Genomic DNA, 47774 nt, shown 5'->3' on the forward strand with positions numbered 1-47774 from the left:
TTGCAGTGGACCGTACAGTCTGCTACAGTGGACTGTACAGTCCATTGCCGCAGACTGTAATAATCTTCCGTTTAAAAGAACTTGGCTGACCCGTGGAAACGGCTTATTCTTCCCTTTGCTTGTGATATGATATTAAAATCCCCAAGAATAATAAGTGACCCGATTTTTTTCAAAACATTATGCCCACACACTTTTTGACTTGATCCGGAATCAGTGGGAATTCATTAATCGCAGCTATAGTTAAGCATATTCATATAAGAAAAAGGGATATAAAAAAAGAAGGGTATCTATCCCAGACACCCAATCTTCATTAACCTTAAATCTAATACCATGAAAAACACAGTGCAAAGGTATAGGTTTTATGTTATCAAACATAATAAACGGACAACTTTCCTCTTTTATTTAACCATTTTTATATCTTAAGCTAACTTCAGTCATAAGCAGTAGCTATATATACTTATAACTGTATTCGGGTATAAAACCTACACCCGAATACAGACAATACATTATTCGACATACAGTACCAACCCTTTCAGGTATTCACCTTCAGGGTGGTAAATATTAACAGGATGGTCACCCGGTTGTGTAAGTTGATGCAAAATACGCACACTACGTCCGCTTTGAGCAGCAGCAGTAAACACAGCATTACGGAAATTCATTTTATCCACTACCTGCGAACAAGAGAAAGTAAACAAAATTCCTCCCGGTTTAATTTTCTCAAATGCTTTAGCATTCAGCTTGGTATATCCGCGCAAAGCATTTCGAAGCGCATCTTTATGCTTAGCAAAAGCCGGTGGATCAAGGATAATCAAGTCATACTGATCCCCCATACGATCCAAGTACTTGAAAGCATCTTCAGCATAAGCCTGATGACGAGAATCACCGGGAAAATTAAGCTCTACATTCATATTTGTCAAATCGATGGCTTTGGCAGAACTGTCTACCGAATGTACCAGGTTTGCACCTCCGCGCATGGCATAAAAAGAAAACCCTCCGGTGTAACAAAACATATTCAGCACATTACGACCTTTGGAGTAACGTTCCAACAAATGACGATTCTCACGTTGATCGACAAAGAAACCTGTCTTCTGTCCTTTTAACCAATCCACATGAAACTTCAAGCCATATTCCATAGCAATATTCTCGGGACTTCCTCCTTTAATAAAACCATTTTCAGGTTCCAAATCCGCTTTAAACGGTAAAGTGGTTTCCGACTTATAATAAATATTCTGAACAACATCTCCCATCACTTCCGACAAAGCTTCGGCTATTTCCATGCGGTAAACGTGCATACCTGCAGAGTGTGCCTGCATTACTGCCGTATGGTCATATACATCTATAATAAGTCCCGGCAAATTATCTCCTTCTCCATGTACCAGACGATAAGTATTATTGATTGGATTACCTGCCAATCCCAAGCTCCGGCGCAAATCATATGCTACTTCCAAACGATGTTTCCAAAAATCATGATCAATTTCCTTCTGTCTAAAGGTAAGCACACGCACGGCAATACTTCCGATTTGGAAATGTCCGCAAGCAATAAATTCTTTCTTTGATGTATATACATCTACGATTTCGCCTTCTTCGGGTTCTCCCTCTATGTGATGGATAGCCCCCGAAAACACCCAAGGGTGAAAACGTTTCAACGATTCTTCTTTACCCGGTTTCAGGTATACTTTTTTATAAGCCATCGATAGTTACTGTTGATTCTATTGGTTCATTTTGTATTATCTCATAATTGCCCGTGCTTTCCAATTCGGACAGGCAGTTGTAAATTTCCACACAAGCCCATGCATCAGTAGCGGCATATAGTTTCTGCCCTTCACTCAGCACATCAGCTTCCCAATTGGAGAGACGCTGATTTTTTGAAATCTTCTCACCGAAAAGATTAGCATATATCTTTTGCAAGCTCCTGTCCTCAATACCGAACTTACCTACATATTCTTGCAATTCTATCCAATTTCCACGATCAGGATGCATATCCTGGCGTTTACGCAATGAGTTGAAATCATCTTTCAGTGACAGACCTATCTTGAGGGTATCACTCATCAGAAACTCCTGCAACGAATCAGGCATGCCAATACGGTTAAGCCTGAACAGAAAACAAGTGTCCTGAGTAGAAATTTGCAATAATGCCACCTTGTGGGTGGTTCCCCGTTTGAATGAGGGACGAGTTTCCGTATCCACCCCCACTATACGCTGGTCTTTAAGATAGGCCACTGCTTTTTCGGCATCACTTTCGGTATAAACTACGAATATACGTCCCGGGAAAAGCACTTTGGGCATTGCAGCTATTTCTGCTTTACTTATACTTTTTTTTATTAGCTTCATAATAATCGGTTCTCATCTTCCATTTCCGAATAGCCTTCATCCATTACGTCTTCTTCGGTAGAATTATATTTCACATCGTGTAAGGCACGCATAGTATTCACCAAACGTTGTCCCCAAAATTCTTCAAAATGCTCTTTACAGATCACTAGTGAATCATTCATCGTCTCATTCAGTCCCAATTGAAATACACTGATAAAATCTTTCAAGTCCTGATAAATATCAGCCAAATCTTCGGAAATACATTTTTTTATAGGTGTATCACTATATGCCATATCAGGCAAAAAGACTTCCAGATAGTCATCTTTAGAGCCCAACACTTCAGCTACAGCCATACGTATCAGTTCATAATCTTCTTCTGTTACGAATGCTTCGGGGTCAAACTCCCCTATTCGTTCGCAAGGAGGTATCATGGATGCTTTTAAATAAAGCAACGGAAGAATCTTGAGGGCGGTGTCTACAAATATGCCCCGCTTGGCATCACGTGTTCTTTCCAAAAAGCCGCAATATTCGGCAGCTACCGTCACAAACTCCACTGTATTTTTGTCAAATATCACCTGACTATACTTTTCCATAACATTAAAATTGAATCGCAAAGGTAAGAAAAAAGAGATTAATTAAGCCAATAATTAATGATTTTCATGTACATTTGCGAAATAATAAATTGCATTAATAAATATGGCTAAGAAAAAAACAGATAAAGAGACCGAACCTAAAAAGATTTCGAAAAATCGGTTTACTACATTTTTCAAGAGTGAGACGACACATTTTGTTATAGGACTCATCAGTGTGATATTTTCCGTTTACTTATTGCTGGCCTTTATTTCCTTCTTCTTCACAGGAGCGGCAGACCAAAGCATATTGGACAACCAACAACCGGGCGAACTGATGCAAACCACCAATCATGTAAAGAACTATGCCGGAGCACGCGGTGCACAACTGGCAGAGTTTCTCATCAACGAATGTTTTGGAATTGCCGCCTGTTTTATCATTCTTTTCCTCGCTGTTGCAGGAATGAAAATGATAAAAGCTTACCAGTTCCGTGTGTGGAAATGGTTTATGTCCTGTTCTATCCTGCTCGTTTGGTTCTCCATTACACTGGGATTTATTTTCGACGGAACGTTCAGCGACAGTTTTATCTACCCCGGAGGGCTGCACGGGTATAATGTAAGCGCATGGTTGGTTTCTCAAATCGGTATGCCCGGTTTAGGACTGCTTTTGCTGATAACAGCCCTTCTCTTCTTTGTCTATCTGAGCAGTGAGACTATCAATATGATTCGTAAGGCACTTCATCCCAATTTCAAAAGGAAGAAGAAAGATACCGCCACAGCAACCGACAATGAGAACAATGATACCAGTATCAAACCTAAAAGGGAAGAAAAGAAAGAATACTCCAATCCACAACCTGCCGTGGTAGACTTTGAATTGGAACAACCCATGAAAGTGGAAGTCGGCAGCAAAGAGGAAGAAGTATCCAACACTCCATTCCCTTTTGAGGAAAAACAGACGAGTGAGCCTCAACGCCCTATGCCTACAGAGGCAAATGAAGAAGAGGAAGACAATGACGAACCTGACTTTACCGTATCCGATGATACATCAGAAGAGGATGCAGAATATAAAGGTCCTGCCTTGCAGCCTTATAATCCGCGCCTCGATCTGGAAAACTATAAGTTTCCCACTCTCGATCTGCTGAATCAATATGAAGATAATGGACCTAATATCGACATGGAAGAACAGAATGCCAACAAGGATCGCATTATCAAAGTATTGCGCAGTTTTGGCATTGAAATAAGTTCTATCAAAGCCAGTGTGGGACCTACTATTACATTGTATGAAATCACTCCGGCAGAAGGCGTGCGTATCTCTAAAATCCGTAATCTGGAAGATGACATAGCACTGAGTTTGTCTGCATTGGGTATCCGTATCATTGCCCCCATACCGGGTAAAGGTACTATCGGTATAGAAGTTCCGAATGCCAATCCGCGCATTGTGCCGATGCAATCTATCCTCAACAGCAAGAAATTTCAGGAAACCACCATGGAACTACCGATAGCATTGGGAAAAACAATCACCAATGAAGTATTTATGGTAGACCTGGCTAAAGCACCACATATGCTGGTGGCCGGTGCTACGGGACAAGGTAAGTCCGTAGGGTTGAATGCCATTGTTACTTCCTTATTATATAAGAAACATCCGGCAGAGCTGAAATTTGTCATCGTAGACCCGAAGAAAGTGGAATTCTCTGTTTATACCCCGATAGAAAGACACTTCCTTGCTAAACTACCTGACGGAGAAGATGCTATCATCACCGATGTATCAAAGGTGGTGCAAACACTGAACTCGCTCTGTATAGAAATGGATACACGTTACGATTTGCTGCGCAAGGCCGGATGCCGTAATATTAAAGAATATAATGCCAAGTTCATCAGTCGTCAGCTAAATCCTGAAAAAGGGCATCGTTTCATGCCTTACATCGTAATTATCATCGATGAGTTCGGTGACTTGATTATGACTGCCGGCAAAGAAGTGGAATTGCCTATTTGTCGAATCGCGCAATTGGCACGTGCAGTAGGTATTCATGCCATCATCGCTACCCAGCGCCCGACAACAAATATCATCACCGGTACTATCAAAGCCAACTTCCCGGCCCGTGTCGCCTTCCGTGTGGCTGCCATGATGGACTCCCGCACCATCCTCGACCGTTCGGGTGCACAACAGTTGATTGGTAAAGGTGATATGCTTTACTTACAAGGCAATGACCCCGTACGTGTACAATGTGCTTTCGTTGATACTCCCGAGGTGGAACGCATCGCAAACTATATCAGCAAACAACAAGGATATCCCACAGCCTTCATGCTTCCCGAATATGTGGGTGAAGAAAGTGAAAGCAGCATAGGAGAAGTGGACATGAACCGCCTTGACCCGATGTTTGAAGATGCAGCCCGTCTCGTAGTCATTCACCAACAGGGTTCTACCTCACTGATTCAGCGTAAATTCTCTATCGGTTACAACCGTGCCGGACGTATCATGGATCAATTAGAGAAAGCAGGTATCGTAGGTCCCACTCAAGGAAGTAAAGCACGTGATGTACTTTGCATGGACGAGACTGACTTGGAAATGAAATTGAACAATCTGCAACAATAAATTGTTTAGTAGAATCATGCTTAAATTAAAAAAGATATATTTATTGGTGTTGGCATTCTGCCTTTCGACCGGTGTGTTTGCCCAAAAGGACAAACAAGCCCGCGAAGTGCTGGACAAGACAGCCGCGGCTATGAAAAATGCCGGAGGAATACGTGCTGTATTCGGTGGTACATCCAACGGTACATTACTGCTAAAAGGAGAACAATTCTATTTGAACAGCGGAGGTGTACAAAGTTGGTTTGATGGGAAAACACAATGGAGTTATTTGGAAAGCAGTGGCGAGGTGAACATAAGCAGCCCTACCCCGGAGGAATTGCAAGGAATTAATCCTTACTCCTTGTTGTCACTTTATAAAAACGGTTACAACTATAAGTATACAGGAGTTAAAAAACATAATGGCAAGCAAGGGTATGAAGTCATCCTGACTCCTGAACAAGAACAGAACGTGACCTCCATCACCTTATTTGTGTCAAAAACATACGAACCGTTATATATCAAGATACTGCAAAGTAACAAAACGGTCAACGAGATAATCGTATCTTCTTATCAAACCCACCAGCCATTGGATGATGCATCATTCAGGTTTGATAAAAGAAAATATCCGGATGCCGAAGTGATTGATTTAAGAAACTAACAAATATAAAGTAACGAAAGAAATAATTATGAGTACAGAGAAAGTAAAATGCCTGATTATCGGTTCAGGCCCTGCAGGTTATACTGCCGCCATCTATACAGGACGTGCCAACATTGCTCCTGTCCTTTATGAAGGACTTCAGCCGGGCGGACAGCTCACTACTACTACCGACGTAGAAAATTTCCCCGGCTATCCCGAAGGTATCAGTGGTCCACAATTAATGGAAGACTTACGCAAACAGGCAGAACGCTTCGGCGCAGATATCCGCACAGGTATTGCCACTTCTGCCGACCTGAGCAAACGTCCTTACCGCATCACCATTGATAACGAAAAGGTAATCGAGACAGAAACGGTTATCATCTCTACAGGAGCCACTGCCAAATATTTAGGACTGGACGATGAAAAGAAATATGCAGGTATGGGAGTCAGTGCATGTGCCACTTGCGACGGATTCTTTTACCGCAAAAAAACAGTTGCCGTGGTAGGTGGTGGCGATACAGCCTGTGAAGAAGCAGTTTATTTGGCCGGTCTAGCCAAACAAGTTTATCTGATTGTACGTAAACCCTTCTTGCGCGCTTCTAAAATCATGCAGGCACGCGTAATGAACCATCCGAACATTAAAGTGCTGTTTGAGCACAATGCAACAGGTCTATATGGTGAAAACGGTGTAGAAGGCGTTCATTTGGTGAAACGTGCAGGCGAATGCAACGAAGAGCATTACGACCTTCCTATCGACGGTTTCTTCCTGGCTATCGGTCATAAGCCCAACTCTGACATATTCAAACCATACATTGATACAGACGAAGTAGGTTATATCATTACCGAAAACGGTACTCCCCGCACCAAAGTTCCCGGAGTATTTGCGGCAGGAGACGTGGCCGACCCGCATTATCGTCAGGCTATCACCGCAGCAGGAAGTGGCTGCAAAGCCGCTATCGAGGTAGAAAGATACCTCTCTGCCAACGAGCTTTTATAAAAAACAATAACCCACAACAAACAACACTATGACACACTTTCTTAAGAAGCTAGTGGCTGCCTGGTTCATTCTAGGCAGCGTTGCGGTGGGATTTGCCCAGCAAATGCCACCTATCCCTACGGACGCCAATGTCCGCATCGGTAAATTAGAGAACGGGCTGACGTATTACATCCGCCATAACAATCTGCCCGAAAAAAGAGCTGATTTCTACATCGCTCAAAAAGTCGGTTCCATTTTGGAAGATGACAATCAGCGCGGTCTGGCGCACTTCTTGGAACATATGTGCTTCAACGGGACAGAGAACTTCCCAGGAAAAACATTAATCAGCTATTTGGAAAGTATCGGTGTACGTTTCGGTGAAAATCTGAATGCTTATACTGCCGTAGACGAAACCGTTTACAACATTGACAACGTGCCTGTCATCCGCGATGGAATTATAGATTCCTGTCTGCTTATCCTGCACGATTGGGCAGACGGACTGACACTCGACCCAAAAGAAATTGACAACGAGCGCGGTGTTATCCATGAAGAATGGCGCACACGCACGGGAGCCATGATGCGCATGTACGAAAAAATACTTCCCACAGCCTATCCGGACAGTAAATATGGTCACCGTTTACCCATCGGAACGATGGAAGTAGTAGACAATTTTCCTCATCAGGCATTACGTGACTATTATGAGAAATGGTATCGTCCCGACCAACAAGGTATCATGATCGTCGGTGATATCGATGTAGACAAAGTGGAAGCCAAGATTAAAGAAATTTTCTCTCCCATCAAAATGCCGGAAAACCCGGCCGAGCGCAAGTACTTCCCTGTACCTGACAACAAAGAAGCAATCGTAACTATCGCCAAGGATAAAGAACAAACTAACACAATTATTTATCTCTGGCATAAACATGACATCGTTCCCAACGAGGCCAAGAAGAATATGGACTATCTGGTCATGAACTATATGAAGTCTATGATAAACAATATGCTCAACGCCCGTTTAAACGAATTGAAAGAAACTCCGCAACCTCCTTTCATCTACGCTGTAACTGAAGACGGAAACTTCTTCCTGTCCAAGACGAAGGATGCCTTTACCGGCATTGCCGTAAGCAAGGAAGACGGAATAGACACAGCACTCTCTGCATTGACACGTGAAATAGAACGTGTACGCCAATTCGGTTTCACTGCTTCCGAATATGCACGTGCCAAAGCTGACTATCTGCGCCAATTGGAATCAGCCTATAATGAACGCGATAAAGTAAAAAATAACGCATATGTGAACGAATATGTGCGCCACTTCATTGACAACGAGCCTATTCCGGGAATTGATGCAGAATATGCCATCATGAATCAAATTGCCCCTAACATTCCGGTAGAAGCAATTAACTCATTCATCCCATCACTGGTAAATGACAGCAACATTGTGGTCAATATCTTCTGCCCTGAAAAAGAAGGCATGAAATATCCTACCGAACAAGAAATTATGGATGTGCTCAACAAAGTGAAAGCAGAGAAACTCACTGCGTATGAAGATAAGGTATCTGATGAGCCACTGATAGCTGAACAACCGAAGGCCGGCACCATTGTGAAAACGGAAGAAGGTCCGTTCGGTTCTACCGTACTCACTTTATCAAACGGTGTACGTGTCATCTTGAAAACAACAGATTTCAAAGCAGACGAAATTCGTATGCGCGCATTCAGTCCCGGTGGTAACTCCTTGTTCCCCGACAATGAAATTCTTCAGATAAAAGTACTGAACGATGTAGCCGGATTGGGCGGACTGGGTAACTTCAGCAATGTAGACTTGGAAAAAGTGTTAGCCGGGAAAAAAGCCAGTATCAGTACTGCCGTAAACGGCCTGAGCGAAGGAATGAACGGAAGCTGCTCACCTAAGGATTTAGAGACCCTACTACAGTTGGTTTATCTGAGTTTCACCGCTCCACGTATGGATCAAAATGCATTTGAATCATACAAAAGCCGCACTAAAGCCGCACTTGCCAATCAGGAAGCCAATCCACAAATCGCATTGTCTGACTCACTGCAGAAAGCAATGTATATGAACCATCCGAGAGCATTGCGCGTCAAAGCGGATATGATTGACAAAATTGACTACAAGCGAATCATGGAAATGTATAAAGACCGCTTCAAAGATGCCGGTGATTTTACTTTCCTCTTTGTCGGAAACATAACCTTGGATGAAGCCAAACCACTTATTGAAACTTATCTGGGCGGATTACCAACTATCCATCGTACCGAGAATTTCCGCGATACAAAAATGGATATCCGCAAAGGCAAATACACCAACGTATTCAGTAAAAAACTGGAAACTCCATTAGCCAGCGTATTGATAATCGCCAGTGGCAAATGCGAATACACATTAAAGAACGATGTGCTGATGTCTTTCCTCACCCAATCATTGGATAAAGTGTATCTGGAGAGCGTTCGCGAAAAAGAAGGCGGTTCATATGGTGTGAGTGTCTACGGACAACTCAGCCGTTATCCGAATGATGATGAAGCTTTCCTGCAAATCTATTTCGATACTGATCCAGCCAAACGTGAAAAGATGACACAAATCATCATGAACGAACTGCAAAAGATAGCACAGGATGGTCCGGCTGCCGAACACATAAACAAAACAAAAGAGTTTATGCTGAAGAAACATACCGAGCAAATGAAAGAAAACGGTTATTGGTTGAATATACTGAACCAATATTATTGGTATAAAGCCGATATGGACAGCAACTTCCAACAAGTGGTGGAAAGTATCACCCCAGAAGATGTCAAGCAGTTTGCCAAAGCCCTGCTGGAACAAAACAATTGCATTGAAGTCAGCATGACTTCCGGTGAAACAAAATAATCGTTCTTGCCTATGCTTTTTACGATTATAAGAAGAAATGAAAAACTTGCCGCAAAGCGGAGTCCGATGTTCGACAAGAACCGCTTTGCCAAGTTTTTAATCTATTTCATGGTAGCATATTGGGCAGCGCTCCTCTTATTTATGGGGGTAACGCTGCCCTCAGCTTTTGAATCGGCAGCTCCAAGCATGGAGCCTTATCACATCCTCAATCAAGGATTAATATATGTGTTAATAACTGACTTTCTAGTGCGTTTTGTGATTCAAACCGCCACTTCTCACGAAATCAAGCCTTATCTGCTTATGCCGGTCAAGAAAAAAAAACTGATAGACACCCTATTGCTTCAGTCGGCAACAAGCCTTTACAACCTCTTTTGGTTTTTCCTTTTCGTACCTTTCGCTTTTCTTTCCATCTTCCGCTTTTATGGAATGACCGGAATAATATGCTACCTGACAGGTATATGGTTACTCATGGTATTGAACAATTATTGGTATCTGTTATGCAAGATGCTGCTCAACGAAAAGACCGTGTACTTATTGCTTCCGTTGGCTGTATATAGTCTGTTGGCCATAGCTGAATTCATTCCCGAAGGCAATCCCATCAGCACTTTCACCATGAATCTGGGAGAAGGATTTATCGAAGGAAGTCTGCCGGCCTATCTGAGTGTCATTATCCTTATCCTGCTAATGATATTCATCAACCGTACTTTGCAAATTCGTTTGCTCTATAGCGAAATATCCAAGGTGGAAGATACGAAGATAAAACACGTATCAGAATATAAATTTCTGGACCGTTATGGTGAGATAGGCGAATACATTCGTTTGGAACTGAAGTTGTATCTCCGCAACAAAACGGTAAAGACACAGTTCCGCATGGGATTTATCATCATGATTGCTTTCTCATGCGTGCTTGCCTTCACCGATGTCTACGACAGAATGACCAATTTTATCTGCATCTACAATTTTGCCATCCTGCCCGTCATGACATTGGGACAAGTGATGTGTTTCGAAGGGAATTATCTGGATGGTCTGATGAGCCGCAAAGAATCCATATACAATTTGTTACGGGCTAAATACTATTTGAACTGCCTGATTCTGTTGATTCCTTCCCTCATCATGATTATCCCAATCATCCGGGGGAAAATATCCCCCTTGATGGCGGTATCTTATCTGCTCTTCACCGTAGGAGCAGTATTCTTTACCCTGCTCCAACTGGCAGTCTACAATAAGAAAACGCTCCCACTGAACGCCAATGTAATGCGCAGCAACAGAGGCAGTTCGCTATTCCAAAGCTTCCTTATCTCATGTGCCCTCTTCATGCCACTGATAGTCAACTCTACATTGACCACTTTCTTGGAGCAGAACACGGCATTTATCATCATGATGCTCATAGGACTGACATTGACTGTAACCCATACCATTTGGATAAAGAATATCTATAACCGTTTCATGAAACGCCGCTATGACAATATGGAAGGTTTTCGTGATTCCCGATAAAATAAATAATATATGAATATCACAATAGAGCAACTAAAAAAGAACTTCGGAGCGAAAGTAGCCGCAGATATAGAAAACTATACCATCCAAAGCGGTGACATGCTGGGCTTGGTAGGCAACAACGGTGCCGGAAAAACAACCCTGTTCCGACTGATACTGGACTTGCTGAAAGCAGACAGCGGAAGCATATGCATCGGCAATTTCAATGTGAGCAAGAGTGAAGAATGGAAAAACGTGACCGGAGCATTTATCGATGACAGTTTTCTGATTGATTATCTCACTCCCGAAGAATATTTCCATTTCGTAGGGAAAATGTATGGTCTGAAAAAAGATGAAGTAGATGAACGGATTAGTAAGTTCAACCGCTTTATGAATGGAGAAGTGATCGGACAGAAGAAACTTATCCGCAACTACTCGGCAGGCAACAAGCAGAAAATAGGTATTATCTCCGCGATGTTGCATCAACCGCAAGTATTGATATTGGATGAACCGTTTAATTTTCTCGATCCCACTTCACAATCGGTAATCAAACATATCCTGAAAGCCTACCATGAAGAAACCGGAGCGACTATTCTGATTTCAAGTCATAACCTGAATCATACAGTCGATATCTGTCCACGCATCGCATTACTTGAAAACGGAAAGATTATTCGTGACATTGATAATCACGATTACTCTGCCGAAAAAGAATTGGAAGACTATTTTAATATAAAAGAAGAATAGAACAATGAAGAAACTCCTCCCCCATTTGCTGATACTGAACATACTAGCCGTACTACTGGCTTCATGTGGCACATCTGCCCCAAGCTATAACTACAAAGAACTGGCACGTGCCTCTATACGTCTAAACATAGATATAGACATGAAAGATAACCATCGGTTGTATGTAGAATCAGCAAAGTGGTTGGGAGTTCCCTATCGAGGAGGAGGCAACAATAAAAGAGGCATAGACTGTTCGGGATTGACTTCGCATTTATACAAAAAAGTCTATCGCAAGAAGTTGGAACGCAACTCTGACGACCAGCGTACCAAAAACTGCCGTAAGGTAAGCAAAAGCAAACTACGCGAAGGAGACTTGGTGTTTTTCCACAACGGACGCAAGAAAAGAACTGCCAGCCACGTGGGAATCTACCTGAAGGATAATAAATTTATCCATGCAAGTACCAGTCGCGGAGTGATTGTCAGTAGCCTGAATGAAGAGTATTATCGCAAGCACTGGCTTTCAGGCGGTCGGGTATCCGATATAAAATAAACAATTATTTCCTCCGAAAAATTTTAAAATTCATCTATTAATTCCATATCTTTGCCTGAAAAGCGCAAAATGGAATACAAGACTTATTTATTTGACTTCGACTATACTTTGGCCGACTCATCACGTGGAATCGTAATTTGCTTCCGCAATGTGTTAACACGCCACGGACACACCGATGTAACCGATGAAAGTATCAAACGCACCATCGGAAAAACACTTGAAGACTCATTCAGCATCCTGACCGGCATCACCGACAAAAATACACTCATCTCCTATAAAAAAGAATATGTGAAAGAAGCGGACATACATATGACCGCCAATACCAAGTTCTTCCCCGAAACCGTTGCAGTGCTGAAAGCCCTGAAAAAGAGAGGAGCCCAAATTGGTATCATCTCCACCAAATATCGCTACCGCATCCATGAAATGGTGGACCAGCATTTCCCAAACAAATTCTTCGACATCATCATCGGCGGAGAGGATGTGAAAAAGGCAAAGCCAAGCCCTCAAGGACTTCTGAAAGCACTACGCTGCCTGCATCGCAAGAAAAAAGACACATTATATATAGGTGACAGCATCATCGACGCACAAACCGCCCTATTAGCCGGAGTAGACTTCGTAGGCGTACTGAACGGCATGACCACGCGCGAAGAACTTGCCGAATACCGACACCGGCAGATTCTGCCCGACCTCACCCTGCTGCCGCTGATAAACAAGGAGACCACGCCTCCCCTTCTTCAGCGGTTGGTGCCCCATAAAACCCTCATCTATTACCGGCTTCTTCATCAAAAACAAATCAGAGGGAAGAAAGAACTGCCCAAAGACCAACAACCCCACACATGCAAGAACTGCAGAAAGACGTTTCAAGGCAACTTCTGTCCCGATTGCGGACAGACACAAAATACGCCACGCTTCACTATTCGCAACGCCTTCCAGAACATATTAAGCGGATTTTTCAATATCGATAATGGATTCAGCCGCAACCTGCTGGAATTTCTCTACCGTCCCGGATATATGATAAGAGATTATATAGATGGAAAACGAGTGCATTACTTCAAACCATTCCAAAGCCTGTTTGTACTGGCTGCCCTTTATATCATGTTTGTCCAGCTGATAGACCCGGAGGCACTGAAAAACAGAGATAAAGAATACAAAGAAACTCCCACATACGAACAACTGATAGACAATATCAAAGAGCAGAAAGAATATGCCATCAAAGACAGTGCCCGGATATATCTGGGACAAAGTCTGCTCTATGCCGACAGCGCCCGAATAACGGATACCGACATCACCATGGAAGATAAAATAAACGTAAAATTGAAAGACAAGCCGGATAATACAAGAACCGCAACCGACGACAACGATGACATTGTTGACGATTTAACAGAGGCCGGTATAGCTGTCGGTGTAGCATTAGACGAATATAAAGAGAACTTCCTAAGCGAAAACAAATATATTTCAGCCGTTTACAATTTAATGAGAAGTTGGATTCATGGAAATAAAGCTTTCAGTATACTGCTTTTACTACCGGTTTTCACATTGGCAAGCCGATGGAGTTTCCGCAAATCTCTTGTCGGTCATCGGTTTAACCTGACCGAACAATTCTTTGCACAGGTATATATTGCCTGTCAGATACTCTGGATATCCCTTCTCATCCTGCCTTTCACCCGGGAAGCCCACCTGAATGACATCTTCGATTTGAGCTATGAAGCCATCTTCCTCCTGTTCGTATGGGACTATCGGCAGCTGTTCAACCTGTCATGGTGGAAAAGCTTCAAACGAACTACCGTCATGTTCTGCTATTGTGCATTGATTATGCTATTGGCGGCAACCTTATTCATCACATTACTTGCAACAATTGCCTACCTCAGATAGGCGATACTAAAAAGATGAGTATATGATTTGAATAAAAAAAGAGCAGAAAGTTTTTGAAGTTCAAAATAATATCAGTAATTTTGTGCCCGATTTAGTCCGTGGAGGTCGAAAAGAGACTTCAGAGATGATGTCCACCTTACGGAGAAAACCCGTTTAATATAAAAATAACATGTACGTAATTGTAGAAATTAACGGTCAGCAGTTCAAAGCTGAAGAAGGCAAAAAGCTGTTTGTACACCACATTCAGGATGCAGAAAGCGGAAAAACTGTTGAGTTTGAAAAAGTTTTGTTGGTAGACAACAATGGAACAGTAACTGTAGGTGCTCCTACTGTTGATGGTGCTAAAGTAGTTTGTGAAGTAGTTTCTCCGCTGGTAAAAGGCGACAAAGTACTCGTATTCCACAAAAAGAGAAGAAAAGGTTACAGAAAACTGAACGGTCATCGTCAGCAGTTTACAGAGTTAACTATTAAACAAGTTATTGCTTAATCATTTAAAATTTTAAGAAGAAATGGCACATAAAAAAGGTGTAGGTAGTTCTAAGAACGGCCGTGAATCAGCAAGTAAGAGATTAGGCGTTAAGATATTTGGTGGACAAGCTTGTAAAGCAGGAAACATCATCGTTCGTCAGAGAGGTACAGAATTCCATCCGGGCAACAACATCGGTATGGGTCGTGACCACACTCTTTTCGCTTTGGTAGATGGTACAGTATGTTTTAAAGTAGGTCGTGAAGATAAGAGATCAGTATCTATCATTCCGGCTGTGGAAGCATAATTCGGTCCCCTACAAAAAAAGAATTAAAAAGAAGATTGTGTCAGTATTTTGACACAATCTTTTTTTTATGTACAAAGCCCGGACTTTGTTATTGGCTCACCTGCCAAACCATAAAGAAGAGCTTTTACTCTTAAAAGTTCACCCTGTTCTTCAGATAACTTCCGGAAGTGTCCTTTATGTATCAGCCTTTCCAACGGCTTACCAAGTCCCGACAAAGGGTAAAAAAGATCAAAGTGTTTTTAAAAAAGCTCGTTATCTTTTGGAAAAAGCTCCTTTTCTTTTTTTAAAAGACCATTATCTTTTTGAGAAAGCTCTTGCTCTTTTTACAAAACGTCTTTGTCTTTTTGGAAGTACATAATTTCACGTTAGTACGTATGAGCCTGTACGGACGTATGCGCAGCCTTACACATACGTATGTGAAGCTCCATGCGGACGTACGTGTAAAAGCATGCTTTCCGACATGAAATGAAGCAAGCCTTCTCTATTTTACGGGTAATTCCCAAAAAGGCATTGAAATCTTTAAAAAAGAATCATATCACCCTGAAAACAAGCACTTTGCCGTGTACATGAATAATAAACCGATTGCCGATAGCTTCATTCAATGTCCCCTGCCACCAATTCGTAAAAGCAGAAAGAGGATAAACCAAGCCGTCTGCCGAAAGTTCCGTAGCCCCCATATTAAAAACAGAAACCTGTTGAGTCGGAAAAGATTCAAACACGCTATCTTCTTTAATAGGTATAAACAGCCCATAATCAGTCAACATCCTCACTTCTGCCTGCTCCATATAGTCAGCAAGCAGACTGATGTTTCCCAAAGTATGATCTTCCCGCTTACCGGTAGCCCCCATAATCGTAATATCCCGCCTTCCCTGAGACAGACAGAAACGAAATGCCTTACTCAAATCATTCGTATCCTGCTCCGTTTCACGATGAATGAGATGAACATAGCGTTCCTTTATCTCCGGCAATAACGAATCACCATCACCCACAATAGCAGCCGGCATCTTCCCAAAGCGAAGATATGTGTTGACCGCCCCGTCACAACAAACCACATAAGGACACTCCCTCAACCATTCCTTAGCCAAAGAAGAAGAAGGGAAGTCTCCATCTGCCAATATAATAGTTTGAGGTATATTTATTTGTTCCGGTAATTTATATTCTTTCATTCTGTTACATTCATTAATTGTTTCCACCTTAGATACCCCCCAAAAGCTATCACGGCATAAAGTCCATAAAGAAAGGAAGTAAAATAAAGATCTTTATAAAGATATAACCCGCAAGATATAATATCTACAACAAGCCACACCAACCATTGCTCCACATATTTATGTGCCAACATCCACATAGCTATAATACTTAAAGCTGTAGTAAAACTATCCCACCATGGTATTGTACTGTCTGTATACGTTGCCAATATCCCACCTATCAACGCAAACACAAGGCATAGAACAACAAACAAAGGCATAAACAACTTGCGAGGAGTAAAAGTAATCAATTTCTCCTGCCTGCCGGGAACATGCCTCAACCATACCCACCAGCCATAGATACCCGCCAGCAAATAATAAACACTGATACCCGAATCTGCATACAGCCCCACCTGATAGTACACAACTATATAAATGGCAGGCATAATGACACTCACAGGCCACAACCAAATGCTTGCCTTGTACTCAAACCACAAATAAAGCAGCCCGACAAGAGTACCCACTATTTCAAGATAATTCATCTTCCGTTCATTTTCATATTAAATCCAAATGCAAAAGTAACGAATAACTCATACACCTTACCATTTTTTTATCTATCTTTGTCCACTAATTAAAGAAATATCAAAAAGAGTAAAAGATATGCTTACTATTAAACAAATTACCGACAACACGGAAGGAGTTATCCGCGGATTGGAAAAAAAGCACTTCAAAGATGCAAAAGCAACCATTGAACAAGTGCTTGCATTTAATGATAAAAGACGTAATACACAGAATCAATTAGATAAAAATCTGGCAGAGGTCAACTCTATCTCGAAATCCATCGGTCTGCTCATGAAAGAAGGCAAAAAGGAGGAAGCAGAAACAGCTAAAGCACGCGTTGCTGAAATCAAAGAAATCAGCAAAACCCTGCAAGCCGAAATGGACCAAGCTCAAGAAGACATGACCAATCTGCTCTATACCATCCCCAATGTTCCCTATGATGAAGTACCCGAAGGCTTTGGGGCCGAAGATAACGTAGTGGAAAAGATGGGAGGTATGGAAACCGAGCTCCCTAAAGATGCACTTCCCCATTGGGAACTTGCCAAGAAATATGACTTAATCGATTTTGACTTGGGCGTAAAAATTACCGGCGCCGGTTTTCCTGTATATAAGGGTAAAGGAGCACGCTTGCAACGCGCACTCATAAACTTCTTCCTTGACGAAGCACGTGCTTCCGGTTATGACGAAATTATGCCTCCGACGGTTGTCAACACCGCCTCCGGTTATGGAACCGGACAATTGCCTGACAAAGAAGGACAGATGTATCACTGCGAAGTAGATGATTTATATTTGATTCCCACTGCCGAAGTGCCTGTGACAAACATCTATCGCGATGTTATTTTGGATGAAAAGCAATTGCCTATCAAAAATTGTGCATACACTCAATGTTTCCGTCGTGAAGCCGGCTCATACGGTAAAGATGTTCGCGGTCTGAACCGCTTGCACGAATTCTCCAAAGTAGAATTAGTCCGCATTGACAAGCCCGAACATTCCAAACAATCACATCAGGAAATGCTGAATCACGTAGAAGGTCTATTACAAAAGCTGGAACTCCCCTATCGTATTCTCCGTCTTTGTGGCGGTGATATGAGTTTTACAGCTGCTCTTTGCTTCGATTTTGAAGTATATTCGGAAGCACAGAAACGCTGGTTGGAAGTCAGCTCCGTTTCAAACTTCGACACATATCAGGCTAACCGTCTGAAATGCCGCTATCGCAACGCAGACAAGAAAACCGAACTTTGCCATACATTGAACGGTTCAGCATTGGCATTGCCGCGCATCGTTGCTGCACTGCTTGAAAACAATCAGACTCCCGAAGGAATCCGTATCCCCAAAGCATTGGTTCCCTATTGTGGATTTGACATGATTGACTGATATACTATGGTGTAATCGGTTACAAATTTCATATACAATAACAAGACTTAGTCATATAGCATAAGCCACCCATATAAAAGGGTGGCTTTTCTTTTGTCGTTAGAAAATATAATCATAACTTTGCAAACAATTATCAAATTGATATCCAAGCAAGAAGAACAACTAACTTATAGTATAGCAAAATGAATAAGATTATTTCAAAAGAACATTTCTCAGAAAAGGTCTTTAAGCTGGTGATAGAGGCTCCTCTTATTGCAAAGTCTCGCAAAGCAGGACACTTTGTAATCGTCCGTGTAGGCGAAAAAGGCGAACGTATGCCGCTGACCATAGCCGGTGCAGACCCCATAAAAGGAACCATCACATTGGTAGTGCAAGAGGTAGGACTCTCCTCTACCCGTCTTTGCGAACTGAATGAGGGTGATTACATCACTGATGTTGTAGGTCCATTGGGAAAAGCTACCCACATCGAAAACTTCGGAACCGTAGTCTGTGCCGGAGGAGGAGTCGGCGTTGCCCCAATGCTTCCTATTGTCCAAGCATTAAAAGCCGCCGGAAACCGTGTCATCACCGTATTGGCAGGACGCAGCAAAGAACTGATTATTCTCGAAAAAGAAATGCGTGAAAGTTCTGACGAAGTAATCATTATGACAGACGACGGCTCATATGGTCGTAAAGGACTGGTGACAGAAGGTGTAGAAGAAGTGATAAAACGCGAAAAAGTAAACAAATGCTTCGCCATCGGTCCCGCCATCATGATGAAATTTGTCTGCCTGCTGACTAAGAAATATGAAATACCTACCGATGTATCTCTGAACACCATCATGGTGGACGGAACAGGTATGTGTGGCGCATGCCGCATCACCGTGGGAGGCAAAACACGCTTCGTATGCGTGGATGGTCCTGAATTTGACGGACATCAAGTGGATTTCGATGAAATGCTAAAACGTATGGGAGCTTTCAAAGAGATTGAAAGGGAAGAAATTCATAAACTGGATACAGACAAACAACCCGAAACTTGCGAAGCGACCAAGGAACTTGATGGACGTGATGCCCCTTGGCGTACAGAGTTGCGCAAAGCGATGAAACCCAAAGAACGCATGGCCATTCCCCGTGTCAAGATGAATGAGCTGGATGCAGAATACCGTTCGCATAGCCGTAAAGAAGAAGTAAACTTGGGACTGAACGAAGAACAAGCCATAACGGAAGCCAAGCGTTGTCTGGATTGCCCCAACCCGACTTGCATGAATGGCTGCCCGGTAGGAATCAATATTCCTAAATTCATTAAAAACATCGAACGCGGAGAATTCCTCGAAGCTGCAAAGACTCTGAAAGAGACCAGTGCTCTGCCGGCTGTATGTGGTCGCGTTTGTCCACAAGAAAAACAATGCGAATCGCAATGTACACATTTGAAAGCCGGACACGAAGCTGTTGCCATTGGTTACTTGGAACGTTTTGCAGCTGATTACGAACGTGAAAGCGGGCAAATATCCGTCCCACACATAGCAGAAAAAAACGGTATCAAGATAGCCGTCATCGGTTCAGGTCCTGCAGGACTTTCCTTTGCCGGAGATATGGCCAAGCTGGGCTATGAAGTAACTGTATTCGAAGCATTACATGAAATCGGCGGCGTATTGAAATACGGCATCCCTGAATTCCGCCTGCCCAACAAGATTGTAGATGTGGAAATCAATAACTTGGCAAAGATGGGTGTCACCTTTATGAAAGATTGCATTGTAGGCAAAACCATCAGTGTGGAAGATTTGGAAGCCGAAGGTTTCAAAGGTATATTTGTCGCATCAGGCGCCGGCCTGCCCAACTTCATGAACATTCCGGGGGAAAACTCCATCAACATCATGTCTTCCAATGAATACCTGACCCGTGTAAATCTGATGGATGCAGCCAGCGATGATTCTGATACTCCGGTGGTATTTGGAAAGAATGTAGCCGTTATCGGTGGAGGCAACACTGCCATGGACTCTGTCCGCACCGCCCGCCGTTTGGGAGCAGAGCGCGCCATGATTATTTACCGCCGTTCAGAGGAAGAAATGCCGGCACGTTTGGAAGAAGTAAAACACGCCAAGGAAGAAGGAGTGGAATTCATGACTCTCCACAACCCCATTGAGTACATCGCTGACGAAAAAGGGCGCGTCAAACAAGTAGTATTGCAAAAGATGGAATTGGGTGAACCAGATGCTTCGGGTCGCCGCAGTCCTGTAGCCATTCCGGGAGCAACAGAAACCATCGATATAGACATGGCTATTGTCAGTGTGGGCGTATCTCCCAACCCGATCGTTCCCAGCTCTATCAAAGGATTGGAATTGGGACGTAAAGGAACTATCGCTGTAAACGATAATATGCAATCATCCATCCCGACTATCTATGCCGGTGGAGATATCGTTCGCGGAGGAGCAACGGTGATTCTGGCAATGGGCGACGGACGCAGAGCCGCTGCCGCCATGCATGCACAATTAACTCAGCAGAAATAACAGATACATTAGACACAGAAGACACGGATTTGCATGAACTTATTCTCCATTCCGTGAAATCTGTGTCTAATCATAACATATACCATCATTAACTAAATAATTCTTAAACATTCCGGGTAATAAACAAATAATAACGCTGATTTAACCGGTATTATAGCTACTCCTAGTTACTTTTGCCAACATATAATCACGTATAAAGAGAAAACAAATGACCCAAAGGGTAAGTCTCAGCATATTACTCTGTACCTTAGCGGCACTGACAGCACAAGCACAATGGAGCAAACAGGATTCTCTCCGTTTACAGCAATTGTTAAATGGAGAGGAAGAATTAATCATCAACAAAGAAGCTGTAAAATCAATTCATTTTGACTTTAAACCGACTAAGGATGCCATCCAAGGAAGTCCGATGATATCTCAAGACAAACCATGGATGAAATTTCTAGATGCCTTACCCAAAAACTTTGGAGATACCACCCAATGGATAAAACCCCAATATGTTCGCTTTACCCCTTACACCCCCTATACAAGATGGGATGAAGACCCGGTAAATGATCCGATTATCACCAATGAGAAAGAACTGAAAATATCCATGGTGTTAAATGTAAACAGCGCAATCAAATATGATGTAAGGGAACAACGTGTTATACTTACCGGCAAAAATAACAATGCCATTCAAGTCAGCGTAGGAGCAACATATACTTTCGATGCCGAAAAATTACTTTATGAAAACCTTACCACACGAGGACGTGCCATCAAACGCAACCGCAAACATGCCAATGCCTGGAAAAGCTATATGGACTATATACCAACCCTGCAGGATACCGTAAAGAAAGACACTACCCTAATGATGGAACTTCTGCGTAAACAAGCCGAAAGGCTCTACCCGGGAGTAGTGGAATCTTCTGACTCACTACTTCTTAAAAACAAAGTAAACGGCCAAAACCAGACAAAGGAAAGCCGCTAAATGATTCCACTTCAGTTCCGTTTTAAAAGCCCAAACTGAAAATAGAGTAAACACGGCTAACGTAATCACTTCTTGTATTACTTTTAACTGCATGATATCAAACGGCCCTCCGTTATCGCGAAAGCCTAAACGATTGGCAGGCACCTGAAGACAATACTCACTTAACTAAATAGACTTGCCCAAGTGAAATTTTATACCTATATTTGCTTCATAATCAATATATTACATTATGATAAAAATTATAGGATACGCACGAGTTTCTACTACAAAACAAGACTTATCTCGACAAAAGCTAAAGATTAAGGAGTTCTGTGAGAACAACAATTATGAGTTAATTGAAATTATTGAGGACTTTGGAATATCTGGTGTGGTTGCAGACAGAAAAGGTTATATCGAATTACAAAGTAAAACCTACAAAGATGCAGACATGATAGTAATTTCTGAGTTATCACGTTTGAGCAGGCAAGAAGATGTAACAGAGACAGTTTACAACATTCAACAGATTATTAATAAAGGATTATCTGTAATACTCTTAGATAGTCCCAGTAAAATTTATGAAGCTAATAAACTTTTAGACATTACAGAAATACTTATCCTCACTATCAAAGCATGGGCAGCAGCACAAGAAAGATTGGATATTAAAAAGAAGAACCAAGATGGGAAGCAAGCTCTCTTCCAAGCTTATCCTTATGCAGTTGTAGACCAAAAAATACCTTATGGATATAAAGCAGTTCCTAACCCCAATGGGAAACGTCCTAAATATATTTTAGAAGAAGTACCAGAAGAAGTAGAGAATATAAAAAGACTCTTCGCTTTAGTAAACTCTGGTAAGACACTGGGAGCAGTAGCCAGATATTTCAATGAAAGGAATATTACTTTTAGAGGATATTACAGCACTGTTGCCATTCTAAGCAACTATATCCATAGTGATATTTATAGAGGAATCAGAAGAAGAACACAGAGATTAGGTAGAGAAGAACCTTATACCATCGAGGTTAGAATAAAACCTATTATCAGTGAAGAGGATTTTATGAAAGCACAAGAGCTGATTAAAAACAACTATAAAAATACTCCAACTGGAAAAGTCAATCATAATCCATTAAAAGGAATCATCAGATGTAGATGTGGGAGAGCCATGACTGTAAAAGACAAAAAGCCAGCAGCAGGAATTTCAAAACTAACATATAGATGTAGCTGTGTTGATAGGAAATCTCATCCAGACTTCTGTAAATATAATATTGATGAAGTTTCTTACGACCTTACGAATGAAATATTATATAGTCTTTTCAAATCTATGCACACAGCAGAATATATCAACTTCTTTAGAAACCAAACAGACAATAGAGTTACAGAGCTACAAGAGGAAATAGCTGGAATTGAGAAACGTTTGTCTGCCCTATATCTTGATAAAGAGAACTTATCTAATGAAAGCCAAGATAATGCCAATAAGTTTCTACTAACCACCAACCCTACCCTTTTAAACATTATCCAAGAGAAACAGAACCAGTTAGATGAGAAGATAAAATCTATTGATAAAGAAATTATAAGATATAAAAAGTCACAGAGTAAAAAGATGGCAGACATCGAAAGGATTAAAGATAATAATGGTAAAGAGAAGCTTCAAAACCTTAGCATCGAAGAACAAGGAGAACTATATCATAAATATTTGGAGAGAGTGAATTATATTCCTGTCACTACCATGCAGGGATATTATATTGTACAGTTCCTTAATGGAATTAAATTCTATATAGCTATTACGAAAGTCAGAAGCATTGCAATGGCTTCTCTCCTATTAGACAACTGGACGATTGATGAAAAAGGAATTATAACAGCTAACTATGATACTTTAAAGTCCAGTGATATGAAGAACTTTAGCATAGAAATGATTAGGAAAACAAAGACTATGACTTTACAAGAATATCTTAAATCAGACCTTGCAAAAGAAAGAGCCTTGCATCTTGACCTTAGTTATAGAGAAAGATATTTAGAAGAACTACATAAAGCAGGTTTGGATGGTAGGCTTAGACCATTAAAAAAGGAATAACTTCATCCTTTTTAATTATCTTTGCTTCCAAACCATATAAGCAAAGATATGAGACCAATTGAAAGACTTGAAGAAACTTATTTCCCTAAAGGTATAAAGTTACTTGAATACATGGAGGAAGTAGCAGTACTTTATGTACCAGATTATGATATAGACCATGAAACAGGAGAACAATATATTTATGGCACAACCGCCTTACCCTTATTCATAAGAAGATACAATCAGAATAAGCTATATGGTAACTTCACATACGAAGATTATATAGCCAATGAGGACATACAGAATACACTAAAAGGTTTAGGAATTGATATAGATAAGTTCTGGTTTCTACTTCTGTTCATCTTTGACTATACTTGTGGAACGTGCTTGGATGGAATGAAAGCTACAGGCATTGGAATAGAACAGCTCACCAAATTCGCCAAAGCCATAGCTGACAACCATAAGGAGATTAACCAATTTGGAGTGAGTTTTAAGAAACCTATCACTATCTCTGTAAAAGTAGAGGGCAAGCATCAGATAGTAATTGACAATGCCAATGCAATAGGCTACTTGGCTACTACCATCATCAATAACCTAAAGGAGATAGAGGAACATCCTTGGATGCAGAGCCAACAAGTCAGCATAAGCACCCATGCAGAAGAAAAGGAATCCATTCAGATATACCTATTTTATAAAATGTTTAACGACTTCTTCAATCTATCTCCATATAATAAGCAGTTTAATGTCAGACAAAAGAAAGGAAGCACCATATCACTTAGTAAGACATTGCTCATATCAAGGCTTATCTATTTCACCAAGTTATCCAAACATAATAAATTCTCAGAAGATGAAGATGTTTTAAAAGGCTACATCAAGCAATATAAAGACAAGAGAATTGATACTGCGAACAGCATATATTGCTAATAAACTTCTGATAATTAACACAGTCCTGCTTCATGCCATTAAGAGGGTACATGAAAGCAGGACTTTTTTTCTCTCTTTTAATCCTGCCATTATATCCCATCTTTGCAGCGTCAAAAACGATAGCGGACGAGCTGACAATTAAGAGGGGAAGTAAAACCACTCATTAATTTCTCTCTTTTAATCAGCCCAGAAGCAAGTAGTTTTGCAACATCAAAATCAATTAAAGCTGGAGCGCACCAGTCTAAAAACTGCAAAGAAAATATGATGACTATTTATTTTTATGGCAGCAATCGTGAAATCGTAGCAGAGAATGTAAAGAAGTGCTATTCTATGATTGAGAAATATGGCTTCAATGCAGCAATGGGTAAGATTAAGTTAGTTGGCAGCGAGGATTTAACAGGAGAGAAATTATTAAAAGTTTCCATTGTACCTAAGTCCAATGCCAAACCTCTTTCAATAGACAACTGGATGCTGAATACAGAAGAGGTTACAGATGCTACTGAAAGAGCAGCAGCTAAAGCTCCTGTAGATGGACAACACAGAATGATAGCCATGTTCATACTGGAGGTAGAAGGTTTTCTTGATTTTAATGAGGAAGAAATGACTGAAACCATTAAGAAGCCAGAGAATATGAGTTTAGCATTATTTACAGCTTCTATCAACAATGGCAGACCTTGGAATTATAAAGACTTTAGCAAATCAAAGTTCCAAACAGGAAACGAGAGAATTGATTATATTGAAGCACAAATTCAAGAAACAGGATTGAAGTCTGACGTAATCTATAGTTTTTACACATTAGGACAAGCAGAGATTAAAGCCAATGTCGCCAAAGACCTTAAAATGGGCATAAACAGACTACCTAAATCTTTAAAGTTAAATGCAACCACCCAAGAGTTAGGCGATAAAGTTCTAAAGGCTTTCAAGAGTAGTAAAATCTCTGAATCCACATATAACAATGGAAGATTAGCTAAAGGATTTAAGTTGTTCTACAATGAATACAAACCTGAGATTAACCAAATCCAACAGTTAGTTGCCATGATTGACAAAGATGTGTGGTTTAGTAATCAGAAACCAGACGGTAGTGCTGAAGCCAAACAATATTATAAGAATTTTGAGAAATGGTTCCAATATATGAATGAGAATAGCAACAAGCCTGTAGAAACCGCATAACCAATTAACAATAAAGTCCATGTGACAGGTGGACTTACTCTCCCCAAGTTCTTAGACATTCTGAATAGCCTCAAGTCTGATTACTAAATGTGTGGTCTTATCATTAGTCCCTCATTCATGGAATTACTATCTTTACAGTACCACAAACAGATAATCCCACCACACAGATTGACGGACTACAAACTATTCAGAATATCTAAAATGGAAGAATTTACTTATGAACAGATAAGGGTTAAGGCTCTTAAACAGGGAATAAAAGATAACAAGGTTCACATTGGATTGTGGGCTAATCTTAATAACTATCTAAAGACAAGGAGAAAAAAGAATGGAAAGGTTATTACTTATTATATCGCATTACAGAAGTTGGCTTACTGACAAGATAAAAATTGAAACTGAGAGATTCATATTGTCAAATTTGGGAGGTGTGCTTATTCACTTTTTACTGCGTGTCTAAACACCCCCTCTCTACATTCCTACGCTACATTCCAATAAGACCTATGCAATGTCCTTGCGGACACCACACAGGTAATCTGTAAGCTGGGAGTGACTAAAATCAATGATATGTGGATTTATAACAATCATTTCTATAACAAGCTGAGCGAACTTAGGAAGTCAAACAAATTAAGTTCCTCTAAAATGAGATTCTTATTAAAGACCAACCAAATCATTTTAATTAAGCATATTGAGCGATTGCCTTATGAGCGAAGAAAAACTACCATTCAAGGAATACACAGTAATGAGCAACAATCTGATTCAAAAGTTAGGTTGTGCTGATGTTTACAGGACATACGTGTTACTATTGACAGCAGACAAAAACACATTGATTACTGACACCACGATAGACCAGCTTGCATCATTTGTTGGTGATAAACCTGCCAACTATAAAGGTGGTAAGAGTTCCAAATCATTCAATGACAAGTTAAGAGCCACAGGGGAAGTTACTATACAGAAAAAGGATAGTGGCAGGGATGACAGGACTTGGACAGATTATATATTCTCTCCAGTCTGTTTTGGGCATTACAGAAGAATCAACAGGGAGTTTTACGATTCATACAACAATACTCTGGATTTAAAACTAAGAGGATTCATCCTTAAATTGTTCAGTGCAGCAGAACCACACAGCCATACTATTACTTTACCTGTAAGGAGAATGAAAGAACTAATCCACATGGGACATGACACTATTTCCAGATACATAGAGCAACTAAGGGATATGGACTTATTGGATGAAGTTGGGGATTCAATCATACTAAAGGCTAAAGGTTTGCTTATAGACCTACCCAAAGATAAATATGTGGAGGAAGTGAAAGCAGTCTTTGAACACATGATAGCATTTAACGAGAGCAGAGGAAACCCCATTTCAAGGGAGTGCATGATTTATAAGAAGTACAAGGAGAATAATTTTGAGGGAGTTAAGGATATGCACGCTCTTATGAAATCATTATCAAATGGGTTGGTAGGCAGGAAGCAGGAGGTAAAAGACAAGGAAGAACTACCAGACCTATTCCTATGAATCAGTCTAAGCTACCATCAATAAGCATACCATTATCAGCATTTCCAATTTTAAAGAGTTATACACGAGACACCCCTACCCACATAAACACCCCCTCATGGCTCTTAAATAAAAAAGAATGCTTTAGAAATGTAGTCTGATAGCTGACTGAAATAAGCATTCTTATTAATCCAAGAACAGGCACGATGCACTATTATCACAACCAACCTATAATTTACTAATGCTCCTCATTTCCTTTGAAAGAATCTTTAGGGAAAGACATAGGACAGCCTAAAATACAGGTGAAGAAATTCACTTGTGTTTTAGGTCTGTTCTTGTTAAATCCATTCAATCAATAACCATTTAATTCAATTTCATTATGAGAGATTTAGTAATTATGCCAGCTATGGCACAGCGTAGAGAATCATTAAACATGGGTGAGTTTGCAGAAGAAGCAATCATTGTAGAAGAAGTTGCAGCACCCAAAAGAGTAAATCATTTCATTGAAGCAAATACACAGGAAGTAACCTTGCAGCATCTACAACAAGACTGCATCATTCCAAGTTTTGCATCAATGGAAGAAACCATTAGCCACCAATCCTTTATAGGTGCAGTAGTGGATGCTGCTAAGGATTACTTTCATGGAGAGCAGTTTGATATGCCAGAGATTAGAATCTCACACCCTATCAATGGTAGAATACCAAGTGCATTAGGTAAGAAGGCTTCTGAACTGACTGATAAAGAGAAAACTTTGTTCTATCAGAGAATGTGCTTCTGCTTTGAAATTCCATCCATTGTACATGATGAATACGGTAATCGTTTAGCATTATCCATTGGTGGAGTGAGAGCATATAACGAGATTAACCTGTACAGTAAGAAATCTGTGGAGAGATTTAAAATCTTCATAGGCTTTCGTAATCGTGTGTGCTCAAATTTAATGCTTACTACTGACGGTTTACAGGATAAGATAGAAGTCCTAAGCGTACAGGAACTATATGCAGCAGCATTGAATCTGTTCCATGCTTACAACCCATCCAAAGACCTGCATCTATTAAGGACACTTGGGCAGATGTCAATCTCTACAAGCGAGTTTTGTCAGATAATAGGCAGGATGAGATTATATCAAGCTCTTACACCCAACCAACAGAAACGCTTACCTCGTCTATTGTTGGGTGACAGTCAAATTAATGCAGCTTGCAGAGCATTCGTTTCTGATGCGAACTTTAAAAGTACAGGAGACAGCATTACTGGTTGGCAGCTCTTAAACCTGCTCAATGGTTCTGTAAAGTCAAGTTACATTGATAACTTCTTGGAGAAGAATCTTAACTGCACAGAGTTCGTACAAGGCATCCAACGTGCCAAATTAGGAGATAGTGAATACGCTTGGTTCTTGGGCTGAGTGGATTGTTGATTGAGAGAGGAAAGGGCATCATTAACTTGGTGTCCTTTCTTTATTTCTACCAACTTATTAAACATTGTACATTATGGATATAGATTATACTGTGGGTGAAGTGGAACTGTCTTACAAACCCAAATTCAAGAAACTGCATAAGGTAGTCAGTTCAGAGGATGCTTACAGATACTTGCTTCCTACCTATAAGGAGGGTACAATCTGTTACAAAGAATACTTCAAAGTCCTGTTCTTAAACCAAGCCAAGCAAGTTTTAGGTTACACTCTCATATCAGAGGGTGGAATTACTGAAACTTGTGCTGATGTAAGAGTAATTCTACAAGCTGCATTGCTTACCAATTCAGTAGCCATTATTCTTGCACATAACCATCCAAGCGGTAGCATGAAACCAAGTAGGCAGGATATGGAGATTACTAAACAGGTCAAGGATGCTGCAAGACTTATGAGAATTACAGTTTTAGACCACCTCATATTAACAGATACAGGATATTACAGCTTCGCAGACGAGGGAGAATTATAATAAGGTAAAGGGCACTCAATTTCTAAGTTGGGTGTCCTTACTTAATAATATTCACTTCTACTATTAGTGAATGTTCCTTTAGTAATCAGTGAGTTAGTAAATCCAACTCAGAATTAATATTCACTTCTATTCGTTTCATTATAAAACAGAATATTATGTCACTTAAATATTCAAGCACAACCGCAGACTATCTTATATGGTCTGAAGCAATGAACCTCATACGAAAGTTAGCCAAAGACGAGAATTATAAAATCTCACTTCTTATAGCTTTGGGATGCTTCACAGGATTAAGAATATCTGATATTCTATCTCTAAGGTGGAAACAGATATTAGGTGCAGACGAATTTACAGTAATTGAGCAAAAGACAGGTAAGGTAAGAATTATCAGACTGAACCCCCAATTACAGCAGCATATTAAAGAGTGCTACGAGCATATAAATCCAGTTGGAATCAATGCGCCAATTCTTATAAGTCAGAAAGGCACTATCTTCACAGTCCAGAGAATCAATATCATTCTTAAAGAGGTGAAGAAGAAGTACAAGTTAAAGATTAAGAACTTTAGCTGCCATTCGCTTAGAAAGACTTTTGGTAGGCAGGTCTATAACATGAACAGCGATAACGCAGAGTTGGCATTAGTAAAGTTGATGGAACTGTTCAACCATAGTTCTGTTGCCATTACTAAAAGATACTTGGGATTAAGGCAGGAAGAAATCTTACAGACTTATGACTGTTTGAGCTTCTGATTATTGGGACAGGATTATTAAGATTCATCTTTATAGTGGTCTGAATGATTCTGTCCCAAATCAATAGAATATTGAGCTTAGATATATCTAAAGTCCAATCTTAGTAGTTTGGCATTTCAGCTTTATAGAAGTAGTTCTATTCCATAAGTTTACAGACTTTAGAATTATCTCAACTCTTATTAATAATGTCGCAGGTAGCACTTCTTGAATATCCAACAATATGCTGACTTAAAGATGATAATTCATGGTTGGTAAGAATATTCAGAATTTAGTCCTTATATGGGAAGAAGTGAATTTGATACCCACATGGATTTAGAGAGTTTAGATGCAACTCTGACTAAATATCTCATGCAGACTATGTTTAATGGCACGATAATTACTATTTGTCCTCACTTCATGCCTATTAATTTAGAACCTTTCATTATCTTTGCACCAATTCCAACGAGCTAATGAGATAGGGAGTTGGAAGGACATAATTTAATGAGAGCATAACGAATTATCCTCTATTTGGAATCTGGACAATTTCATAAGTTAGGGATAGTAGTTCAATATGCTCATGCTAATGCTATATACCTGCTTCATCTTTATGGAGTAGTGAATATATACATTCAGCATGGGCTATTGTCTATTACTTAACTTAGGGCAGTCCAGAGCCTCAAATAGGGTAATATTCAATAGTTCCCATGCTCTTTTATTTTATAATAGCTTATCCATAGGGAACAGGTAGGCACAAGAATAAAATGATAATGGATAAGAGAACTGCAACCTTTATTCAACAGATTACAAATAGATTCAACCAATTCAATATTGTTCATCAAGTAATGGAGAACGATTATAACACATCTAATTCAGTTTTGGATGAACCATTTACTTGCGATTATCAAATTAGCATATGGCTTCAAAACAATAAGTTAGGACACCAAGACTTGTACATGTACTTGAATAAAAAAGATGATTTAAGCTTAGTAGCCGTTAAGACCACTCATACAACGCCTAAATTATTAGAAATATGTCAGCGATTGGGCATGCTTTATGGCGTTCCATTCAAGACAATAACAAAGGATAAGATTGGAAGAGATAGTTACTACTTTATCTTCTAACTTTTTTAATTCTGAATAACAACCATTCAATTATAATATATGAAAGATAAATCTAAACACAATCTAAATCAATTCATTAAGAAGCTGCAATATCATGGAGCGATACAAAGAATGAATGATATGACAGGAAGATACAATGAGAAAGTTTCACTAAATGATTTGAACATGAAACTTCCTTGTGGAGCTTATATAACTTCAATGATATTATTAACTGACACAGAAGATAATATAAAAGCTATAGCATGCCGTGGGACAAACCTTTCATCGTTACAGAAAGAAGTTTGGTGGTCTAATATATTCATGGGATTACCTGTGAGGATTAGTGGTACAGACTTCGACAGTCTTTATCAACTTATCATATTCGCAACATTAATTTAATCAATATCAATGAGAACAATAAGATTATTAGCAACCTCTCTATTGGTTGCATTAAGCATGGGAGTTAGTTCCTGTGGGGATGATGAATTGGAGGTTAATCCACCCTTAAACAATGTAGAACAGATGTGCTTGGAATATGGAATTACAGACTATCAGAATATTGAATTACTAAGTCTGTTTGAACATGGAAATAATACTATTATCAATTTAGGTCAAGCAAACTTCTCTGGACTAAAGGATGACAAACTATGGCTTGCATCATTCAAGGTAGAGGACAAATCACCCATCATTAATTGGACTGACGAGTTGCCATTTAATAGAAATCATAGGATATACAAAGGTTATGGAGAATATGAAGATGTCACTATTCAACAGATAACTCTATTGCAAGCAATGCCATTCAATCAAGACTTTGTAGCATCATTAAGTTACAGCTTTGGGAAAGACTATAGCTATCACGCCTTACTGTTTAAGCAAAGTTCACAAACAAAAGAAATTCAACTCAAAGATAGTGGATTTGGCATAGGTGCATGGTACGAAAATTCTATCATAAATGGTAAATGCTGTTACTCGTTGTCTGGTGATACTATTTACGTAGCAGAGAAAGGCTTTGGCTATCAAAATGTAGGAACAGTTTACAGTTCTGACCTTATATCACACCAAGAAGCTATATTTACTTGTAGAGACGAAGAAGGTTTCTTCGTTGGCAGAAGAAGTTTCAAATTAGGTCAAAACTTTTGGAAAGTTAAAGTCGCAGAGCTTAGCAACGAACCTGCTGATGCCAAAATTGAGGTAAGTGTAGAAGATAAGTCCAAGCAAGTTTGGAAGTACAATGTCAATATTATCCATTACGATGGGACAAAGAAGGATGTAACATTTGAAGTAAATATTGACAACGGTACAATTAAAGGAGAGGATAATTATACTTCTCTCATTATAGGCAAATGGAAAATGACAAGTGGTAACGCTATCGCCACCCATGTAACTTATAAAAATGACAGTACATTTGAATATACAAGTACAGAAGATAGCTCTTACAAGGAAGTGGGCAAGTACAAGATAGACGGTAACAAGCTCTATGAAATGTACAGCGATGAAGAAGAATGGATTATCAATGATATTCTGTTACTTAATTCTATGACCTTATCAGTGCAGGAATTGGAAGCTGATGGAGTAACACCCACAGGTCAGAAGTACTCTTATCAGAGAGTGGAATAAAAGATTTACGCATACTAAAAGTGAGCAGCATTTGAATAAACTCTTATGCTGCTCTTTTCTATAACTATTTCATAAATACAAAATAAACAGCCAATATCAAGCAAACGAAGGCAGCTATATGATTCCAGTGCAAAGCTTCACCTTTAAAGAATACAGTTGTAAAAACTGTGAATATAATAAGAGTTATTACTTCTTGAAGAACTTTCAACTGCATCAATGAAAATGGTCCTCCATTACCTACATATCCAATGCGATTCGCTGGAATTTGACAAGAATACTCAAAAAAAGCTATTGACCAACTAAAGGCTATTACACCTATCAAAGGAAGAGCAGCAAACCAAGAATATTCCTGCTTCATCTTTAAATGACCATACCAAGCAAAAGTCATAAAGACATTTGATACTATAAGCAATAAAATTGTGTAGAGAGCTTTCATATTATTCTAATTCTACTATACATTATTATATATCAACATAAAGTGTTAAATTTCCAGTTGGGTTTTTCCGTTTTATTATACTCAAAAAAAGCAACCGCCCAACTAAAAGCAATCACGCCAATCAATGGAAGTGCCGCAAACCAACTGAATTCCTGTTTCATCTTTAAATGCCCATACCATGCAAAAGTCATGAACACATTCGAAAAAATCAATAAAATGATTGAATAAATACCTTGAGATACCATTTTGTTCTTAATCTATTTTATCAGGAAGTAAATCCTCCTGTATGTTTGTCATACTTCCCCATAAGCTATAACGTGCCTCGGGATTCAATTTCTCTAAAGATTTCAACACCTCTTTCATGTCCGAACGATTTGACTGGCTTTCGTAAGGACAATTCTTTATCTGCCGACGATACCCCCGAACACGAGCCATATCTGACAAATCAGACTCATGCACCAAGCACATGGGACGAATGATAGTCATGTCAAACTTACGCATCACCAACCGAGGCGGCATAGTTCCAAATGCCCCTTGAAAAGTGATATTCATCAACAATGTTTCCAAAATATCATCCATGTGATGCCCCAATGCTATCTTAGTACATCCATGCTCTTTAGCAACTGTGAAAAGAGCCTTCCTCCGATTCCACGAACAAAGGAAGCACGGAGATTTACGAGTATCAGTTGACAAATCGAACGATGTTTCAAAATACACAAATGGCACTCCCAAACCCTCAGCATAATTCTTCAAGTATTCCAAATCGGACTGATAAGGAATATTCGTCATGCCAATGTGTACTGCCATAACCGTAAAACGTGGTTTTAAGATACGAGAACGCTTTGCCAACAATTCCAATAACGCCAACGAATCTTTACCTCCGGACAAACCAACCAATATCTTATCTCCATCTTCAATAAGACGATATTTCACCATCCCCTTGTTAAAGCGTTGCTCCACACGGCGCATTATTTTATCTTCTTCCGTAAATTGTGCCATATCTGTTTTTAGAAATCGGGCACAAAAATACATGAAAAGAATGATTTATGGAAGATTTCATAAAATAGAATGAAGTAAAGTGGCATAATTCCAATAAATATTGTATTTTTGAATTTAGAATAGTACAAATATTGCAGATAAAATGATACGCAAAAGATACATAGCCTGCCTGTTTGCCTTAGGGCTGACGAGCAGCATGATGGCGCAAAACCTCGAACAAGCTAAAAAACTTTTCCTTGAAGGAGAATTTGAAAAGGCCAAACCTGTGTTTCAGAGTTTGGTGAAAAAGGCCCCATCCAATGCCAATTATAATTATTGGTATGGTGCTTGCTGCTATGAAACCGGAGAAAAAGTTGAAGCACAACCCTATCTGGAGAAAAGTGCGGCACGCAAAGTGATTGATGCATTCAAATATCTGGGAAAGCTATATTATGATATGTACCGCTTCGAAGATGCAGTGGACAACTACGAGCAACACATCGAATGGCTGGAAAAGAAAAAACGACCAACCGAAGCAGCTGAATCCGAATTAGAAATTATCAAACAAGGCGCACGCATGATTAAGGGTGTGGAAGACGTAGCCGTAATAGATAGCTTTGTGGTAGACAAGAACGAATTTCTGAAAGCATATAAAGTGAGTCGTGAATCAGGTACTTTACATCAAGACAACTCCATCGCAGGCACTATTTACCAGTCAGAAATGGGTAATAAAATAATTTATGGTGATCAAGACCCTGATGGAAAAATGCAACTTTACTCACGCATAAAGCTGATAAATAACTGGAGCGATCCGGAACCTTTAAATACCCTGAATGAACAGGGAAATGTCAACTACCCCTATCTGATGGCAGACGGAGTAACACTATATTATGCTTCTGATGGAGAAGGCTCGTTGGGTGGATATGACATATTTGTTACTCGCTATGACTCAGAAAGTAGTAGCTACTTACGACCGGATAATATTGGAATGCCCTTTAATTCACCGGCCAATGATTATATGTATGTCATTGATGAATTAAATAATTTAGGATGGTTTGCATCCGACCGCTATCAACCTGAAGACAAGGTCTGTATTTATGTTTTTGTTCCAAATGAAACGAAGGTAGTATACGATTATGAAAATACTGACCCGACAACACTTAAAGAGGCAGCTAGCTTGCGTTCTATCCGAACCACTTGGAAAGATACAGATAAAGTACGTATTGCCAAACAAAAGTTAGCTGCCCTGATATATGCCAAAGATACGGAAAAGAAGGAAGGAGACTTTTTATTTATAATAGATGATTCCACTGTCTATCACACTCTCAATGATTTCCGCTCCACCCCTGCACGAGCCGCATACCAACAAGTGATGCAGAAGCAAAAAGATTATGATATGCTCTCCAAAAATCTTGAAGAGAAACGAGAGCAATATGCTCAAAGCAATCGTTCACAAAAGAAAGCCCTCGCTCCCGGCATACTTGACTTAGAAAAACGGACCGAACAGCTTTTGAAAGAAATTGAAAAGCTTACTCTGAACGTACGAAACGAAGAGATAAAGAAATTAAAACACTAATACAAGCTAAAATGGAAGCACTTATTATCATCGCTCTAATATTGGCCGGTCTACTTCTCTTTATTGTAGAAGTATTCCTTATTCCAGGTATTAGTATTGCCGGAATAGCGTCAGTTATTTGTATCTTGTATGCTAATTATTATGCCTTTTCCGCTTTAGGGCCGGAAGCAGGCTTTCTTACACTGGCAGTTTCAGCTGTGGGATGTATCGGTATCACCGCGTGGTTTATGCATTCCAAGACAATGGATAAACTATCTTTAAAGAAAAGCCTCGACTATAAAATCAACCCATTGAAAGGATTGAATATTAAAGTCGGTAACAAAGGTATCACAGTTACTCGTCTAGCCTTGATCGGTAATGCTGAGATAAGCGGACATATTATAGAAGTCCGTTCTGCCGACGGACTGATAGATGAAAAAACACCTATCTATGTAGAGCGTATCGTAGAAAATACGGTCATTGTACGTAAACTCAAATAACATAAATATTCACACTAAAATACGAATTACCATGATTGAACCCAACTATCTTCCCTTCATTCTCATTGGAGGCGGAATTATTTTTGTAATATTATTTTTTCATTATGTACCATTCTTCCTTTGGCTTTCAGCCAAAGTATCAGGTGTACGCATCTCATTAATACAGTTATTCTTAATGCGCATCCGAAATGTCCCGCCATACGTCATCGTCCCGGCAATGATTGAAGCGCATAAAGCCGGTTTGAGTACTATCACTCGCGACGAGCTGGAAGCACACTATATGGCAGGCGGACACGTAGAAAAAGTGGTACACGCATTGGTTTCTGCTTCTAAAGCTAACATCGAACTTTCTTTTCAAATGGCAACAGGAATTGACTTGGCAGGTCGTGATGTATTTGAAGCCGTGCAAATGTCTGTCAATCCGAAAGTAATTGACACTCCTCCTGTTACTGCCGTAGCAAAAGATGGTATCCAATTGATAGCCAAGGCACGCGTTACCGTACGCGCTAATATACGTCAATTAGTAGGTGGCGCAGGAGAAGACACCATTTTGGCACGTGTAGGCGAAGGTATCGTATCCTCTATCGGATCGTCCGAGAACCACAAATCGGTATTGGAGAATCCGGATTCAATCTCCAAACTGGTACTCCGCAAAGGCTTGGATGCCGGAACAGCTTTTGAAATTCTATCAATCGATATTGCGGATATAGATATAGGTAGAAACATCGGTGCAGCCTTGCAAATTGATCAAGCTAATGCAGACAAAAATATCGCACAAGCCAAGGCTGAGGAACGTCGTGCCATGGCAGTCGCACTGGAACAGGAAATGAAAGCGAAAGCCGAAGAAGCACGCGCCAACGTAATCCAAGCAGAAGCTGAAGTACCCAAAGCCATGGCTGAAGCATTTCGTAGTGGCAATCTAGGCATCATGGATTATTATCGTATGAAAAATATACAGGCAGATACCTCCATGCGCGAAAATATTGCAAAACCCGAAACAAGTTTCGGCAATGAACCGTTAAGCAAATAATAACTTAGGACGTACTGATTATATCTACCATAGAAGCAAGCTCTCATGAAGTTACCCGATATTCCGAAAAGATATCAAATGTATGCATCCATAGATCTTCTTCTATTATTTTGAAAAAATATTTATTATAAAAACAATTAAAAGCAATGGCCATGAAAAAATATTATGCCGAATCTGAATTGATTATCAATCCTGATGGTTCTATTTTTCACCTTCATGTAAAGCCGGAACAACTAGCAGATAAAATAATTCTTGTGGGTGACCCGGGTCGTGTAGCTTTAGTAGCTTCCCATTTCGACACCATAGAGTGTGAAGTAGAAAGTCGTGAGTTTAAGACCATTACCGGAACCTATAAAGATAAACGTATTACGGTAGTTTCTACAGGTATTGGCTGCGACAATATAGATATCGTAATGAACGAATTGGATGCTTTGGCTAATATCGATTTTAAAAGCCGTTATGAGAAAGATAAGTTACGCCAACTGCAACTAGTACGCATAGGTACTTGTGGAGGTTTGCAACCTTATACTCCTGTAGGTACATATATCTGTTCAGAAAAGTCTATCGGTTTTGATGGATTGCTTAATTTTTATGCCGGCCGTAATGAAGTATGTGATCTCAAAATGGAACAAGCATTCATCAATTATATGGGTTGGGAAGGCAATGTATGCATCGCACATCCTTACGTTATTAATGCAGACAAAGAACTCATTGACCGCATCGCACAAAATGATATGATTCGCGGGGTAACTATCGCAGCCGGAGGCTTCTTTGGACCACAAGGACGGGAGCTCCGTATCCCTTTGGCCGATCCCAAACAAAATGAAAAAATTGAACAATTTGAATATGAGGGATACCATATCACTAACTTCGAAATGGAAAGTTCTGCACTTGCAGGGCTTGCACGCTTAATGGGTCACAAAGCGATGACTGTATGTATGGTTATTGCTAACCGATTAATAAAGGAAGCCAACACAGGATATAAAAATTCTATTGACGAACTGATAAAAAAAGTTTTAGAACGAATATAATCACTACAGATGGAAGCCAATTTCAAACAAACAACTACTGATAAAGAAGAACGCTACAGCCTCTTCCTACCCCAATTCGAGCTTCTAATTTCGAACGAAAAGGAAGAAGTTAGTGTTCTTGCCAATGCCTGTGCCGCCCTTCATGAAGCCTTTGGTTTTTTTTGGGTAGGTTTCTATCTAGTCAAAAATGATAAACTCATTCTCGGTCCTTTTCAAGGAAGTGTCGCTTGTTACCATATCCGCAAAGGAAAAGGAGTATGCGGAACTTCATGGGCTGAATCTCGTACACTGATAGTACCTGATGTGGAACAATTCCCCGGACACATTGCATGCAGCTCCCTCTCCCGTTCCGAAATAGTAGTCCCTATCCTTGCTGATGAACAAGTAAAAGGAGTGTTGGACATTGATAGCGACGTATTAAACTCTTTTAATGAAATAGACCGCTACTACTTGGAAAAAGTAGCTGCCGTCATAGCTAAAACATTGTACTATTAAGATGAAAATGATAAACCAAGATACTATCTGTGCAATTGCCACCGCTCAAGGAGGAGCCATCGGAATTATCCGTGTATCCGGTCCTAGAGCTATTGAAATAACTTCACACCTATTTATCCCTGTACAAGGAAAACCATTAACCGAGCGAAAGCCTTATACTCTTACTTTCGGAAAAATCCTTTCTCCACAAGGAGAAGTTATCGACGAAGTATTGGTTTCTTTATTCCGTGCCCCCCATTCTTATACCGGTGAAGACAGCACAGAAATCATGTGTCATGGTTCATCCTATATTTTACAACAAGTAATACAACTCCTCATCCAGAGCGGATGCCGATCCGCATTGCCTGGTGAGTACACCCAACGTGCTTTTCTGAACGGAAAGATGGACTTGAGCCAAGCCGAAGCCGTAGCTGATTTAATCGCTTCTTCTTCTGCTGCAAGTCATCGTCTGGCAATGAGCCAAATGCGCGGTGGATTCAGTAAAGAACTTGCCGAACTACGTAATCGGTTGCTACACTTCACTTCGTTAATGGAGTTGGAACTGGACTTTAGCGACCATGAAGAATTGGAGTTTGCCAACCGCAGTGAACTGAACGAACTCGCTGCCCATATCGAACAAGTCATTGCACGATTAGCACACTCTTTCAGCGTAGGAAATGCCATCAAAAACGGTATTCCGGTAGCGATTATCGGAGAAACGAACGTTGGAAAATCCACTTTATTGAATGCATTGCTAAATGAAGAAAAAGCCATTGTAAGCGATATCCATGGAACCACCCGCGATGTGATAGAGGATACAATAAATTTACAAGGCATTACCTTCCGGTTCATTGACACCGCAGGCATCCGTCAGACATCCGATACCATTGAAAGTCTAGGGATAAAGCGCACTTTTAAAAAAATGGAACAATCCCATATCATTTTATGGATGATAGACTCTACAGATGTCAAAGGGCGGCTCGAAGAGTTACAAACCGAAATTCTTCCGCATTGCCAAAGTAAGAAACTGATTATTCTGTTCAATAAATCAGAATTGTTACTGCCCATACAAAAAGAAGAACTAGCAACTATGTTTGCCAATATTGAAACGGAGAAGTTATTTATTTCCGCCAAGAAACGAGAAAACATAACCACTTTGGAAGAGAAATTAGTGCAAGCAGCTACTTTGCCGGAAATCAGTCTTAATGATATTATTATCACAAATGCAAGACATTACGAAGCATTAGTCCAAGCCCTGAACTCCATTCATAGAGTACAGGAAGGATTACAATCGGATCTACCAGGAGATTTGGTAAGCGAGGATTTAAGACAATGTATCTTCCATCTTTCAGATATTGTGGGAGATGTAACTAATGATGAAGTGCTTGAAAATATATTTAAAAACTTCTGCATCGGCAAATAATACAAAGAAAAGAAAAGCATAAAAAGAGAAAATATAAATCCGTAAAATGCGATAAATCAATGATTTTATGAGAATTTGTATTTTCTCTTTTTCTCCATACTTTCTGCCTGTTTTCATATTTTTTTTGTATTTTTGTCCCCAGATTGTCCCCCATAAGGGACACGAGGGACAAAATTCTGTCCCCCGAAGACAATGAATCACATCTCTCATTAAAATAGGAACAGGCTATGACTAAGAAAACAACAATCCAGAAAGAGCCCGTAAAATTACGGGAAAAGAAGTTGGCAAACGGTAACGTGAGCTTGTATCTCGACATCTACAGAAATGGTAAACGTCAGAAAGAGTATTTGAAACTTTATCTGATCGATGCCACTACTCCACTGGAGCGTGAGCAGAACAGACAGACATTGGCAACCGCTCAGGCTATAAAATCCAAACGCCTCATTGAAATGCAGAACGGAGAGTATTCTTTCACTCGCCAATTCAAAGAAGATACTCCTTTTTTGGAATACTATCGGAAGATGGTTGAAGAAAGACACAAGAATCCGGAATCTGAAGGAAACTGGGGTAACTGGAGAAGCTGCTTGCGTTATCTCGAAATCTATTGTGATGAGAAAACCACATTCAAAGATATTACTCCGGAGTTTATAAACGGCTTCAAGGATTTTTTGAACAATGTGGAAAAAGACACTCACAAGCGTACCGGTCCACGTAGGGAAAGGGATGTGTTTCAAGGATTGTCCCAAAACTCAAAAGTCTCTTATTTCAATAAGCTCCGCGCCTGTATCAACCAGGCTTACGATGAAAGAATCATACCTGTAAATCCTTTGCGTGGAATCGAGGGATTCAAAGCCGCAGAAGTAAAGCGTGACTATCTGACCTTGGAAGAGGTAAAACAGTTGGCTGCTACTCCTTGCCGCTATCCTATTCTAAAAAGAGCTTTCCTCTTTTCATGCCTGACCGGACTTCGTAAAAGCGATATTCAGAAACTCACATGGAGCGAAGTTCAAAAATTTGGAGATTACACGAGAATCGTCTTCAAACAAAAGAAGACTGGCGGACAAGAGTATCTTGACATTTCCTCACAGGCAGAAAAATACCTCGGTGAAAGAGGCAACCCGGAAGATCCCGTCTTTACAGGATTTACATACGGAGCTTGGACTTCATTGGAATTACAGCGTTGGAGCATGGCTGCCAATATCAATAAGAATCTGACCTTCCACTGCGGGAGTCACAACAAAATCTTTTATTGATTGAATATCAACGAATTAAGTATTTAAAAGAATGTAACTGCTAACGATTTAGAAACGAGCTATATTCTTTTTCTTTCAGAACTTTGCAATATACAAAGAACGCTTTATTTACGAGTGCAAAGATAAATCTAAAATCTGAGAAACTATCTTTTTTGCTCTTAATTTACATATTTTTAAGAGGTGAACATTGATTGTCTATCTCTTTTGTAAATTACGACATTGCTTTCAAGTCAAGACCTAAAAACAGAACCATAAAGTTTCAAAAATAAGCATAAAAAGTGGGATTTGTAGCATCTTCGACTAAAATCACCTTATAAAATGCTAAAATTTTGCCTATTTATGATAGATTATCGCAATAAATTATTATTTTTGTAGGGTAAAATGCAATAAAAATATGAAGTTAAATCGCATAAAGGCAGTTTTAGAGGAGAAAGGTATAAGCCAAACTTGGCTTTCCAAGAAAATGGGCAAGAGTTTTAGTACGGTCAATGCCTATGTGTGCAATCGTACCCAACCAAACCTTACAACGCTTCTTGAAATTGCACAAATATTGTCTGTGGATATGAAGGAACTTATCTCGGACGAGAAAGAACGTAGTGCTAAATAAAAGACAAAACATAATGGAACAGTCACAATATAACTTTTTGTTCTCGTTTATCTGGAACATAGCCAATGACGTACTTGTGAACGCTTTCAACAAAGGCGATTACAAGAAGGTCATTCTGCCTATGTTGGTGTTGCGCCGCATTGACGTGCTGCTCGAACCGACAAAGGATGCTGTTATACAGATGAAAGAACAGCTTGACAAAAACAAGATAGAAAACCAAGCGCCAGTGTTGTATGACATTACTGGCTACCCATTCTACAACACCTCCAAGTTTACGATGAAGACTTTGAAAAGCGAGATTGACCCTCTTCGCCTTAAAATGAACTTCATTGAATATCTGAACGGCTATAGCAAGGATGTGCTCGACATCATCGAAAAGCTGCACCTTCGACAGGTTGTTGACAACCTCACGGAAGCGGAGCGTTTGGGAAGTATCATCGAGAAATTCACGTCCGACAAAATAAACCTCAGCTCAAAGCCTGTCTTTGACGGCGAGGGCAATCTCTTGCATCCTGCTCTTGACAACCACACTGTGGGAATGATGTTTGAGGAGCTCCTGCGACGCTTCAACGAAGAGAACAACGTGACAGAGGCTGGTGAACATTTCACACCAAGAGACTACGTGAAGCTGCTTGCCGACCTTGCCGTACTTCCTGTTGCTGACAAGATAAAGGCTACAACATACAGCGTATATGATGGAGCTTGTGGCACTGGCGGAATACTAACCATTGCGCAAGAGCGCATCAAGCAGATTGGCAAGGAACAGGGGAAAGATGTGGCAATCAACATTTACGGACAGGAACTATTGCCAGACACTTATGCAACTTGCAAGGCAGACCTTATGATTTCGGGGCATATCAAATCTTTCCAATACAACTACGCTGGTGAGGAACGAGAGTATATCGCTTTCGACTCCACTATTTCTCGTGACGGTCATGCTGGAGAAACATACGACTTCTGCATCTCCAATCCTCCTTTCGGCACTCCGTGGAAAGAGGACTTGAAGAAACGTGGATTGAAGGAGACAGAAAAGGCAAAGTTTACGGACTCTCGCTTTAATATCGCCATAGGCAATGGCGAGAATCGCAAGGATATAACATTCTTGCCCGACATCGGCGACTGCCAGATGCTGTTTCTTGCCAACAACCTCAGTCGAATGGTGGATGATACGGAACAGGGTACGAGAATCGTGGAAGTGCATAATGGCTCCTCACTTTTTACGGGTAATGCAGGAAGCGGAGCAAGCAACCTGCGCCAGTACATCATCGAGAACGACATGCTGGAGGCTATCATAGCCATGCCAGAAAACGACTTTTACAATACAGGCATAGGCACATACATCTGGGTAGTAACCAACCGCAAGGAGGAACGCCGCAAAGGATATGTGCAGTTGATTGATGCAACCGACATCAAGTCTCCGTTGCGCAAGAACCTTGGTAAGAAGAACTGCGAGACTAACGAAGCGGACCGCAACGAAATTGTCAAGATGCTGCTCGACTTCAAAGAAACAAAGAAAAGCAAGATCTTCCCGAATAAGGAATTTGGCTACTATAGCGTGACCGTGGAGAGACCTCTTCGTCTTGTTTATGAGAACCTTGACGAAATCGCACTGCCCGACTTGAAAAACAAGGGCGATGTGGAACTTTTGCAGCGAGTGGTTGAGGCATGGAAAGAAAACTTGGGCGGTCATACCGTGGGTGATTTCGCATTGTTCTTGATGTTGGAACAGATGAGAGTGAAAGTGCCTGCGTCAAAGGTGAAATTGGTGCGTCAATATCTCGGCAAGCACAATGACAAGGCTGATGTTTGCTTCGCTAAGCCGACAAAGCGTGACAGTGCGGTCGTGACAGACCCATCATTGCGTGACACAGAGCAAGTGCCGCTCCTCTACCCTGGAGGTATTGATGCCTTCATGGAAAAGGAAGTGCTACCGTATGCGCCCGATGCGTTCTACGATGCTGCAAATGTGGTTGTTGGCTACGAGTTGTCGTTCACCAAGTACTTTTACAAGCCTGTAGAACTGCGCACCATTGCCGACATCACAACCGATATCAACGGCATAGAGGGCAGACTGAAAGGCGTACTTAAAGATATTTTAAACGTCTAACCGTTAATGATATTTGTGTATGAAAAAATATGAATCATATAAAGACAGCGGTGTGGGATGGATTGGAGAAATTCCGAGCCATTGGAGTTGCGTTAAGGTAAAACATCTACTTCGTGAGAGAGTTGACAAATCGGAAGATGGCATTGGCGAACCTCTTTCAATGAGTCAGAAGTATGGCTTAATTCCAACCTCACAAATGGATGTCGTTACAAATCTTGCCACTTCTTATGTTGGAGCAAAACGTACAAGGCAAGGCGATATGGTATTAAACAAGCTAAAAGCCCATTTGGGCGTCTTTGCTTTGTCTGCTTACGATGGACTTGTAAGTCCAGACTATGCCGTATATTACGGAACAGGCAGAGCGGATTTAGAATATCTTGAATATTTGTTTAAGACCCCATTGTATGTGTCTGAGTTCATCAAAAAGACAACAGGCGTAGCTATTGGATTCAATCGTTTATATACGGATGACTTGTTTAGCATACCTGCACATTATCCTCCTATGCAAGAGCAAAAGAGAATTGTTGACTATTTGAAAGATAAAACCCTTAAAATTGAGCAATATGTTTCCGCAAGAGAGAGAGAGAGAGCTGTTTGACAGTTTAAAGCAATCAGAGATTGCAAATGTTGTCACAAAAGGATTAAACCCGAATGTTCGCATGAAAGATTCGGGCATATTTTGGGTACCCCAAATTCCGAGTCATTGGAAAACAACAAAACTAAAGCATATTTTAGTTAAATTATACAGAGAAAAGTCGGAAGATGCTGAACTGCTTGTTTGTTCTAATAAAGGAAAAGTTATAAAGAAAGGTGATACCAAGATGGGACTTGTTGCAGACAACAATGACATCTATCAAGGAGTTTGCAAAGGGGACTTGCTTATACATGGCATGGATACGTGGCATGGGGCAATAGCCATATCTGACTATGATGGAATGTGTACTCCTGTTGTTCATGTTTGTGATAGTAATCAAAACAAGAAATTTGTTGCATTTTATCTTCAATTTATGGCTTTATCTAAGGTATTTAAACTCATATCAAACGGAGTTCGGCAAAATACAAGTGATTTCCGTAGTTGGGATAAAGTTGGTGCTATACCTATAATGTTGCCACCTCTTGAAGAGCAGCAAGCCATTGTTGATTACATAGAAGCCAAGCTATCAAAGATAGACAGTTGCATGGCAGACCTCCAAACAGAGATTGACTATCTCAAGGAATTCAAACAACGTTTGATAAGTGATGTAGTGACAGGGCAGATATGTGTGGCAAAGCCACAGAAAGGAGAACAACAATGAACAAGGAACAGCAAGACAAAGCAATGTTTGTATCGTTCTGCATAGAGCAATACGCAAAAGCAAAGAATATGGCTACTGAAGATGTTGTGAATTTGTTTGAGCAATATGGCATCGCAGAGCATTTCTGTGAGTTCTATGATGTGCTTCACACACAAGGCGGACAGTGGCTGGTTGAAGAAATTGATAAAATGATAAACGAAAGAAGAAAATGAGCAAAGTATATCATGGAAGTATCGAGGAAGTTAGAAACCCAGAGATACGTCAGCCAAACCGTTCTCTTGACTATGGCTCTGGCTTCTACACAACAACCTCTTACGAACAGGCTAAGAAATGGGTAGAGCGAAGGATGAAAGATAAAGGATTATCTGTTGGTTATGTGAATGTCTATGAGTTGGATGACGAAGTAATAAATGACATGAAGTCACTTTTCTTCGAGAAACCAACAGAGGAATGGGTGAATTTCGTAATGAAAAACCGTACCGAGAGGGAGTTCACCCACGACTATGACATCGTGTATGGTCCTGTGGCAGACGATAGCGTTTATACTCAGTTCACACTCTATGAAGGCGGCATCATCAGTATGCCTACTCTCATTCAAGAGTTGAAGACATATAAATTGGTTGACCAGTATCTTTTCCACACGGAGAAATCGCTGCTTGCCATTAAATTTGTAGAATCAAAAATTATAAAATTATGAATGCAAAAATAACGCAAGACAACTTGTATATGTTGCTGCCATTAAAGATAGGATGGCTTGCCCCTTGGCTCTCAGAAGACAAGGGCATAAGCCTTACGGATGCAATCAACCGTATATATCGCTCAAAACTCTATAAGAAGCTATCCACCGAAAGTACCCAATACTGGCACTTGGGACCAGTGGACTTATACAATGAGCTGAAGAAAGAATTTTAAATTGAAAGCGTATGCCAACAGACATATCAGAGAAGGAACTCGAAACAATACTCGTCAGCTATCTTCGTGACCACCAAGGTTATGAGGAAGGCGTATCAAGCGACTACAACAAGGAGTTTGGCTTGGACATGGAACGAGTGAAACGATTCATCCTCTCTACACAAAAAGAAAAGGTGAAGAACACGGCGTGTTTCGCCTCTCCTACTGAGGAACGAAAGTTTTTCAGCAGGTTCAGTGCAGCCCTAAGCAAGCGTGGTGTGACGGACGTGCTGCGCAAGGGTTTCAAGTACATATCTGAGATATTTGATATGTATTATCCCACTCCATCGGCACTCAACCCAACTGCACAGCAATACTACGACAAGAACATATTCTGCGTAACCCGTCAGCTCTATTACAGCAAGGAGAAAACGGACAGCATTGACGTGTACATATCATTGAACGGTCTGCCAATCATGACGATGGAGCTGAAAAACCATTATACAGGGCAGACCGTGGAAAACGCCATCAAGCAATATAAAGAAGATAGAGACCCGAAAGCAGACCCGACGGCACTAATTTTGCAAAAACGCCGTTGCGCCGTACATTTTGCCGTGGACGATGACGACATCATGATGTGTACGGAGCTGAAAGGCAACGCCTCATGGTTCTTGCCATTCAACAAAGGCGTGAATGGCGGTGCAGGTAATCCTGTTAGCCCAAATGGAGTGCGCACAGCTTACCTGTGGGAGGAAGTTCTTGGTAAACGTTCTCTCTCTGACATCTTGGAGAACTACGCCCAAATCACTTTTAAGGAGAAAGAAGTAAAGAACAAGAAGACTGGCAAAAAAGAAAAGAAGACAATAGAGAGCATCATTTGGCCTCGCTACCATCAGCTCGACTGTGTTCGTCAGCTTCTCAAAGCCACTCGTGAAGGTGGTGTCGGACAGAAATTCCTCATCCAACACTCGGCAGGCAGTGGCAAGAGTAATTCCATCACGTGGCTTGCCTACCAGCTTGTGGGGTTGCTTGACGGCACTACCCCTATATTAGACACAGTGATAGTTGTGACCGACCGCGTGAATCTTGATACCCAGATTCGAGACAACATCAACTCCTTCAAGCGATTGTCTAATCTTGTGGACTGGGCAGACTCTTCGCAGACATTGAAGGATGCCTTGCAGGACGGCAAGAAGATTATCATTACCATCGTGCATAAGTTCCCATATATACCTTAATTCCGCAACATAATTGATAATTATTTTTATAAGTTCCTGAGCAACATTTTGTTGCCCAGGTTTTTGCCATGTCAGCGTTTTCACTTA

Annotated in this window: 47 protein-coding genes and 1 pseudogene; 39 read left to right on the forward strand and 9 right to left on the reverse strand. The window is 40.4% G+C overall.

Going from position 1 to position 47774, the window contains the following annotated elements:
* Positions 1-506 precede the first annotated feature (506 nt).
* Genes HMPREF1534_RS11365 through HMPREF1534_RS11355 form a run of 3 tightly spaced genes read right to left on the reverse strand, consistent with a single transcriptional unit; the run spans position 507 to position 2903 of the window.
* A complete protein-coding gene (locus HMPREF1534_RS11365; protein WP_005939301.1) occupies positions 507-1691 on the reverse strand; it encodes a class I SAM-dependent rRNA methyltransferase in 1185 nt (394 codons plus the stop codon).
* The gene (locus HMPREF1534_RS11360) at positions 1681-2331 is read right to left on the reverse strand and encodes a 3'-5' exonuclease (RefSeq protein ID WP_018452680.1); all 651 of its coding nucleotides are present in this window, start codon (positions 2329-2331) and stop codon (positions 1681-1683) included. Before HMPREF1534_RS11360 ends, HMPREF1534_RS11365 begins: the two co-directional genes overlap by 11 nt.
* Positions 2328-2903, reverse strand: a complete 576-nt coding sequence (locus HMPREF1534_RS11355; RefSeq protein WP_005939308.1) for a DUF5063 domain-containing protein — start codon at positions 2901-2903, stop codon at positions 2328-2330. Before HMPREF1534_RS11355 ends, HMPREF1534_RS11360 begins: the two co-directional genes overlap by 4 nt.
* A gap of 103 nt (positions 2904-3006) precedes the next feature.
* Between HMPREF1534_RS11355 and HMPREF1534_RS11350 the strand changes: the two genes are divergently transcribed.
* From HMPREF1534_RS11350 to HMPREF1534_RS0118935, 11 genes are all read left to right on the forward strand, one after another.
* Complete coding sequence (locus tag HMPREF1534_RS11350; protein WP_005939310.1) at positions 3007-5472, forward strand: FtsK/SpoIIIE family DNA translocase; 2466 nt, start codon at positions 3007-3009, stop codon at positions 5470-5472.
* Between the two features lie 16 nt (positions 5473-5488).
* The gene (locus HMPREF1534_RS11345) at positions 5489-6106 is read left to right on the forward strand and encodes a LolA-like putative outer membrane lipoprotein chaperone (RefSeq protein ID WP_005939313.1); all 618 of its coding nucleotides are present in this window, start codon (positions 5489-5491) and stop codon (positions 6104-6106) included.
* Positions 6107-6134: 28 nt separating this feature from the next.
* Positions 6135-7082, forward strand: coding sequence for a thioredoxin-disulfide reductase (gene trxB, locus HMPREF1534_RS11340; protein WP_005939317.1), 948 nt, complete (start codon positions 6135-6137; stop codon positions 7080-7082).
* Between the two features lie 28 nt (positions 7083-7110).
* Positions 7111-9930 carry a M16 family metallopeptidase gene (locus HMPREF1534_RS11335; RefSeq protein WP_005939320.1) on the forward strand — a complete coding sequence of 940 codons (2820 nt, stop codon included), beginning with the start codon at positions 7111-7113 and terminating at the stop codon, positions 9928-9930.
* A 12-nt stretch (positions 9931-9942) separates the two neighbouring features.
* A complete protein-coding gene (locus HMPREF1534_RS11330) occupies positions 9943-11424 on the forward strand; it encodes a DUF5687 family protein (RefSeq protein ID WP_005939322.1) in 1482 nt (493 codons plus the stop codon).
* Between the two features lie 12 nt (positions 11425-11436).
* Positions 11437-12147, forward strand: a complete 711-nt coding sequence (locus HMPREF1534_RS11325) for an ABC transporter ATP-binding protein (RefSeq protein WP_005939324.1) — start codon at positions 11437-11439, stop codon at positions 12145-12147.
* Positions 12148-12151: 4 nt separating this feature from the next.
* A complete protein-coding gene (locus HMPREF1534_RS11320; protein ID WP_005939326.1) occupies positions 12152-12676 on the forward strand; it encodes a C40 family peptidase in 525 nt (174 codons plus the stop codon).
* Positions 12677-12745: 69 nt separating this feature from the next.
* Positions 12746-14548, forward strand: a complete 1803-nt coding sequence (locus HMPREF1534_RS19750; RefSeq protein WP_018452678.1) for an HAD-IA family hydrolase — start codon at positions 12746-12748, stop codon at positions 14546-14548.
* 169 nt (positions 14549-14717) lie between these two features.
* Positions 14718-15035: a 50S ribosomal protein L21 gene (rplU, locus tag HMPREF1534_RS11310; RefSeq protein ID WP_005939330.1), complete on the forward strand. Its 318-nt coding sequence runs from the start codon at positions 14718-14720 to the stop codon at positions 15033-15035.
* Between the two features lie 22 nt (positions 15036-15057).
* Positions 15058-15321 (forward strand): 50S ribosomal protein L27, encoded by a 264-nt coding sequence (rpmA, locus tag HMPREF1534_RS11305; protein ID WP_005939333.1) that lies wholly within the window; start codon positions 15058-15060, stop codon positions 15319-15321.
* Between the two features lie 67 nt (positions 15322-15388).
* On the forward strand, positions 15389-15679 hold the full coding sequence (locus HMPREF1534_RS0118935; RefSeq protein ID WP_018452677.1) for a hypothetical protein: 291 nt from the start codon (positions 15389-15391) through the stop codon (positions 15677-15679).
* Positions 15680-15851: 172 nt separating this feature from the next.
* Here the strand turns inward: HMPREF1534_RS0118935 and HMPREF1534_RS11300 are convergent, their stop codons facing one another.
* Positions 15852-16487 carry a thiamine diphosphokinase gene (locus tag HMPREF1534_RS11300; protein WP_005939336.1) on the reverse strand — a complete coding sequence of 212 codons (636 nt, stop codon included), beginning with the start codon at positions 16485-16487 and terminating at the stop codon, positions 15852-15854.
* Entirely contained in the window at positions 16484-17047 is a 564-nt protein-coding gene (gene pnuC, locus HMPREF1534_RS11295) for a nicotinamide riboside transporter PnuC (RefSeq protein ID WP_005939339.1), read from the reverse strand. The genes HMPREF1534_RS11300 and pnuC overlap by 4 nt, the downstream gene beginning before the upstream one ends.
* Positions 17048-17165: 118 nt before the next feature.
* On the opposite strand from pnuC, the gene serS reads away from it, so the two are divergent.
* From serS to HMPREF1534_RS11280, 3 genes are all read left to right on the forward strand, one after another.
* Positions 17166-18440 carry a serine--tRNA ligase gene (gene serS / locus HMPREF1534_RS11290; protein WP_005939342.1) on the forward strand — a complete coding sequence of 425 codons (1275 nt, stop codon included), beginning with the start codon at positions 17166-17168 and terminating at the stop codon, positions 18438-18440.
* A gap of 182 nt (positions 18441-18622) precedes the next feature.
* Positions 18623-20926 carry a bifunctional dihydroorotate dehydrogenase B NAD binding subunit/NADPH-dependent glutamate synthase gene (locus HMPREF1534_RS11285; protein WP_005939344.1) on the forward strand — a complete coding sequence of 768 codons (2304 nt, stop codon included), beginning with the start codon at positions 18623-18625 and terminating at the stop codon, positions 20924-20926.
* Positions 20927-21134: 208 nt separating this feature from the next.
* Positions 21135-21890 carry a DUF4858 domain-containing protein gene (locus HMPREF1534_RS11280; protein ID WP_005939346.1) on the forward strand — a complete coding sequence of 252 codons (756 nt, stop codon included), beginning with the start codon at positions 21135-21137 and terminating at the stop codon, positions 21888-21890.
* Here the strand turns inward: HMPREF1534_RS11280 and HMPREF1534_RS19755 are convergent.
* Positions 21837-22049 (reverse strand): annotated as a pseudogene (locus HMPREF1534_RS19755) (DMT family protein); the annotation flags it as partial. The gene HMPREF1534_RS11280 and the pseudogene HMPREF1534_RS19755 overlap by 54 nt on opposite strands.
* A gap of 70 nt (positions 22050-22119) precedes the next feature.
* On the opposite strand from HMPREF1534_RS19755, the gene HMPREF1534_RS11275 reads away from it, so the two are divergent.
* The 10 genes from HMPREF1534_RS11275 (at position 22120) to HMPREF1534_RS11230 (ending at position 32869) form a co-directional block, all read left to right on the forward strand.
* Positions 22120-23934, forward strand: a complete 1815-nt coding sequence (locus tag HMPREF1534_RS11275; protein ID WP_005821412.1) for a recombinase family protein — start codon at positions 22120-22122, stop codon at positions 23932-23934.
* Positions 23935-23982: 48 nt separating this feature from the next.
* Positions 23983-24837, forward strand: a complete 855-nt coding sequence (locus HMPREF1534_RS11270; RefSeq protein WP_005939348.1) for a hypothetical protein — start codon at positions 23983-23985, stop codon at positions 24835-24837.
* A 261-nt stretch (positions 24838-25098) separates the two neighbouring features.
* Entirely contained in the window at positions 25099-26007 is a 909-nt protein-coding gene (locus tag HMPREF1534_RS11265) for a hypothetical protein (protein ID WP_005939350.1), read from the forward strand.
* Positions 26008-26704: 697 nt separating this feature from the next.
* Positions 26705-27520 carry a hypothetical protein gene (locus HMPREF1534_RS11260; RefSeq protein ID WP_005939353.1) on the forward strand — a complete coding sequence of 272 codons (816 nt, stop codon included), beginning with the start codon at positions 26705-26707 and terminating at the stop codon, positions 27518-27520.
* 358 nt (positions 27521-27878) lie between these two features.
* Entirely contained in the window at positions 27879-28898 is a 1020-nt protein-coding gene (locus HMPREF1534_RS11255; RefSeq protein WP_005939356.1) for a DUF3871 family protein, read from the forward strand.
* Positions 28899-28983: 85 nt separating this feature from the next.
* A complete protein-coding gene (locus HMPREF1534_RS11250; RefSeq protein ID WP_005939358.1) occupies positions 28984-29430 on the forward strand; it encodes a JAB domain-containing protein in 447 nt (148 codons plus the stop codon).
* 155 nt (positions 29431-29585) lie between these two features.
* Positions 29586-30173: a tyrosine-type recombinase/integrase gene (locus HMPREF1534_RS11245; RefSeq protein WP_005939360.1), complete on the forward strand. Its 588-nt coding sequence runs from the start codon at positions 29586-29588 to the stop codon at positions 30171-30173.
* Positions 30174-30919: 746 nt separating this feature from the next.
* On the forward strand, positions 30920-31273 hold the full coding sequence (locus HMPREF1534_RS11240; RefSeq protein ID WP_005939362.1) for a hypothetical protein: 354 nt from the start codon (positions 30920-30922) through the stop codon (positions 31271-31273).
* Positions 31274-31312: 39 nt separating this feature from the next.
* Positions 31313-31651: a hypothetical protein gene (locus tag HMPREF1534_RS11235; protein ID WP_005939364.1), complete on the forward strand. Its 339-nt coding sequence runs from the start codon at positions 31313-31315 to the stop codon at positions 31649-31651.
* A gap of 9 nt (positions 31652-31660) precedes the next feature.
* Positions 31661-32869 (forward strand): hypothetical protein, encoded by a 1209-nt coding sequence (locus HMPREF1534_RS11230; RefSeq protein ID WP_005939366.1) that lies wholly within the window; start codon positions 31661-31663, stop codon positions 32867-32869.
* Positions 32870-32933: 64 nt separating this feature from the next.
* On the opposite strand, the gene HMPREF1534_RS11225 is transcribed toward HMPREF1534_RS11230, so the two are convergent.
* From HMPREF1534_RS11225 to HMPREF1534_RS11215, 3 genes are read right to left on the reverse strand one after another with little or no spacing between them, the layout of a single operon-like run.
* Positions 32934-33305 (reverse strand): DMT family protein, encoded by a 372-nt coding sequence (locus HMPREF1534_RS11225; protein ID WP_005821429.1) that lies wholly within the window; start codon positions 33303-33305, stop codon positions 32934-32936.
* 32 nt (positions 33306-33337) lie between these two features.
* On the reverse strand, positions 33338-33550 hold the full coding sequence (locus HMPREF1534_RS11220; RefSeq protein ID WP_005939369.1) for a DMT family protein: 213 nt from the start codon (positions 33548-33550) through the stop codon (positions 33338-33340).
* 7 nt (positions 33551-33557) lie between these two features.
* On the reverse strand, positions 33558-34304 hold the full coding sequence (locus HMPREF1534_RS11215; protein WP_018452672.1) for an ATP-binding protein: 747 nt from the start codon (positions 34302-34304) through the stop codon (positions 33558-33560).
* 142 nt (positions 34305-34446) lie between these two features.
* On the opposite strand from HMPREF1534_RS11215, the gene HMPREF1534_RS11210 reads away from it, so the two are divergent.
* The 15 genes from HMPREF1534_RS11210 to HMPREF1534_RS11140 all read left to right on the forward strand — a co-directional run bounded on the left by HMPREF1534_RS11210 (position 34447) and on the right by HMPREF1534_RS11140 (position 47687).
* Positions 34447-35859, forward strand: a complete 1413-nt coding sequence (locus HMPREF1534_RS11210; RefSeq protein WP_005939374.1) for a PD40 domain-containing protein — start codon at positions 34447-34449, stop codon at positions 35857-35859.
* A gap of 11 nt (positions 35860-35870) precedes the next feature.
* Positions 35871-36338: an NfeD family protein gene (locus tag HMPREF1534_RS11205; RefSeq protein ID WP_005939376.1), complete on the forward strand. Its 468-nt coding sequence runs from the start codon at positions 35871-35873 to the stop codon at positions 36336-36338.
* Between the two features lie 31 nt (positions 36339-36369).
* Positions 36370-37368 (forward strand): flotillin-like protein FloA, encoded by a 999-nt coding sequence (floA, locus tag HMPREF1534_RS11200; protein WP_005939378.1) that lies wholly within the window; start codon positions 36370-36372, stop codon positions 37366-37368.
* 152 nt (positions 37369-37520) lie between these two features.
* The gene (locus tag HMPREF1534_RS11195; protein ID WP_025066771.1) at positions 37521-38399 is read left to right on the forward strand and encodes a nucleoside phosphorylase; all 879 of its coding nucleotides are present in this window, start codon (positions 37521-37523) and stop codon (positions 38397-38399) included.
* Between the two features lie 9 nt (positions 38400-38408).
* Complete coding sequence (locus tag HMPREF1534_RS11190) at positions 38409-38894, forward strand: GAF domain-containing protein (protein WP_005939383.1); 486 nt, start codon at positions 38409-38411, stop codon at positions 38892-38894.
* Between the two features lie 10 nt (positions 38895-38904).
* Positions 38905-40296 (forward strand): tRNA uridine-5-carboxymethylaminomethyl(34) synthesis GTPase MnmE, encoded by a 1392-nt coding sequence (gene mnmE / locus HMPREF1534_RS11185; protein WP_025066772.1) that lies wholly within the window; start codon positions 38905-38907, stop codon positions 40294-40296.
* A gap of 227 nt (positions 40297-40523) precedes the next feature.
* Complete coding sequence (locus tag HMPREF1534_RS11180; RefSeq protein WP_005939392.1) at positions 40524-41549, forward strand: site-specific integrase; 1026 nt, start codon at positions 40524-40526, stop codon at positions 41547-41549.
* Between the two features lie 394 nt (positions 41550-41943).
* Positions 41944-42156 (forward strand): helix-turn-helix domain-containing protein, encoded by a 213-nt coding sequence (locus HMPREF1534_RS11175; RefSeq protein ID WP_005939395.1) that lies wholly within the window; start codon positions 41944-41946, stop codon positions 42154-42156.
* 13 nt (positions 42157-42169) lie between these two features.
* Positions 42170-44263 (forward strand): type I restriction-modification system subunit M, encoded by a 2094-nt coding sequence (locus HMPREF1534_RS11170; protein ID WP_005939398.1) that lies wholly within the window; start codon positions 42170-42172, stop codon positions 44261-44263.
* Between the two features lie 19 nt (positions 44264-44282).
* Positions 44283-44861, forward strand: coding sequence for a restriction endonuclease subunit S (locus tag HMPREF1534_RS11165; RefSeq protein WP_005939401.1), 579 nt, complete (start codon positions 44283-44285; stop codon positions 44859-44861).
* The gene (locus HMPREF1534_RS11160) at positions 44827-45558 is read left to right on the forward strand and encodes a restriction endonuclease subunit S (RefSeq protein WP_005939404.1); all 732 of its coding nucleotides are present in this window, start codon (positions 44827-44829) and stop codon (positions 45556-45558) included. Before HMPREF1534_RS11165 ends, HMPREF1534_RS11160 begins: the two co-directional genes overlap by 35 nt.
* Positions 45555-45770, forward strand: coding sequence for a DUF3791 domain-containing protein (locus HMPREF1534_RS11155; RefSeq protein ID WP_005939406.1), 216 nt, complete (start codon positions 45555-45557; stop codon positions 45768-45770). The genes HMPREF1534_RS11160 and HMPREF1534_RS11155 overlap by 4 nt, the downstream gene beginning before the upstream one ends.
* On the forward strand, positions 45767-46255 hold the full coding sequence (locus HMPREF1534_RS11150) for a DUF3990 domain-containing protein (RefSeq protein WP_005939408.1): 489 nt from the start codon (positions 45767-45769) through the stop codon (positions 46253-46255). The genes HMPREF1534_RS11155 and HMPREF1534_RS11150 overlap by 4 nt, the downstream gene beginning before the upstream one ends.
* On the forward strand, positions 46252-46470 hold the full coding sequence (locus tag HMPREF1534_RS11145; protein WP_005939411.1) for a hypothetical protein: 219 nt from the start codon (positions 46252-46254) through the stop codon (positions 46468-46470). The genes HMPREF1534_RS11150 and HMPREF1534_RS11145 overlap by 4 nt, the downstream gene beginning before the upstream one ends.
* 11 nt (positions 46471-46481) lie before the next feature.
* Positions 46482-47687, forward strand: a complete 1206-nt coding sequence (locus HMPREF1534_RS11140; RefSeq protein WP_005939413.1) for a type I restriction endonuclease — start codon at positions 46482-46484, stop codon at positions 47685-47687.
* Positions 47688-47774 lie beyond the last annotated feature (87 nt).

Source organism: Phocaeicola massiliensis B84634 = Timone 84634 = DSM 17679 = JCM 13223, assembly GCF_000382445.1.
Taxonomy (GTDB): domain Bacteria; phylum Bacteroidota; class Bacteroidia; order Bacteroidales; family Bacteroidaceae; genus Phocaeicola; species Phocaeicola massiliensis.

What these genes read in the sequence shown, in the direction of transcription:
- HMPREF1534_RS11365 (WP_005939301.1), bottom strand. Translation starts at nt 1,691, where the DNA reads ATGGCTTATAAAAAAGTATACCTGAAACCGGGTAAAGAAGAATCGTTG.
- HMPREF1534_RS11360 (WP_018452680.1), bottom strand. Translation starts at nt 2,331, where the DNA reads ATGAAGCTAATAAAAAAAAGTATAAGTAAAGCAGAAATAGCTGCAATG.
- HMPREF1534_RS11355 (WP_005939308.1), bottom strand. Translation starts at nt 2,903, where the DNA reads ATGGAAAAGTATAGTCAGGTGATATTTGACAAAAATACAGTGGAGTTT.
- HMPREF1534_RS11350 (WP_005939310.1), top strand. Translation starts at nt 3,007, where the DNA reads ATGGCTAAGAAAAAAACAGATAAAGAGACCGAACCTAAAAAGATTTCG.
- HMPREF1534_RS11345 (WP_005939313.1), top strand. Translation starts at nt 5,489, where the DNA reads ATGCTTAAATTAAAAAAGATATATTTATTGGTGTTGGCATTCTGCCTT.
- trxB (WP_005939317.1), top strand. Translation starts at nt 6,135, where the DNA reads ATGAGTACAGAGAAAGTAAAATGCCTGATTATCGGTTCAGGCCCTGCA.
- HMPREF1534_RS11335 (WP_005939320.1), top strand. Translation starts at nt 7,111, where the DNA reads ATGACACACTTTCTTAAGAAGCTAGTGGCTGCCTGGTTCATTCTAGGC.
- HMPREF1534_RS11330 (WP_005939322.1), top strand. Translation starts at nt 9,943, where the DNA reads ATGCTTTTTACGATTATAAGAAGAAATGAAAAACTTGCCGCAAAGCGG.
- HMPREF1534_RS11325 (WP_005939324.1), top strand. Translation starts at nt 11,437, where the DNA reads ATGAATATCACAATAGAGCAACTAAAAAAGAACTTCGGAGCGAAAGTA.
- HMPREF1534_RS11320 (WP_005939326.1), top strand. Translation starts at nt 12,152, where the DNA reads ATGAAGAAACTCCTCCCCCATTTGCTGATACTGAACATACTAGCCGTA.
- HMPREF1534_RS19750 (WP_018452678.1), top strand. Translation starts at nt 12,746, where the DNA reads ATGGAATACAAGACTTATTTATTTGACTTCGACTATACTTTGGCCGAC.
- rplU (WP_005939330.1), top strand. Translation starts at nt 14,718, where the DNA reads ATGTACGTAATTGTAGAAATTAACGGTCAGCAGTTCAAAGCTGAAGAA.
- rpmA (WP_005939333.1), top strand. Translation starts at nt 15,058, where the DNA reads ATGGCACATAAAAAAGGTGTAGGTAGTTCTAAGAACGGCCGTGAATCA.
- HMPREF1534_RS0118935 (WP_018452677.1), top strand. Translation starts at nt 15,389, where the DNA reads ATGTACAAAGCCCGGACTTTGTTATTGGCTCACCTGCCAAACCATAAA.
- HMPREF1534_RS11300 (WP_005939336.1), bottom strand. Translation starts at nt 16,487, where the DNA reads ATGAAAGAATATAAATTACCGGAACAAATAAATATACCTCAAACTATT.
- pnuC (WP_005939339.1), bottom strand. Translation starts at nt 17,047, where the DNA reads ATGAATTATCTTGAAATAGTGGGTACTCTTGTCGGGCTGCTTTATTTG.
- serS (WP_005939342.1), top strand. Translation starts at nt 17,166, where the DNA reads ATGCTTACTATTAAACAAATTACCGACAACACGGAAGGAGTTATCCGC.
- HMPREF1534_RS11285 (WP_005939344.1), top strand. Translation starts at nt 18,623, where the DNA reads ATGAATAAGATTATTTCAAAAGAACATTTCTCAGAAAAGGTCTTTAAG.
- HMPREF1534_RS11280 (WP_005939346.1), top strand. Translation starts at nt 21,135, where the DNA reads ATGACCCAAAGGGTAAGTCTCAGCATATTACTCTGTACCTTAGCGGCA.
- HMPREF1534_RS11275 (WP_005821412.1), top strand. Translation starts at nt 22,120, where the DNA reads ATGATAAAAATTATAGGATACGCACGAGTTTCTACTACAAAACAAGAC.
- HMPREF1534_RS11270 (WP_005939348.1), top strand. Translation starts at nt 23,983, where the DNA reads ATGAGACCAATTGAAAGACTTGAAGAAACTTATTTCCCTAAAGGTATA.
- HMPREF1534_RS11265 (WP_005939350.1), top strand. Translation starts at nt 25,099, where the DNA reads ATGATGACTATTTATTTTTATGGCAGCAATCGTGAAATCGTAGCAGAG.
- HMPREF1534_RS11260 (WP_005939353.1), top strand. Translation starts at nt 26,705, where the DNA reads ATGAGCGAAGAAAAACTACCATTCAAGGAATACACAGTAATGAGCAAC.
- HMPREF1534_RS11255 (WP_005939356.1), top strand. Translation starts at nt 27,879, where the DNA reads ATGAGAGATTTAGTAATTATGCCAGCTATGGCACAGCGTAGAGAATCA.
- HMPREF1534_RS11250 (WP_005939358.1), top strand. Translation starts at nt 28,984, where the DNA reads ATGGATATAGATTATACTGTGGGTGAAGTGGAACTGTCTTACAAACCC.
- HMPREF1534_RS11245 (WP_005939360.1), top strand. Translation starts at nt 29,586, where the DNA reads ATGTCACTTAAATATTCAAGCACAACCGCAGACTATCTTATATGGTCT.
- HMPREF1534_RS11240 (WP_005939362.1), top strand. Translation starts at nt 30,920, where the DNA reads ATGGATAAGAGAACTGCAACCTTTATTCAACAGATTACAAATAGATTC.
- HMPREF1534_RS11235 (WP_005939364.1), top strand. Translation starts at nt 31,313, where the DNA reads ATGAAAGATAAATCTAAACACAATCTAAATCAATTCATTAAGAAGCTG.
- HMPREF1534_RS11230 (WP_005939366.1), top strand. Translation starts at nt 31,661, where the DNA reads ATGAGAACAATAAGATTATTAGCAACCTCTCTATTGGTTGCATTAAGC.
- HMPREF1534_RS11225 (WP_005821429.1), bottom strand. Translation starts at nt 33,305, where the DNA reads ATGAAAGCTCTCTACACAATTTTATTGCTTATAGTATCAAATGTCTTT.
- HMPREF1534_RS11220 (WP_005939369.1), bottom strand. Translation starts at nt 33,550, where the DNA reads ATGGTATCTCAAGGTATTTATTCAATCATTTTATTGATTTTTTCGAAT.
- HMPREF1534_RS11215 (WP_018452672.1), bottom strand. Translation starts at nt 34,304, where the DNA reads ATGGCACAATTTACGGAAGAAGATAAAATAATGCGCCGTGTGGAGCAA.
- HMPREF1534_RS11210 (WP_005939374.1), top strand. Translation starts at nt 34,447, where the DNA reads ATGATACGCAAAAGATACATAGCCTGCCTGTTTGCCTTAGGGCTGACG.
- HMPREF1534_RS11205 (WP_005939376.1), top strand. Translation starts at nt 35,871, where the DNA reads ATGGAAGCACTTATTATCATCGCTCTAATATTGGCCGGTCTACTTCTC.
- floA (WP_005939378.1), top strand. Translation starts at nt 36,370, where the DNA reads ATGATTGAACCCAACTATCTTCCCTTCATTCTCATTGGAGGCGGAATT.
- HMPREF1534_RS11195 (WP_025066771.1), top strand. Translation starts at nt 37,521, where the DNA reads ATGAAAAAATATTATGCCGAATCTGAATTGATTATCAATCCTGATGGT.
- HMPREF1534_RS11190 (WP_005939383.1), top strand. Translation starts at nt 38,409, where the DNA reads ATGGAAGCCAATTTCAAACAAACAACTACTGATAAAGAAGAACGCTAC.
- HMPREF1534_RS11180 (WP_005939392.1), top strand. Translation starts at nt 40,524, where the DNA reads ATGACTAAGAAAACAACAATCCAGAAAGAGCCCGTAAAATTACGGGAA.
- HMPREF1534_RS11175 (WP_005939395.1), top strand. Translation starts at nt 41,944, where the DNA reads ATGAAGTTAAATCGCATAAAGGCAGTTTTAGAGGAGAAAGGTATAAGC.
- HMPREF1534_RS11170 (WP_005939398.1), top strand. Translation starts at nt 42,170, where the DNA reads ATGGAACAGTCACAATATAACTTTTTGTTCTCGTTTATCTGGAACATA.
- HMPREF1534_RS11165 (WP_005939401.1), top strand. Translation starts at nt 44,283, where the DNA reads ATGAAAAAATATGAATCATATAAAGACAGCGGTGTGGGATGGATTGGA.
- HMPREF1534_RS11160 (WP_005939404.1), top strand. Translation starts at nt 44,827, where the DNA reads ATGTTTCCGCAAGAGAGAGAGAGAGAGCTGTTTGACAGTTTAAAGCAA.
- HMPREF1534_RS11155 (WP_005939406.1), top strand. Translation starts at nt 45,555, where the DNA reads ATGAACAAGGAACAGCAAGACAAAGCAATGTTTGTATCGTTCTGCATA.
- HMPREF1534_RS11150 (WP_005939408.1), top strand. Translation starts at nt 45,767, where the DNA reads ATGAGCAAAGTATATCATGGAAGTATCGAGGAAGTTAGAAACCCAGAG.
- HMPREF1534_RS11145 (WP_005939411.1), top strand. Translation starts at nt 46,252, where the DNA reads ATGAATGCAAAAATAACGCAAGACAACTTGTATATGTTGCTGCCATTA.
- HMPREF1534_RS11140 (WP_005939413.1), top strand. Translation starts at nt 46,482, where the DNA reads ATGCCAACAGACATATCAGAGAAGGAACTCGAAACAATACTCGTCAGC.